This window comes from Marivirga sericea (assembly GCF_900177665.1).
Taxonomy (GTDB): Bacteria; Bacteroidota; Bacteroidia; order Cytophagales; family Cyclobacteriaceae; genus Marivirga; species Marivirga sericea.
In genome coordinates, this window is sequence record NZ_FXAW01000001.1 from 1,180,112 (window position 1) to 1,237,782 (window position 57,671).

A 57,671-nucleotide genomic window follows, 5' to 3' on the forward strand; every position below is an offset into this window, starting at 1 on the left:
CAAAAAAGATTTGGTGACATTAAATATGATTAAGGATGTAAGCATTGATGGAAATGCTGTATACTTCACTGTGGTATTAACCACTCCTGCATGTCCACTAAAAGAAATCATTAAAAATGATTGTATAAATGCGATTCATAAACTTGTAGATAAAGACCTACAAGTATTTCCCAATATGACTTCGGATGTTACCTCAACAAGAAGTTCTGCACCTTTGTTACCTAATGTTAAAAACATTATTGCTATAGGTTCTGGTAAAGGTGGTGTAGGAAAATCTACTGTTACAGCCAATTTAGCAGTATCTTTAGCGCAAGAAGGTGCAAAAGTTGGTTTGATTGATGCTGATATATTCGGACCCTCCATTCCTACTATGTTCAATTGCGAAGCCGAACAGCCTGAAGTAAAGCAAGTGGACGGTAAAAATATTATTGTTCCCATAGAGCAGTATGGGATTAAATTAATTTCAATTGGATTTTTAACTCCTCCAGATAATGCAGTGGTATGGAGAGGTCCAATGGCCAGTTCCGCTTTAAAGCAATTTATAGGAGATACAGATTGGGGTGAATTAGATTACTTACTAATTGATTTACCTCCTGGCACGAGTGACATCCATTTAACGCTAGTACAAACTATCCCAGTAACTGGTGCTGTAGTTGTAACCACACCTCAAAAGGTTGCTTTAGCAGATGCTAGAAAAGCAATCGGTATGTTCAAACAACCGCAAATCAATGTTCCAATCTTGGGGTTAGTAGAAAATATGGCTTATTTTACTCCCGCTGAATTGCCTGACAATAAATACTTCATATTTGGCGAAGGAGGAGGATATAAGATGAGTGAGGAATATGATATTCCATTCTTAGGACAAATGCCGCTAGTCCAGTCTATCCGCGAAAGTGGAGATTCGGGCTATCCTACTGCCATGAAGGACGGACCTTCGGCCGATGCATTTAAAGATTTAGCCCAAAAATTAGCCCGTCAAGTTGCTATTAGGAACGCAAACCTGGCGGATACAAAAAAAGTGGAAATGACGAGTTGAAATCAATAAACTATGGATATAATAAATAGAGTTGAAAAAGCATTGGATTCTATTAGGCCCTATCTTGAGGCCGATGGGGGAAATGTGAGAGTCTTAGATTTTAATGAAGGTCTTTTAAGATTGGAATTACTTGGCGCCTGCGGAAACTGTCCAATGTCGACCATGACCTTAAAAGCGGGTGTTGAAGAGGCTGTTAAAAAAGCAGTGCCTGAAGTTACTTCGGTGGAAGCTATCAATATTACATCTGCCGATGACCCTAATGCTGAGCTCCCTCAAACAATGCGCTAATTGTCTTTTGAATTAATAAAATGCTCAAAAAGTAATTTTGTGCTTAATGAAGCTAAAACTTAATTTTTGGTTTTAACTTCGTTTCTAGTTATTTTTAGATAAAATTAGTGCGAGATCAATGAAAAAACTATACCACTCATACATAGTCTTGATTATCAGGAGTGGTATTTTATTATTCTTTAGTCTACTTTCGTCATCAGTTACAGCTCAAGAAAGATGTGCCGTACCACAAATACTGGAAGAAAGAGAAAGGAAATATCCTGAATTGAGTACCGAACAATTCGAAAATTGGATCGCTAACAAGAAAACCCTTCAAACAACCTTCTCTTCAAGAAAAAAAGCTGATACCTTAAAAATACCTGTTGTCTTTCATATCATCCATAATGGTGAGCCTATTGGAATCGGAGGAAACCTTTCCAAGAGTAGAATTGACCGTCAATTAGAAATTTTAAATGAAGATTTCAATAGGACTAATAGCGATTCTACCGAGACTCTAGATGAATTTAAAGATATTGCTGCTGCATTTCAAATAGAGTTTATTTATGCAAAGCAAAGCCCTGATGGACAAGAAACAGATGGCATTGTTAGGATACCTGGAAGTGAACCAACCTACAGTTATCAAGAGAGGAGCATACTGAGTTCAGAAAGTTATTGGCCAGCTGAAGAATATCTCAATATTTGGGTGGCCGATTTGGCAGGTGGGAGTTTAGGTTGGGCTGAGTTTCCTGTTTCAAATTTAGTTGGTTTAGAGGAAGCCAGTAATAATAGATTAATCGATGGAGTAAGTCTTGATTATGAATTCTTAGGTGATAATCCAAATAGCCCCACATTTGAAAGCAGAGGAAGAACAGCGACCCATGAAATGGGACATTTTTTTGGTTTACGACATATTTGGGGTGATGGAGGTTGTTCTGTAGATGATTTTTGTGATGACACTCCTGAAGCCAATAGTTCTAGCACTGGATGTAATCTGACCAAAACTACATGCGGAAGTCTTGATATGGTGCAAAACTTCATGGACTATACTAATGATGAATGCATGAATATTTTCACTTTGGATCAGAAAGAAAGAGTCCGAACAGTGGTCGAGAATAGTCCAAGAAGGCTAAGTCTTACAACATCTAAAGGGTTAGAAAGCCCACCTGTTTTCAATAGAGACTTGGGGCTTACAGAGCTGAATTCTCAATTTACAGGTAGTTGCAGTGGGAATTTCAACCCACAAATCACCATCAAAAACCAAGGTATTTTCCCAGTTGAAGAATATAGTGTTCAGATGTTCATTAATGGTATTCTTGAAGAAACTGTGGAATTAACTGAAACACTAGAAAGCAACGAACAAAAAACAGTTTACTTTTCTCTGCTCAATTTTGAAGAAACTGCCCAATATTCAATTTTTTACCAAGTAAATTTAACCGGTGGATTTGAAGACGAGCGCATGGAAAATAATCAAAAGCTCGAATATTATCAAAGATTGGAAGAAGAGAGACTACCTTATGAGAAAAAATTTCAAAGAAATATCAATCCGTGGTTTATTAGAAATGCTGATCAGAAAGAAACTTGGCAATTATATGAAAATGCAATTGGTATACCTTTTTATGAAAATCGAGAAAATTTTGGACAAAAAGAGGAAATTATTTCTCCCGTTTTTGATTTTACCACCATCGATGTTCCTGAGTTAAGTTTTGTTTTTGCTCAAGCAGAAGATTCTATCCCTAATAGAGTTAGTATTTATGCTTCTTATGATTGCGGTCGAACATTCAATGACTTAGTATTTTCCAATACTATAACTGATCTATCAACCGCCTACGAAGTCGATTCTGTTTTCACCCCTCAGGTTCGATTAGACTGGGATACCGTAAAAATAGACCTCAATCGGCTAAAAGATGAAGAATCCGTATGCTTTAATATCGTGGCCGAAAATAGACTTTCCAATAATTTTTACATTAGCGAATTCAAAGTAAAAGAATCAAACAAAAAAGATAAAGAAATTGAGATTGTAAAATGGGAAGATATTAATCCTCTATTTTGTGATGAAGGTTTGGAAGGAATCTTAACTCTCAAAAATATAGGACGTGAATTTATAGGGAACTACACAGTCCAAATCCTTAATCAAAATGACCTGATAAAAGAATACATAATAAATGATGAAGTATTGACTTCAGGTCAGAATACTCAATTGAGTATTCTGCTACCTAAACCTGATCAAAATATTGGAGAATACGAAATAAGAGCCATCACTAATGATGCAGAAGAAGAAATCATTAATACCTTTTACTTACCTTTTGAAAATAATTGCTTTGAAGAATTACCTCCCTTACGTTTGAGCTTAAGAGAAAGTGATAATGATAATTGGTTTGATTTCAACCCTAACAAAGATGCAGGATGGACATACAGTACAGACTACCGCGCGGTTACTAGTAATTCGTCAAATATAACGAAGGAATCCTCAGAGGACTGGTTGATTAGCCCATTATTGGATGTGAGTAATACCAACTACTTAGGACTAATATTCGATGTCTCCTATCGAAAACCTTTTAGACAAGCAGAGAAATTTGAAATTTATATTTCGGATAGCGATGGTAAAAGTTTTAATTCTTTAATTTACAGTAAAGAAGGTGATTCCTTGGCTACTTCTTTTGGCAACAACGTTAGTAACCAATTGATTTGGAGAAACGAATTTGTAGATTTATCTCCATTTGTATTCAAAGAAAAAATAAGATTAGCCTTCAAGGTTACACATGATAATGGTCAGAATGTATTTTTAAAGAATATTACTTTTTTTGTGGGGCAATCTCCACCACCCCCTTACCCTAATACAAGGAAGCCTTTTGTCATATACCCGAATCCGGCTAAAAATGATCTAAATTTACACTTGAATTTAGATATAGCTGAACAAGGTTTCTTTCAGATTTTGGACATGAGAGGAAAAGTAATGTTAGAGTTTACAGAACCGAAAATCCTTAATCAATTCATCAGCTTCAACGTTTCACAGTTGGCTGAAGGAATGTATATTTTAAGGTTGAATACGAAAAGGATTACTGCTACTGAACGATTTATGATCCAAAAATAGATTCGATAGAAATTATTCCACTTTCTACTCTTACAAATTGCAATTCATGGGTTGAATTCTTAATTGATATGTTATTTTTACATTTCAATTAGGCTCCATATTCAAGAAGTCTAATTGGCCCAAAAAGATCAAGTCTTAATCAAAACGTAAAAAGTGGCTTGCACAGACCTTGGAATTTGTAAAACTAGAACGAATTTCTAACGTGCACTTAATTTTATTATCCATATAAATCGAATTAATGAAAATCGGAATATTTTTTGGAGGTCAGTCTAGAGAAAGGGAAATATCATTTGCAGGTGGAAGAACGGTTTATGATAATTTAAACAAATCTATATTTGAGGCAGTCCCCATTTTTGTAGACAGTAAAGGTCATTTCGTTTTGCTGGATTGGCAGTACATTTATAAAGGTACAATCCGCGATTTCTATCCTCCTGTAGATTTCTTGCCTAAATCTGACTTGCCTGTTCAAATTTATGCCGAATCATTAAAAGATCTATCTGAAAATGACTGGGATAAGTTAATTGCTGAAGTTGGGAAAAGAATTGATCCATCTAGTTTTAATAAATATATGGACTTTGCATTTTTAGCTATGCACGGACCATTTGGAGAAGACGGCAACATACAAGGCATTTTAGAATGGTACGGGATTCCCTTTAGCGGAGCTGGAATACTACCCTCCTCAATAGGAATCAGCAAAATTGCACAGCGTCAATTTCTCCAGCAAGCTAATTTTGATGGCCCAAAAAGTGTAATACTCAATCAAGCAGATTGGAATAGTCAATCGCATGAAAATATTTTCAAAAGCTTAAAACATAAACTGGATCTCCCGCTCGTCATAAAAGCACCTCACCAGGGCTCTTCTATAGGCGTAAGTATCTTAATTGAAGATGATTTAGCAAAATTTGAACACTTGATTCAGAAAAGCTTTTTTGAATTAGAAATAAATAAAGCTGAATGGGATAACTACAGCCAAACTGAAAAAATCAGTTTCATAGCCAAAATGGTGGATATCAGAGAAGGTATTGGACTGCCAGTAATTGTAAATGAAGACTTATTATACACGCCTGATGAGTTGATGTATTACCTCAACCAAAGCTTCCCAGCCCAGCAAGAGTCTATAAAATTGAAAGCTATTGATTCTGAGGATTCACTTTTAATCGAATCCTTTATCGAAGGAAAAGAATTTTCTTGCATCGTAATTCAAGATGAACACGGCCGGCCTATTGCTTTGCCACCAACTGAAATTCGCAAGGGAAAGGACGTATTTGACTATCGTTCGAAGTATCTTCCCGGCATAAGCAGAAAGATCACGCCCATCGATGCTCCGCAGGATATCATTGAAAAAATACGAACACAGTGTTCCGACTTATTTAAGGCATTGCAAATCGATGTATATGCCAGAATAGATGGTTTTATAACGAAAGAAGGAAAAGTATTCTTAAATGATCCGAATACTACTTCGGGCATGTTACCTTCTTCCTTCTTTTTTCATCAAGCAGCTGAAATTGGACTCAATCCTTCACAGTTTTTAAGCTACATTATTAGAACCTCCTTAAATGCTAGATTAAAAAGTGGAAAGCATCATTTTGAATTGCAGAAAATGATCAAAAAATTAGATAAGGAATTGGAGGGATTAAAAAACGAAGCTCAAAAGAAAATTAATGTTGGAGTAATTATGGGAGGATTCTCAACAGAAAGACATATATCTGTGGAAAGTGGACGCAATATCTATGAAAAACTCTCTTCTTCTGAAAAATACTTACCAATTCCTATTTTCTTAAGCGGAACCGAGGAGCAACATGAGCTTTTTGTATTGCCAATCAATATCATGTTGAAAGACAATGCGGACGATATCAAAGATAAAATCAAGGATTATCATGTGCATCCCATAATTTCACAGATAAAATTTGAAAGTAGTGAGATCACTGAAAAGTACTCTCACAGTACTAATACTTCTTTAAAAAAGATTTCCTACGCTAACTTACCAGAATTGATAGATGTAGCCTTTATTGCGCTTCATGGAAGACCAGGGGAAGATGGCGCAGTACAGACAGAACTAGAGCAGTTGAATATCCCTTACAATGGCTCTGATGTAGAGAGTTCGAAGATCACCATCAATAAATTCGAAACAAATGAAAGGCTAAAAGATGCAGGAATATCTGTAGCTGATCACAGATTAGTTTTTGAGGACAAATGGCAGAGCCACAAGGAAGCAGAAATTGAAGCAATAGAGCAACAGTTGGATTATCCACTAATTGCCAAGCCAGCTGATGATGGCTGTAGCTCAGCAGTGAAGAAAATAAAAAACAGATCTGAACTAGAAGCCTTTGCGGGAATGATGTTCAGACCTCAAGAGGAGTTTATAGAGAATTTAGCCAATATTCTAAAACTCAAAAAGAATGAGGAATTCCCTCAAAAGAATTTTTTCTTGTTAGAAGAACTTATTGATAAAAAGGCTGCAAAATACTTTTTGGAGATAACTGGTGGACTTTTGACACATTTCAAGGAAGATGGGAGCATCGATTATGAAATATTTGAACCATCGGAAGCGTTAGCTGGAGGTGAAGTTTTAAGTTTGGAAGAAAAATTTCTGGCCGGAGAAGGTCAAAACATTACGCCTGCCAGGTACACCCCAGAAGCGAAAAATTATAAGAAGGTGGCCGAGCAAGTGAAAGCTACGCTGAAAAAGACAGCAAAAGTACTAAATGTAACAGGTTATGCAAGAATTGATGCTTTTGTACGGGTTAATGAGGATTTAAGTGCAGAAACTATTATTATTGAGGTAAACTCATTACCTGGAATGACACCAGCAACTTGTATTTTTCATCAAACAGCGATCAATGGCTATAAGCCGTATGATTTTATTGATAAAATACTTTCTTTTGGAACTGAAAAAATGAAAAAACAAACCATTGCAAAATGAAGCTAAAAGCTAATTCTTTAAGAGATTTATTTATTCACCTGGGTATAATTGTTGGACTGGGTATAATTATCATATTGAGTTTTTTCTACATCTATTTACCTGTAACCACTCATCATGGAGAGAGCATAACCGTTCCTCAATTGGAGGGGGTTCATTTGAATGAGTTAGATGAATTTTTATTAGAACGGGATTTACGTTACGAAGTAACAGCAGATTCTGGTTTCTCAGCTGAATATCCACCACTAACTGTTTTAAGTCAAGATCCTGCAGAAGGAAAAAAAGTGAAAGAAAATAGGAAAATCTATGTTTCACTGAATGCTACAAGCCCACCTAATGTTAAAATGCCCAAATTGGTGGATGGATCACTAAAAAATGCGCAAATGGTATTAGAAAGTTATGGACTCTTATTGGGTGAAATAACTTACGAACCCCATGAATTTCAAAATGCTGTTTTAAAACAGAAATTGGATGGGAAAGAAATAGAGGCTGGTGAAGATTTAGCAAAAGGTTCAACCATTGATCTCGTGATAGGAAATGGATTGGGCAGGCCATTTGCTATGCCTGATGTGGTGGGCAATAATAAAGAAGACGCAGAATTCATTATTGTCGGCAGTGGATTGCAATTAGGTAAAGTGAAAACAAGGGAAGATGATGAAAAAGCAGCAGGAATCGTACTACAACAATATCCTGAATCTGGCACATCAGTTAGAACCGGAAACAGTGTAGATATTTGGATAGTAGCCCCAAAAAATGAAAATGAATTATTGACTCCTGATGATATATGAAAACTGCTAAGCTTTTAAAACTATATTTTATAGGCTTTTTGCTGATTTATTTCTCACCGTCCCAAGCTCAAATTCAGGAGAGACCAATTTCTCATTTACAAAAAAATCAAAGCTCTACACAAAGAACAGCTATCACCATCGATACTTTATCACTACCATTATGGGAAGATTTTTCCTATAAAGAGTCGCAACCCGATAGTAGTATCTGGCTTTATGGCGAGAATATATTCGTTAATAGTAGCTACGCTCACCTTCCACCTTCCATAAATGTTGCCTCTTTAGATGGATTTAATGGTCAAGGACAGCCTTACGATCCCGATGCAAGCAATAATGGTATCGGAGATAGCTTGGTCTCACAACCAATAGACTTATCCGGCTTCACAGTCAACTCCAATATCAACCTAAGCTTTTTTTGGCAACCTGGCTATGGTGGATTTGCACCAGATCAGCAAGATTCTTTGAAAATAAGTTTTAAAAATTCAGAAGGGAATTGGATTCAAGTTGGGGGATTTAGGGGAAATGGAAATATAGAACCGCTCTTATTTTCGCAACATTTTGAGCGAGTAAATGATACAAGCTTTTTGCATGCTGGTTTCCAATTCAAATTTGAAATAGCTGGTAATTTAGCTGGTGATTTTGATTTATGGAATATTGACTACATCTATTTAAATGAAGGAAATACGCCTGTTGGCACTCAAGAAAATGCCTATGACTCATATGAAGACAGAACGTTCTCAAGAAAAGCCGGCACCCCATTCGGAAACTATTTCGCAATACCGCTGCATCATTTAGAAGAAGAATGGCTCACTCAAAACCTTCATTCATCAGATTTTATTTACAATAATTTATGGGCCGGAAATGCAAACAACTTCTCCTTCGGAACAGAATTCTTTAGTATTGTTTACGACACCCTCAAAGCAGGCAGTATTATCGATTCATTGGATGTAGATGGAATATTTCTAACAGACTTACAAGATACCGCCCGCTTTACCTATAAAGTCAAAAACAAAACACAATTCATTGATTATTTGATCGCTGAGAAAAACGTTGAAGACTCTGTATATCTAAATTTCCAGTTCAACCTGGGTACTAATGACAGCTTATTCTTTGAAACCGTCAATGGAGTAGCTCAATACTACCCTGACTTAAGTTTCAGGCAAAATGACACCATATCTACCATTATTCCATTACATGATTTTTATGCATATGATGACGGCACAGCAGAATCAAGAATTCAACTCAATTCCAGAAACTATCTGCTTGCGCAAGGCTATGAAATGATAGGCGAGCAATACTTAACCGGAATTGAGTTATATGCTCCTAATATTGGACAAAATTCATCAACTCAAAATATTACTTTACTTGTCTGGAATGAGCTTACTGCCAATACTGATGATATTCTCAGAGCGCAAAACGTCTTAATTAATGAAAGCACTTCAATCAATCAATTTCAAAGGTTTTCATTCGACAGGCCTGTTCTACTGAAAGGCGAGTTCTTTATTGGATACAGAGAAGAAAATGACGAGCCTCTTTCCATAGGATTTGATAAGAGTACAAATAGTGCCGACAAACTTTTCTACAATCAAAGTGGTACCTGGGAGCCCAATACGGTTTTAGAAGGAAGCGTCATGATTCGTCCTGTATTCGATGAGGCAAGAATTACAGTTTCTAATGAAAAAGTATTGGATACTGACTGGAGAATAAAAGCATATCCCAACCCCAATAAGGGGCTACTAAAGCTTACAGAGAACTGGGATCAAATAAAAATATACGATCTTCAAGGGAGATTACGGCTAGAGTCTTCTAATCCAGAAAATCTAAAAGAACTGGATATCAGTAAATTAGAGAATGATCTTTATTTATTAAAGATCATGAAGGGCAGTAAGCAAAGCATTTTAAAGATTATGCTTAGGAAATAAGTCATAAGATTTACAATTAAAAAGGTGATTCATTTGTGTAGAGCGACAATGCCCAAATTATTAGTAAAGATTTACAAAGACCCGAATTTATCTAACTATTAGCTCCACCTCCAAAATTAAAATGGTAATTTCACCATTTAATTAATACAACAATATGAAACCCACAGTAGATCATAACAACTTTAGATTTTCGGAAGACATACAAGTGAGATGGACCGACTTAGATCCATTGGCACATGTCAACAACTCCATCTACATTCAATATTTCGAAATTGCACGCGGTCGCTATATGCTACAAGCATCCCCTTCTTGGGATTGGCACAAAGACATGTTTTTATTGGCTAATATTAATTGTAATTATTTGCAAGAATTAAAAATTGGAATGCCAAAGACAAAATGTTGGGTTAGGACCAAAGAAATGGGCAGAAAGAGTTTTGTTCTAGAGTATATGATTACTACTGATGATAAAACAGTTCATACTGTAGGAACTTCAATACAAGTAATGTTCGACACCAAAACAAAAACTACCATTGAAATTCCAGAATGGTTAAGAACTGAGTTAATGAGATATGAAATAGATGGCAGCATAGCGTTGAAGTGATTTTTCCAAACAAATCAGTTTCTACACAAAACTAAATTGTCTATCAAGTCGTTCTTGGTGTAAATTTGATAATATTATGATAAGAAATACTGCAATAATTATTCTAAGTATACTTTTTTTCGCTTGCGCTGCAGAGAATAAAAAATCTGAGATTTCGGAGACTGATACGCAACCAATTCAAAATACAGCAAAAATAGATACTGCCTATTTTGCGGGCGGGTGTTTTTGGTGTGTAGAAGCTTCATTTGAACAAATTAAAGGGATCAAAGAAGCTGTTTCAGGTTATTCTGGAGGAGAAGAAAAGAATCCGTCTTATAAGGAAGTTAGCTACGGTAGAACTAACCATGCGGAGGCTGTAATGGTTTTGTATGACAGCTCAATAATAAACTATGAGACCTTATTGGAAATTTTCTTTGTTGCCCATGATCCTACTCAATTGAACCGACAAGGGCCTGATGTAGGTAAACAATATCGTTCTGCTATCTTTTATCGCAATTCAACGGAAAAAAATCTAGCTTTGAAGAAAATGAATGAGTTAGCTCCAAAGTTTAATAATGAGATCGTTACGGAACTCACTGCTTTCACCAAGTTTTGGGAAGCTGAAGATTATCACCAGGATTACGAGAAGAAAAATCCTAATGACCGTTATATAGTTAATGTTTCAAAACCTAAAATAGATAAGGTAGCCAAAACATTTCAAGATCTATTGAAATAAAGTTTAAGTACTGAGAAAATAGGAAAGGCACCAGCTCAGAGCAGGTGCCTTTTTTATTTTCCTTTAGCTTATTATTTTTAAGCTAGTTTATTCAAGCAATTCAATTCTTTAAAAGCCTGCTTCAATCTAACCACCATGCTCTCTTCACCTTTTCTTAGCCAAGCTCTAGGATCATAAAATTTCTTATTGGGAGCATCAGGGTCATCAGAAGTCCCGATTTGCATCTGCAATCTATCCTCATTATCCTTATAATAATTTCTAACACCATTCCAGAAAGACCATTGCATATCTGTATCGATATTCATCTTTACTGCACCATATCCAATAGCTTCCTCTATTTTCTCTGGCTCAGAACCTGATCCGCCATGAAAAACAAACAATACCGGCTTATCTCCTGTATTATGCTTCTTTTGGATGTGATCTTGAGAATTCTTCAAGATATCTGGACGCAACTCAACATTACCTGGTTTATATACACCATGAACATTACCAAATGAAGCTGCAATAGTGAAGTTGTCACTAATTTCTTTCAACTGCTCATAAGCATAGGCTACCTCCTCAGGTTGGGTATATAATCTGCTGCTATCTACTCCAGTATTATCAACCCCATCTTCTTCTCCACCGGTGATACCCAACTCAATTTCGAGATGCATCCCCATTTCTGACATCGGCTTCAAATACTTCTTACAAATTTCTATGTTCTCTTCTAAAGGCTCTTCTGACAAATCTATCATATGAGAGCTAAACAAAGGCTTTCCATGTGTTTTATAAAACTCTTTTCCAGCTTCCAGTAGTCCATCAATCCAAGGCAATAACTTTTTAGCACAATGATCAGTATGTAGCACTACTGGGACGCCATATTCTTTTGACATCAAATGCACATGGTGAGCACCCGCAACAGCACCTGCAATAGCTGCTTTTTGACCATCATTTGAAAGCCCTTTACCAGCATTAAATACCGCCCCTCCATTTGAAAACTGAATAAAAACTGGAGAATTCACATCTCTAGCAGTCTCTAAAACTGCGTTGATGGAATTGTTACCAATTACATTGACTGCAGGCATTGCATACTTATTGTCTTTAGCATGATGAAGTAAATTCATCATTTCATCTCCGGATAATACTCCTGGTTTAGCCATGTTTATCTATTTAAGTTTGTTAAAAATCTTTCAGAATCCAAAAATGCCAATAATGGTAGAAATATAAAAGGGAAAGCAGTTTTAATGTTAATGATTTGATGTGCAGGGATATTGCTAAGTTAATTTACTGTATGAAAGTGATAATATTGAATAAATTAACGCTTAAAAAAACAGAGAGCAAAGCCCTCTGCGTTTTCGTTTTATGATTGTATATGAAGAAGAATTTTAATAATTAATATCCATCGTTTTGTTCCAATTCAGGATTCGCTGCTAAATCAGTAGCTGGAATTGGAAATATTTCCAAATGTTCACTTATTGAAGCTCCATCAATGTTATTCCCTTTCCATGGCCAAGTATATGTTCCACCTGTATATTGTCCGAAACGAATTAAATCAGCTCTCCTGTGACCTTCCCAATAAAGCTCTCTAGCTCGTTCATCTAAAATAAAATCTAGCGTTAAAGCACCAGCAGTTATGTTTCCTGAATTATCACCATATGCTCTTTCTCTTAATTGGTTAATGAAGGTTACCGCCGTAGCTTCACTTCCGCCTCCACCACGCAAAACTGCTTCTGCATACATCAAATAGGCATCGGCTAACCTGAACATAGGGTAGTCTGTGTCCGCAAATTCAGTATTACTACCCTGTTCACCATCTGTGGTCAAGTTCGTATATTTTGGCACAGCATATCCTTCCGTAAAAACTGTTAAATCTGCAATTTCTAAAGTTTGTCCATCAGAAAAGAATCTTGCTCTGCTGTCAATATCGCCTGTTTCATCAGGAAATAATGCTACAAGATTTTCTGTTGTTCTTAATCCTGCCCAAGCACCGCTTGTTCCATAATCAGCAGCTGTCATATTTCCACCAATCGCTCCATTAATCAAGAAAGTAGTGCTTCCGTAGCTCTGAGTTTGAATACCATCAGACGGAAGCGTGAATATCAGTTCATTACTTGTATGATTATCTGCTCTGAAATTCAATTGGTAGTCATTTTCTATTGAATAAGGACCATTGAGCACTTTTTCCAAAGCAGTTACGGCTTCCAAATAATGATTACTTCCTGTATACACTTCGCCATTTAAGTATAATTTTGCTTGTAACATCCAAAGTGCTGCTTTATCAGCTCTTCCGTATTCATTTTGCTGCGGATCAGGCAGATCACCTTCTATGGCACTCAGTTCTTCTGCTATAAAATTAAACACTTCTTCTGGTGTATTTTGCACTGGAAAATCAGTGGTGATTTCCGTCACTATAGGGACATTTCTAAATAAATCCAAAGCATGCCAGTAAGCTAGTGCTCTCAAAAATCGCACTTCACTTCTGTAAGCTTGAGCTGTTGCTATCTCTGTATCATTGTATCCGTAATCAGCTAACAAATCACTACTACTTTGTTCTAAAAAGTCGTTACTGTATGAAATAATAAGGAATAATCTATAGTACAGCACATTAACGAACTGGTTGTCAGAAGACCAAGTATGCGTATTCAAATCTTGAATACCAGCATCTTGCCAAGCGATGACTGCTTCGTCAGTAGTTAATTCCTGCGCTTTCCAATAAGCTCTAATGTAAGAGGTAAAGCCCTCATCGTTTACCAAAGCTAAATCTGCATCACCTGCTGGGCCTTGCTGCCCCGTTAAACTGTAAGCTGCATAAATTTTAGCCATGTAGCGTTCCAAGTTTTTAACATCTTGAAAGGCTATGTTTGCTGTTTCTCCAAATTCAGGTCTTAAATCTAAATCAGTACATGATATGATAAAACCCGCTAGAATAATGTATATAAATTTCTTCATTTTCCTTTAATTAAAATTTTGCGTTTACTCCGAAAATAAATGCAGTAGATGGAGGATAAATATTATTATCGATTTGCACCTCTGGGTCTAATCCACTATAGCCCGAAATTGGTAGCATATTTTGGACAGTACCGTATAGTCTTAATCTGAAATCTTGAATTTGGTTGAAATTGTAACCTACTGTTAAATTATCAAGCTTTAAGAAACTACTATTCTCTATGTAATAATTGGATAATAATTGCCTATTCTGAAAGCCAGTTTCAATAACTGATTCGTGCAGATTATTTAGTATTTGGGCTTCGGTCAATCTTCCTGACCAACCATTGGCTGAAGCTGTATTATTATATGTTTGGCCGCCCAGTTTCGCTCTTAAAGTAAAATTAAGATCGAAATTACCGTACCTCATATTGGAGCTCACATTGGTAAATATTGGATGTATCGCTACCCCTTGAGTTTGCAAATCATTTTCGTTGATCAGCCCATTATCATCAATATCTTCATAGATACTGTTAGTCCCACCTGTTAAAGGGTTGCCTGCGTCATCATAAAGATGATTATAAGAATAAAAAGTCGAAATTGGCTGCCCTACTTGCAAAACTTGAATTGTTCGACCAATATCTCCTGTAATACCCCCTACTTGAATACCAGGGCTGTCTTCATCTATTTCATTATTAAGCTTTACAATTCTATTTTGATTGTAAGTGAAATTATATCCTAAATCCCAGCCAAATTGATCATTATCGATTAGAATGTAGCTCAAGCCTAATTCAATCCCTCTATTATTCATCTCTCCAATATTGGTGGTCACTCTATCACCCACATTTGTAGCAGCTGCGACAGGCACATTAAACAATAACTGATCAGTCGTTTTGTTATATACATCTAAAGTACCGGCTAATCTTCCCTTCATCAGCGAGAAATCAATTCCAATGTTAGTAGATATTAACCTTTCCCATTGAATGTTTGGATCAACGGCCGTAGGTCTTAGCAATTGAATAAATTCATCACCAAATTGGTAAGTTGCACTTGCATCACTCAAAAAGTAGAATTTGTCGTAGAGGTAATCTCCAATATTTTGGTTTCCTGTTATCCCCCAACCCACTCTAAACTTCAAGTCATTAAATGTATCGGTCAATCCTTGGAAAAAATCTTCTTCTATTATTCTCCATCCTAAAGCAGCAGAAGGGAAAAACCCATATTTATTGCCAAATCCGAATCGAGTGGAACCATCTAACCTTCCAGTAAAAGTGGCTAAATATTTGTCATTCAAGGAATAGTTTACTCGACCAAAATAGGATTGCAATTGGTTTTTAATAGGTGTAGCTCTGTACAAATCAATAAATTCTCTAGGAATAACGGTTGGATCATTAAAGCTTTTACTGTCATCTGTTAAATTAATTCCTTCGTAACCTGTTGTTTCCCTAAATACTTCTTGAAATTCATAACCACCTAGCACATCAATGCTGTGATTACCAAAAGATCGTTTATAATTTAAAGTCGAGAATAATGTAGAGGTATAAGCCAAATTAGTGGTGCGCTGCATATAGCCATCTCTATTGTCATTTCTTAAAGTGAATGGCTCAAATACTTTATTCTGTCCATTTCGTAAGTCATAAGAACCAGTGGCACTCAATGTTAAACCTTCTACTCCTGGAATCTTTAAATCAAAATTTATAGAATTAAATGATCTTCTATTTTCACCTATACTTTGGGTTTGTTCCAGAGTTGAAACAGGATTAATCGGATCTATTGAAGAAACGTTCCATTCGTAATATCCACCAAACTCTTCTGCCTCAGGGTCATAAACTGGCTTTGTAGGATCAAAAGAAACGGCTGTTCCGATCACATTCGGCTTAAATTGATCGTTTGTCAGCGCATTTTTTGTATTGAAAGTGATATCTAAATGGTCATTTAGAACGGTAGTTTTCAATCGCATACTTAAACGAGTCACTTGATTTCTGTCGCCTTTAATCACCTCCTTATTATCCATATGGTTAACAGAAACTAGGTAATTCAGCTTTTCTGTTGCTCCGGAAAATGATAAGTTATGGTTTTGGCTAAGCGTACTTCTGGTGACTTCATTGAACCAGTCTGTATCCTCTTCGCCTAATCTATTTTCGTTTTGCGGGCTAAATTGTCTAACTGCATTCCTGAAATTTTGGGTGCTTAGAAAATCAGGCTCTCTTAAAACTTCGGAAAAAGTAAAAGACCCATCGTAAGTAACTGTATTCTGTCCCTTCTTCCCTGATTTAGTTGTATACAAAATCACACCGGCAGCACCTCTTGAACCATAAATCGCTGTTGCAGACGCATCTTTCAAAACAGTTACGCTTTCAATATCAGCTGGATTGATAAAATTATTCGCATTTCTTGTTCCTGAGCTTCCTTCATTACTAATAGGTACTCCATCAACAACAATTAAAGGTTGCGCTTGAGCATTAATAGATCCTACTCCCCTGATGGTGATACCTCCACCACCTGCTCGCGTGTTTCCTGGTGTTACATCCACTCCCGCAATTTTACCGGTTATCAAACGCTCTGGACTAGCAATTTGTCCTCTGTTGAAAGACTCTTCCTTTACAGTACTGACCACTCCAGTTACATCTTTTTCCTCTTGCTGTCCATAACCTACCACTACCACTTCTCCCAGCTGAGAAACGTCTTCTTCCATTTGAACATTAATTGAAGAACGAGCGCCAACTTCTATTTCCTGCTTTTCATAGCCTATAAAGGAGAATACTAATACATCCTCAGCCGCGACTTCTAATCTAAATTCGCCTTCCAAAGACGTGGTGGTTCCTTTTGAACTTCCTTTAATCATCACACTAGTTCCAGGCAAAGTTTCACCAGTGTTAGCATCAGTAACTGTACCGGAAACGATCCTATCTTGTGCTTGTATTTGCAATGAAGCAAATACAAAAAGAAAGGTAGTTAATAGCCTCGATAGCAATAACAGCCTGTTTCCCCCAGAAAATCCCTTTTTATAGCCTGTATAAATTTGATTCATATTGATATATTTAAAAAATTAAAACTTTAAGATTCTATGTTGTTTTTGAATACCTTGCTCCAGATAGTTGAGCATGTAAATACCTGATTGCAAGCTTGATAAATCAAGAGCAATACGGTTTTCAATTTTTTCAACTTGAATTGGAATAGACTTTCCATTCAAATCCTTCAGAAGTATCTGTTTAATTTGCTCTGCTGACTCAATGTAAATTCTGTTTTGAGTAGGGTTTGGAAATAGTTTTGTTTTCGTTATTGTTTGAATGGGTCTTTCAGCTAGAACTATATCAGATTGTGCTTGCTCATCGATATAATTCTCAATCGGCTCACTCGTCAATATTCTAAACTCTCCCGAAATTAGATTGATAGCTACTTCACTTTCGATTTCTACTTCTTGACCAGTAAGGTAATTGTACCAAGTACCTGCTTGCAAAATTTGTTGATCGAAGGTTTGGGTACTTTTACTAAAATTACCCATCATCACAATTTTTACGTCATCATTATTATAGCGAGCCCATTTTAAATCTCCACTTCCAGACCATTGAAAGTTGTCTTTATTTAAATAATCCGTGCTCGTTTTTAATTTGATTAGACTTTGATAAACCTGGAACAGTTTGTTGCGCTCAGGATCATCAAGATACTCCCAACGGGTTGGTTTTACGCCTAGTCGATCATTATTAAGCTCTTCATCATAGCCAAACTCACCAAATTGCCAGATCATTTTCGGACCTGGGACTAAGAAAAATAAAGCAGCGTTCAATTTCAATCTCTGCATTTGCTGTGCTAAATTCTGACTTGAACTGTTTTTTAGATCCCAAGCCACACGTTCTTCGTCATGGCTTTCCATGTATCCAATTACATGGGGTTCATTCCAACCCTTCACCTGGTAGCTCAAGCCACTAACATTGGCACTATTCCCTTTAGCTAGATTTCTGAAATTGTGATTTTCATTTCCCCACAGCATCATTCCATATTCAGCAAGCTCTTTTTCTTCAGTATTCTCAGCAAAATGCTCTAAAATCACATACGAATCAGGATCAACTGACCACTGCTCATCTGCCATTCTCTTTAATAATGCGACCCTGGAAGCATCATATTGACCCCAAGCGCCAACATTACCTAATGTGCTCTTTTGCGTGAAGCCTTTCGATAAATCATATCTGTAACCATCTACATGATATTCTTCCAACCAATACGCCACTACTCGATCCACATAATCTTGAGTGTATTGACTCTCATGGTTCATGTCATAGCCCACATTAAAATCATGGCGAGGACTGGTATTAAACCAAGGGTTTTGAGAAGTTGGATTTCCGTAATCTCCTTCATTGTATAATCTTGCTAATGAGTTCCTGCCAAATTGATGGTTTAAAGCAATGTCTAAAATTATGGCCATTCCTCTGCTATGCGCTTCGTTTACCAAAGTCTTAAAATCATACTCGGTACCGTAAAATTTATCCAAAGCCAGCATAGAATAAGGATTATATCCCCAGCTCAGGTTGCCCTCAAATTCCATTACCGGCATGAACTGGATGGCATTAATTCCGAGATCTTCTAAATAATCCAACCTGTCAGTGACAGCCTTGTATGTTCTTAACTCTGTAAAATCTCTTATTAATAATTCATAAATGACAAGATCTTCATTAGCAGGCCTTTGAAAATCACTGTCCGTCCAGTCAAATTGTGTTTTGTTAGTTTGAAGGTAACTAACTGCATGAGAAGTTTTGCCAGAAGGATATGGCATTAACTCAGGATATCGATTATCTCGTATTATTTCAGGATCATCATATTCTGACCCTATTTTTTCTGCATAAGGATCAGCTATGGTAATTTCCCCATCTACCAAGTATTGAAACTGGTATTCTTCACCTGGGATCAAAGCACTCACCTCAAGCCAAAATTGATCACCATCTTTTTTCATTAAGTATTGATCAGAAAGACTCCAGTTGTTGAAAGTGCCAATCAAAAATACATTTTCTTTATTGGGAGCGGTTAACACTAAATGTACCGTGGTAGCATCATCTCCATAATTAATTCCATCTTGCAATCCTGCTGGAAGAGGTTCATTAGACACTACCGGATTTACTATGTAGGAATAATTAAATGCCTCTGAATCAGTACCATTATTCACCTTCATAATTAAATCATGAGCCACACCATCGTCAATTACGGTATGCTCGAAAGAGAACTGAGTTATTCCAGATTCTTGATATTCTAAGATACCGTCAACGAAGAACTCAAATGTAGAATTCTCCGAAGAAGACAACTCTACATTAATAATATCATCGGCTTCATAAAAACCGTAGTTTCCAAATGGAGAAGAAATATTAACTGAAAAACCTTGACTTATTTCTACTGTAAAATCAGTTGATTGCCCATCTGACCAATCATTACCTTTTAGGAGCATGCCAATTTCAGTAATGTCATCTGCACTTTGGTTGTAAAATAGTGTTGGAGTTAAAGAAATACGGAACAGCGTTTGTCCGTTTTCATTGAGTTTTTGAAGTTTGGCTTGAGCGGTTGCTTCAGGATCAGAATCAGCAGGATTAATATTAGAGGGAGCATCTGTAGTGCTATTATTGGGTAACCACATCCACATATAAGCATCATCCAATGATGATAGACTAGTGCCGGTTACATTGTAAGTGATCGTAATTTGCTCATCTGCCGAAAAGAATTCTGGCTCGATGGTTGGCTGTAAATTTACATTCTGAGCAAACGATATGAATTGCAGAAATAAAAGTGATATTATGATTAAAAACTTGTTCATAAATAAGAGTTGAGATAAAAAGAATGAGACGGATCAGTCTCATTCTTTTATATTAATGAATTGATTATTCAATAGTGGCGGTATAATTCTCACCGTCAAACGTTAAAGTCACTGTATAACTCTCAGTAGCATCTACACTCAAGTTATCGCCTCCCGCTGTTAAAGCGGCTGGATCTCCACCTAAGTTAAAATCCCAGCTGTCACCAGCTCTGAATTTATACTCACCAGTGAATTCTCCTGTCAGCGTATAAGTGGTTACACCCTCTACAAAACCATCAGTGGCCATATCAACATCCTCTTCCCAACTTGCGGAAGGAGATCCTTCACCTATCACACCCCATCCGGTAGCGCTCATTGTTGAAATCCACGTTCCACCTTCGTCAGCTGTTGATAATGTAATGTAATAGGCACCTTCAGCTGGCGCTTCTATATCTGCTCCATTTACTGCAAGGGTAGCTTCCGAACCATCAGCAGGTAATACGCCACCTAAATTAAAAGTCCAGTCATCATTAGTTCTCAACTTAAATCTTCTCCCCTGATCATCAACACTTGTTTCACCAAAGTAAACAACACCTACCCATTTATGAACACCTTCGTTTAGGCCTACATAATGCATGTTTCTATCAGCATCGAATCCATTAGCGTTTGCACTTCCAATAACACCGAATTGATATTCAGCTGGGTCAAAAGTAATCTCTGGTGCATCACCAGTTCTTTCTTGAGAAAATGCAAATCCATTTTCAATAGAAAAAGCAACTTCTATATCAAATACTCCTTCGTTCTCAGCAGTCATCTCGAAATTACCACCTACATTTCCTGGTTCAAGATCATCAATGGCACCTCCAAAATTAGTAAACATTAAATAACCGTTATCTGAAGTTAATCCTCCATCTGGATCAATCCTTCTATCAATATTCCAGGTGCCATTAAATCTAAATTTATACCATCCAGCCCTTAAAAGAATATCAGAGCCAGTCCAGGAGCCACCTTCTTCATCTACAGAACCTGTGAGTGGAGTATCATCATTTCCACCGTTCGGAGTTGCTGCTCCTATTAAACCAACAGAGTTAATTTTGAATATAACAATTTCACCCGTTAACTCGTCATGAGAAATTTTATAAAAACCTTCTTCAATAGTGAAAGGGTCCCCGCCATCTGTGGCGTCAGTTACTACCTGATATGTTTTTGGCTCTTCATCAGTCCCATAGTTAATTGTTTCGATAGCCCCGCCTATAGTCGCAGCAACTGCACGATCAACCGTTTGAACAATATTATAATCACCGCCAGATAAATGAAAATATCCGGTCACAAAACCTGATCTTTCTTGGGCTCCAAATCCATCAGCTTCCACTTGCTCTGACGTCATTTGCATCGTAGCCAATGGATCTTGACCAGCTGAGATAAGATAAATACCATCTGCTACCGACAATCCATCCTCATCCACTTCAATTGTAGGCTCGTCTTCATCGCATGATACCATAAACATTGTTGCGGTCAGCAACAGTGCCAGGCTCCATAATTTTCTTAAGTTTTTCATAATTTAATTGTTTTAAAGATTATTTGATTTTGAGGTTAAAGCGGCAAAAATTCTGTTGCGCAACTTCATATTCAACAATTCAAGTTTAGGGTAAGAATCAACTTCAAAACAGCTTAATCGAATATTTTTTACCGCAATCGGTTGCGCAATCGTTTGCGTAAATGAAGATTTACTGGGATGCTTGCCTTTGATGAATTTTCTACTTAAATCTGTGAAGATATTTCGAGCTATTTTAAATAATCAGCAGCGAATTAGCTGGTATAATGACGAAATCGCTCAGGAAACGGGATAAATAATAACTCAATGAAAAAGGCTAATATTACCATAAAAGATATCGCAAAAGAATTAGGGGTGTCTCCTTCTACTGTTTCCAGAGCTTTAAAAGACCATCCAGATATTGGTGAGGAGACCAAACGACAAATTAATGATTTAGCCAAAAGGCTGAACTACCAGCCCAATACCGTTGCATTAAGCCTGAGACAGAGCAAAACAAATACACTGGGCGTAATTATACCCGAAATCGCCCACTTTTTCTTTTCTGCCGTGATCAGCGGGATTGAAGACATAGCTCACGATGCTGGTTATCATGTCATTATAACACAATCCAATGAATCCTTTGAAAGGGAAGTCATGAACACGAAGGCCTTATTCAATTCACGGGTGGATGGCATATTAATGTCAGTTTCGAGAGAAACAGAAAATTACGAACACTTACAAAGCCTCTTAGATTATGACATTCCATTAGTGTTTTTTGACAGAATTATTGATTCGCTCAATGCTTGTAAAGTGATTGTGAATGATGAACAGGGCGCTTATGAAGCTACTACTCATTTAATTGAACAAGGCTGTTATCGAATTGCACATCTTGCAGGACCGCAAAACTTAGCCATTAGCAAAAATCGATTGAATGGGTATAAAGCAGCTTTAGCAGACAACCGTTATATGATAGATGATAACCTTATTAAAGTATGCGGGTTGGGTACTTTTGAAGAGGCGGAATCCATTACCAATGAAATTTTAGAATATCGTTTCCCTCCCGATGCGATTTTTGCGAATAACGATGTAGCCGCTTATGGTGCTATGATGGCTATTAGAAAGAAAAAATTGCGAATACCAGAAGATATCGCTATTGTAGGTTTTAGCAACTGGAGATTTTCAAGTCTTATTCAGCCAGCACTCTCTTCCGTTACGCAACCCGGCTTTAAAATGGGCCAAGAAGCTACGCGATTGCTTATGAAACAAATCAATAAGGGGGAAGATGAAGAAAGTATAACGGAAACAATCTCCCTAAAAACCAATTTAGTCGTACGGGAATCGTCTAAAAAAATATAAAGTATTTTATTAATTAAATTTCTAATTACTTAAATCTCCCCTATCTTGATAAAGCCATATTAATAAATTATTAAATACAAATGATTATTTTGCAATCGAAACCGCAAACGTTTGCGCTAAATTTATGTTAAAATCAAGATTATCGGATTCTAATATTCGATAGCTTAGCGGTTCTTAAAAGGCATTACTGATGATTAATTCACAAACTATAGATAGATCAAACCTTAACCTCCACTGCGGAAAAATCGAAAATTATAAGCGTAATGCTTACGGTATTTTTGGTAAAACTGAAAATGCATTTTTCAGAATATCTGTTGTTCAAAGAGGGGTTTTTAAAATCCATTTAAGCCGCACCGAAGAGTTCGATGAACACTCCTATGCAGTAATTTCAAAACCGGTTGGTATCGATTTTTCTATTATTGATGCAAATGGTCATTTAGAGCTAAAAACTGAAACTTTAACCTTAGAGATTAAAAAAGACCCATTTACCATCATTTTTAAGAATGCAGACGGTAACATTATTAATGAAGATGATCCCACTTTAGGCACTTCTTGGATTGGAGAGCAAGTAACCACCTACAAGAGGCTTCAAGAGGGAGAAAGATTTATAGGACTTGGTGAAAAAACTGGCCCGCTTGACCGAAAAGGCAATGGGTATCAGAATTGGAACACCGATCATTTCGGATATCCTCCAGATAGCGATCCCTTATACTGTACCACGCCTTTTTACATAGGAATTCATAACGGACTTTCATACGGACTATATTTAGATAATTCCCACAAAACACATTTCAATTTCGGAGCTTCTAACCGAAGATTTTCTAGCTTTTCAGCAGATCAAGGTGATATGGCCTACTATTTCATTCATGAAGAAAACATAGAAGGAATTATCAGCTCTTATACGGATTTGACTGGAAGAATGGAGCTCCCTCCTATTTGGAGCTTGGGCTACCAGCAATGCCGATACAGCTATAAGCCAGATAAAGAAGTATTAAGCATTGCCAAATTCTTTCGAGAAAAAGAAATTCCCGCGGATGTTATTGTACTAGACATCCATCATATGGAGCAGTACAAGATATTCACTTGGGATGGGAAAGATTTTCCAAATCCTCTGCAAATGATTAAAAAGCTAGAAGAAATGGGCTTTAAAGTAGTAGTCATTTGTGACCCCGGAATAAAGATAGAAGAAGGTTACGAAGCTTATGATTCAGGAAAAGACGAAGATGTTTTCATCAAATATCCTGATGGAGAATACTATGAGGGGGAAGTTTGGCCTGGATGGTGCCATTTCCCAGATTTCACAAAACCTATAGTACGAAACTGGTGGCAAGAAAAATTAAAAGCCTATACCGACTTAGGGATCTTAGGACTTTGGAATGATATGAATGAAATTGCTACTTGGGGACAGCATTTACCTGAACTAATGGAATTTGACTACGAAGGTGAAAAAGCCTCTACTCGAAAGGCGAGGAATGTTTATGGAATGCAAATGGCCAGAAGTACTTATGAAGGTGCTAAGCGAAATTCCCCCAACAAAAGAGTGTTTAATTTAACAAGAGCCGGTTTTTCTGGTATACAACGATATGCTGCAGTCTGGACTGGAGACAATGTAGCCGATGATGAGCACATGTTATTAGGTGTTCGATTGGTCAATAGTTTAGGATTGGCAGGCGTTGCATTCTCAGGATATGATATTGGTGGTTTTGCAGGCGATGCTGATAGTCAACTTTTTGCCAGATGGATCTCAATTGGTGCTTTTGCTCCTTTCTTCCGTGGACATAGTATGATTAATAGTAGAGATTCTGAACCCTGGGCTTATGGAGAAGAAGTAGAGGAAATTTCAAGAAACTATATCAACCTACGCTACAAGATGATGCCGTACATCTATTCAGCTTTTTATGCGGCCCATGAGAAAGGAATACCTGTTGCCAGAAGTTTAGCAATCTATCATCCACATGATGCAAAAATCTACAATTCATTGTATGAAAATCAGTATTTCTTTGGGCCTGATATCATGGTGGCCCCTGTGCCAAGTAAAGTGGATCTAGCTAAAGTTTATTTTCCTAAAGGTGAATGGTACGATTTATTTAATGACACTTATTATGGTGGAAATCAAGAAGTGATTGTTGAATGTCCTATTGAGCGATTACCAGTTTTTGTCAGAGCTTCGGCTATTATTCCTATGCAAGATAAGCTGGAAAATCTAAGTCATAATAATAATGATTGTCTTCATTTGCATATTTATGGGGGAAAGGAAGATAACAGCTACGAGTATTATGAAGATGATGGGGAATCATTCAATCATGTCAGTGGAGAATTTTACAAACGATCGATAGTGTTTAAGCCGGGAAAAAGACAATTGGTTCTCCATTCCAAAAAAGGAGATTACAACTCCCAGTACCATAAGATAAAATTATTCTTCCATGGCTTTGAAGGTAAATTGAATGGTAAAATTCAGGTGAATCAACAAACCGTACCGCTGGAAAAGAAAGATTTTAATTTTGTGGAGCAAATATCAAATTTTGATCCCTTACCCGAAAATGAACGAATCAATTTAAAAGTAAGCGACCTACCTTATGCTATTTTCAATTTGGAAGATGACAATATTGAAGTCAATTGGTGATGGTAAAGAGGACATCAAGTTATGGTACGCTACATTTTAATCATAGCTCATTTCTTTACAGTATTAGATACCTAAACGACACATTGCTAAACCGAGAACTCTTACCACTTTTTAGCTTAAAATTTTAACATGGAAAACGTATCAATTGCATCTGAAAAGCCAAAATTAAACTTTTGGGAAATCTGGAACATGAGTTTTGGTTTTTTGGGAATTCAATTCGGCTTTGCATTACAAAATGCAAATGTAAGTCGGATATTTGAAACGCTGGGTGCAGAAAAAGACAGCTTGCCTATATTATGGCTGGCCGCTCCAGTGACCGGATTAGTAGTTCAACCCATCATTGGATACTACTCTGACAGGACCTGGATTCCTAAATGGGGAAGACGTAGACCATTCTTTGCCATTGGTGCCGTTTTAGCGACCATTGCTTTATTTGTTATGCCTAATTCCCCTAGTTTATGGATAGCCGCTGGTATGTTATGGATAATGGATGGCTCCATTAATGTCAGTATGGAACCATTTAGAGCTTTTGTAGGAGATGTCTTACCTAATGATCAGCGAACAAAAGGATTTGCTATGCAAGCCTTTTTTATCGGTATAGGAGCTGTAATAGCGTCTATCCTTCCCTACGCTCTTACTAATTGGCTGGGAGTTAGTAATACAGCAGCTGAAGGACAGATTCCTGATTCTGTAAAATGGTCCTTCTATATCGGAGGAGTTGCCTTTTTCTCGGCCGTAATGTGGACAGTCTTCAATTCCAAAGAGTATCCTCCTGCTGATATTGAAAAACTTAAATTAGAAAATAGCGAAAGAGGAGTTTTTACAGGTCTAGCAGAATCCTTCATGGGCATATTTACTATGCCTAAAACCATGGTACAATTAGCATTTGTCCAATTTTTTTCATGGTTTGCTTTATTTGCAATGTGGATCTACACAACCCCAGCCGTTACTGAACATATCTATGGCACTACCGATACAAAATCGCTGATCTATAACGAAGGAGCCAACTGGGTAGGCATAATGTTTGGAGTCTATAATGGAGTTGCTGCACTATTTGCTTTCTTATTACCTCAACTAGCCAAATATTTCGGAAGAAAGGGTACTCACTTAATTGCTTTGTTTTGTGGAGCAGCAGGCTTAATCTCTATATTTTTTATAAAAGAACCCAATCTACTAGTTTTAAGCATGATAGGTGTTGGTATTGCCTGGGCTAGTATCTTGTCTGTTCCCTACGCCATGTTAAGTAGTGCTTTACCATCTGATAAAATGGGTTATTATATGGGGGTATTCAATTTCTTTATTGTCATCCCACAAATAGTAGCCGCTAGTATCTTAGGATTTATCCTAAAGAATTTCTTCAACAATGATGCAATTTATGCCTTGATTATTGGAGGTATTTCCATGCTAGCAGCTGGCCTACTGAGCCTAGCAGTACATGATCATGATAAAGAAAAAAAGGTGAATTAATCTAACTAGCTATGTTAATTATGCTCGTGGATGGAATTCTTTTAAAGTTTGGCTTAAAAAATCTCGATCCAAATGCGTATAAATTTCTGTAGTGGTGATGGATTCGTGGCCTAGCATTTCTTGCACAGCTCTCAAATCTGCCCCACCCTCAATCAAATGAGTGGCAAAAGAATGACGGAATGTATGCGGGCTAACTTTCTTTTTTAAACCTGACAAAGACACTTGCTTTTTGATCATTGTAAAAACAGAGATCCTACTTATAGCTCCTCCAAAACGATTTAAAAATACATAGTCCTTGGCTTCAGGCTTTGCATTTTGATGTACCCTCACCTCATTTATATAAATTTTCAAGTGTTTGGATGCGGATTTACCCAGCGGAACTAATCTTTCTTTACTTCCCTTCCCTATTATCCTCAAAAACCCTATATCAAAATAGGTATTAGAGATTTTTAAATGCACTAATTCACTGACTCTTAAACCAGAAGAATAAAGCACTTCTAGCATTGTTACATCTCGCTGTCCATTTCCTGTGCTTCTATCGATGGAGGTAATAATTTTTTCAATTTCCTCAAGACTCAAAACATCAGGTAATTTTCTACCGAGCTTTGGCGCTTCCAGTAGTTCTGCCGGATTATCCTTGATAATATCTTCAAATATCAAGTACTTAAAAAAACCTTTGATTCCAGAGACAACTCTCGCTTGACTATGCACTGTCATCCCCAATTCATTCACATATTCTAGGAAATTATGTAAATCAGTTGCAGAAACTTCAAGTGGACTTAGATTTCGATTGGAGATATCCAAAAACTGTTTTAGCTTTAACACATCATGTACATACGCGGCAACAGAATTGTCCGCCAAAGAACGTTCTAATTGTAGATAATTTCTATATTCAGTTAAAAAAATGTCCCAAGCCATAATCGAATGTAATGGATAAAAAGAGAATCATTATTATTAATGGCCCAAATTTAAACCTTTTAGGCAAAAGAGAACCTGAAATTTATGGAGCAGATTCCTTTGAGGAATTTTTAAAAAAATTGCAAATCAAAAATCCTGAGCTTCATATTGACTATTACCAATCTAACATTGAAGGTAAGCTGGTCAGCAAAATACAACAGGCAGATTCGGATTTTGATGGCATTTTATTGAATGCGGCCGCTTACACGCACACCTCTGTAGCTATACATGATGCTATTGGTGCCATCACTACTCCTGTAGTAGAAATTCATATTTCAAATATTTATAAAAGAGAAGAATTCAGACATAAAAGCATCATATCTTCTAAATGTGTTGGAATGATTTCGGGTTTGGGCCTGAAAGGCTATCAACTAGGCCTGAATTATTTTAAAAACTAAAGAATGAAAATCGCGATAATAGCCCACGATGGAAAAAAACCAGAAATGGTTTCATTCCTCAATAAAAACAAGGATAAGCTCAAGGAAATTTCGTTGGTAGCCACAGGTACAACAGGGAAATATGTGGAAAACACAGGTTTATCAGTGGAGAAATTATTATCTGGCCCTATAGGAGGTGATGCACAAATAGCGGCCTTATCAGCCGAAAAGAAGCTGGAAATGGTACTCTTCTTCAGGGACCCTCTCGGCAAACATCCACATGAACCTGATGTGCAAATGTTGATGCGTATCTGTGACGTTCATAACATTCCGATTGCTACGAATCCCGCAACGGCTCAATTACTGATAGATGCCTTTTGGAGAAAGCAGATGAAATAGTCAACAGTATTGACTGATTATCAAATGATTGAACGATAGTATTCGATCAACCGCATTGTTAAAGTTTTAGAATTGTATTATATTACAAATAACTATAAACTTTTTACGCTATGGCAGAACGCGAATTTATTCAATCAGGAACCACAGGCCCACGTCTAAAGTATCTTTCTAATATTTTCAATAACTATACAACGGCTTGGATCATCTCAGCGCTTCTGGCAACTGCTGCATATGGCTATTTTTTTCAAGCAGATTACTTTCAAGAATCAGGGGCATGGAAATTAGCACTCACTTTGGGAGGCGAATTTTTGGTTGCTCTTCTACTAACTGGATTTGTTACATTATATATCTACGACAAAAGGCAAACCTCTACGCCCATTCAACGTGTTTTCCCTGTTGTAATCTGGGGTAGAAAATTCTTGGTAAAAGTAGGTCCTTTATTACGACAATATCTATTCTCCAACGATCAGGAAGAAACGCCTTATAATAGAATCACTAGAAATTGGATTTATGCCACTTCCGCGGGAGTAAGTAATACGATTGGCTTTGGAAGTCAGATAGACATGGATAAGGTCGGCACCACGCTTATTATGCCTGCGACATTCACTAACACAAAAACAAAAACAGGAGATGAAACCGGTCAATTCTATAAAAAAGTAATCGGAGAACACACTGGCGTTCAACCTTATACACTCAATCACTTTGTACACATCAGTGCTATGTCGTACGGGGCACTTTCCTATAATGCGCATGCCGCCCTAAGTAAAGGAGCTAAAATGGCGGGCATTCTTCACAACACAGGAGAAGGCTCATTAGCTCCTTGCCATGAATATGGTGGCGCAGATTTAGTCTTCCAGATTGGTACCGCTAAATATGGCATAAGAACAGAAGATGGGGTTTTAGATGAGCGACTACTGAAAGAAATGGCGGACCATCCTCAAGTGAAATTGTTTGAGATAAAACTGGCCCAAGGAGCTAAACCTGGTAAAGGAGGCATGTTGCTGAAAGAGAAAATCACGGATGAAATAGCTAAAATCAGAAAGATTCCCATGGGAAAAGATGCCTATGCCCCCGCCCGACATAAAGAGTTTTCTGATGTGGCAGGACTATTTGAATTCATCGATAAAGTAAGAAAGATTACTAATAAACCTGTAGGAATCAAGATGGTAATAGGACATACCGTAGAGATTGAGGACATTGCCAAGAAAATGAAAGATGAACCAGGCAGAGGCCCTGATTACATTGTGATCGATGGTGGAGACGGAGGAACAGGTGCTTCACCTCATGTTTTGAGTTCTTATGCCGGTTTACCTATGAAGCAAGCATTAGCTGTCGCAGACTGGGCTTTAAGACACAATGGCGTAAGAGATAAAGTAGTCCTATTTGCCAGCGGTAAAATCGCTACTACCATCGACATTGCTGTTGCCATGGCATTAGGAGCTGATGCCGTTTACATTGCCAGAGGATTTATGCTTTCATTAGGTTGCATACAGGCCTTAGAATGTCATACTAACTCCTGCCCTACTGGAATAGCTACCCAAAATAAAAGATTGCAAAAAGCATTAGACATTGAAGCTGCTGCCAAAAGAATAGCCACTTATGCCGATGCGCTTTATAAAGAAACCCAGATGCTAGCTGAATCATGTGGCTATGAAAGCCCAAATCAAATCACAGCTGATGATATTATGGTGGTCACCTCCCCTGGCCACTTAGATTACTTATCCGAATTACAAGGAATCTCAGCCTTTGAAGCCAGTCAAGAAAGAAGGTTAGCCAAAGAAAAAAATATGAGCGTTGGGGAGATGAAGATGAGGAGAGAGCAAGTTGAGGATTAGCTATAAAGTACATGCAGACTTAGAATTTTGTCATTAAACAAAAAATTAAGATCATTCTCTAGGGGAGAAAAAAATTGAATTATTACTAAGAAATATTGTTTATATTCATTTTCTTGATTGGGTTAATAACACAAACTAGTGGTTTAAAGTTATAAGCATGTATTTATGGCTTATTAGGAAGAGAAAAAACTATTATAAATAAGTACACAATTCAACAAAGAGAATGAAAATACTGAAGATCTAATATTTTAAGCGAAATATCAACTTAGGGAGTTGATTGCTTTAACTTTTTAATTTCACCTTTGAAAAAGTACACCTTTTTAACTTTTAATTTTGTTACCTTATCAACTATGAGAAATTGACTGATTTATCAAAAAGCACATATTTGATTTCTAAAACCTCCAAGAACGAATCTAGCGCGCTAGTAGGACATATATTTCCTTTGGTTTTGATGATTTTGATAAATTTTAATGCTTCAAGTCAGTTTTACCCAGCAAAACTATATTCAGTCCGAGATGGAATGCCAACCAATGCTATTTATGATATTACACAATCACCAGATGGAATTTTATGGTTTATGACCTCAAAGGGCGTAGCGAGTTACAACTCCCTTGATTGGAAACTATTTCCAGATAGCCTAAAACTTCCCAATTCACCCTACTCTTTCATTAAGTCTCTCGAAGATGGGTCAGTTTGGGTTGCTGGCCAAAATAGAGATGGATTTATTATTCGATATTTAAAGAACGAGAAATGGCATTCAATAAATATAGAGGACATTGGCGATATACATGGTAAATTTTGCTTTGATGTCAAAATCAAAAAGAACGATTATGTAATAGCAATTGGTAATCACAATTATATAGATTTAATAACTATATCAACAGAAACTGTCAATAGAATACGTCTATCAGATTTTCCGTCATTAGAAATATATTCTATTTCTTTCAAAAATGACAGTACATATATATCCAGCTCTGAAGGTCTTTTTATCTACAGTGACTCCATCAAGCCACATCCAGTAAATACAGCCTTAGGAACCCAAAAAGAAGTGCTGCAAGTAGCGTTCGAAGATGAAAGTTTATACCTCTTAGGTAAAGATTGGTTGGGAATCTACAAAAATGACACATTCCAATATCTAAACAAAGGCACAGGTGTCACCACCAAAAGTCAATTTAATAAGCATAATCTGACAATTGACCAATTTGGCAGAGTATTTTTTAGTAGCATGAGTTCAGCTCGCTTTCTCGATCCTTCCTCTGGTAAGAGCGAAATCTTGTTTGTGAACGGTCGAATTTTCAATGCAAAGAGCAACAAAATATTTGTAGACGATGAGAACAATGTTTGGGTCGGAGATCATCGTGGTCTCTTTAAATTCAATGTGTTAAGATTCCAAAATTATAATGAAAATATTGGTTTAGCTAATGACGAAGTTGCCGCAATCTCCACCTATCAAAATCAGCTAGTTTTAGCAAATAAAAGCGATCTAAATTTTCTATCTGACGGTGTTATAAAGAAAAAGCTCCCTTTGAATTATAAAGCGGGGATCAGAGCACTAGACATGGCATATGATGGTCAAAATACATTGTATATTGCTGCGAATTCAGGCGGCTTACAAAAATATGACGGAATCAATTTGACAAATATTACTTTACCAGAAAATGATAATAATAATATCTCCACAGTAGAATACATTGATAAAAAATTATTTTTTGCCAATACGCATGCTTTGTTTTCATTAGAAGGAGAAGAAACCAGAAAAGAAATAGACTTGTCCGGAATAAGAAACATCAACTATTTGAACGCAGACAGCATCGCCTTGCTAAGTACTGGAAAGGGCTTATATCTTTACCAGCCCCGCTCAAAGAAAATCAAGCATTTCACTTCTCGGTCCTTAAATTATCAAAATACATATAACGTCTGCAAATGGAATGGCCAATACTTCGTAGGTACTGGCGGTGGGCTGGCAATAATTAGTGATAACGAGATAACTCCGTATTTCACAACTGAGAAATTAAATCGAGTTGCTGTTTATAGTTTATTTGTAAGTACAAATAATAAACTATGGATCGGAACAAATGAAGGAGTATTTATTTGGGATGAAAAAAAACTGATCAACTACAATCGGTCTCACGGGCTAATTGGTGACGAAATTAATAGAAATGCGTTTATTCAAATTAAAGAAGAGAAAGTTTGGATAGGCACTGAATTAGGCGCTTCGGTGTATGACTACAGTAATGACATCAGTCTGGAAATTATTCCTAATCTAAGCATCACAAAAGCATCTACATTAGAAGGTCAAATTCTAAATGAAAGCAATAATACGCTGAAATACAATAATAATACTCTTGAATTTCAGTTTATAGGAATATCATTCTTTGATGAAAATCAAATTAAGTATAGGTATAAATTGATCGGCTTTGACGATCAATACCTTTATATTAACAATCCAAATTCCAATGCCATTAGGTACACGAATTTACCTCCTGATGATTATCAATTTCTTGTGGAATCAAGCATAGACTCGAACCATTGGAGCAGTCCGAAAAGCATAAATTTCACCATCAAGAAACCATTTTATACTACATACTGGTTTCTAATATTTGTGGCTTTCTCTCTTATCGTTATTCTTTATATAATTTACAAAATAAGGTTTAATTTCATCCTCAGAAATCAGAAAAAACTAAAAAAGGAGGTTCGCCAAAGAACGCAGGAAATTCAAAGCATGAATGATGAAATTCAGGCACAAAATGAAGAGCTGCTAAGTCAGAGCGAAGAAATAGCGACTAATAATGAAAGATTAGAAGAGATTGTTCAAGATAGAACTCAAAAACTTCAAGAGCAAAATGAAAGGTTATCAAAATACGCATTTATGAATTCCCATGAATTGAGAGGACCGATCTGCCGAATGATAGGTTTGCTGAATGTCTTAAAACTAACCAAAAGCGAAGATCGCGAAAAAATATTAAATTTGATTCAAATCACAGGTTTAGAACTCGATGCCATTACTATAAGAATAAATCAAACGCTGGAAACTGTTGATTTCAATGAATTATATGAATTTCATAGTAACGAAAATTTAAACAATGAGATTGAATCTAAAAAGGCAAATAATTGATATTGCTTAACATCCAATAGAAAAGTATCACATAGCAAGCAAAGTCGTATTGCTTGTGCTAATGCACCCCATCTACAATGCCTCCAACTCAACCAAAGCTAATATGACATCAAGGTGACACGTCTATGTCGTAACAAAGTCCATCATTTAAAAATAGTTTTGTACTTTAACAAATCGAAAAATGATGGAAAAAGAAAGTATCGCAAAAAACTTAGTTTACTATCGTAAACAACAAGGATTATCGCAGGAAAAGCTATCGGAAAAGTCGACTGTCACGGTAAGAACAATCCAAAGAATCGAAAAAGCATCGGTTAATCCTCATCTTGACACCCTTAAATTATTGGCAGTCGGGTTGGGTATTCAATTAGAAGATTTAAAGCCTATAGATAATCCTAAAGAAGAAAGCATTAAAACAAAATGGCTATTGCTATTTCATGGATTGCCATTATTAGGAGTAGTGGTTCCCTTTTTCAACATTCTTACTGTATTATTCCTTTGGGTGCATAAGAGAGAGGATAATTCCCTCTATGATCTGCATGGTAGAAAAATCATTAATTATAACATTTCAATTACCCTAATTTTTATCATGGCATTCATTGCACTACTAACGGTGGAAGGTTATGGCTTCCTCTTCTTTGTAAGTGTTGTACCGCTAAATTTTACCATCATCATTTTCAATATGTTTTATGTAGTGAAAAAGCAAAAATGCTTCTACCCTTTCGCTTTTCCATTTCTTTCACTTAACAAACAAGGCAAACAACTACTTATTGCATTGCTTGTTATATTTTCTTCCTGTTCGACTTCTACTGAGCAAGCGATAACACGCTTAGATGGAAGCAAACTAACCTTTGACTCATTGGAACAAAAGGTAAAGCTCCTTATGAACCAAGCTGAAGTCCATGGCTTAAACATGACTATTTTAGAAAACAATGAGGTTTTTTATCAAAATTCGTTTGGCTATAAGAACTTTCAAGAAAAAACTGCTTTAAATGACACCACCAGCATTTATGGGGCATCCCTTAGTAAAGCTGTGTTTGGTGTATTGGTCATGAAATTAGTAGAGGAAGGCGTCTTAGACTTGGACACTCCTTTGGAATCATACCTTCCAAAAAAGATATATCAATATGAGCCACAAACACGCTGGCACGATGACTACTCAGATTTAGAAACTGATAGACTCTATCATAAAATTACTGCAAGGATGTGCTTATCACACACTTCAGGTTTCCCTAATTGGAGATGGTTTGAAGGTGATCAAAAGCTGAGGGTAAAATTTGAACCTGGGGAAAAGTATCTCTACTCTGGTGAAGGCATGGTATTTCTCCAAGTAGTAATCGAAAAACTAACAGGAAAAGGATTAGAGGAGTTGGCTCAAGAGAAGGTTTTTACGCCTTTAAAAATGGACAATTCGAGCTTTCAATGGGAAACCCACTATGAAGCAGATTTTGCCTATGGTCATCAATCTGATGGCACATTGTATCAAAAAGACAAGGATAATGAGCCAAGAGGTCCGAGCACCTTAGAAACTACTGCATCAGATTATGCTTTATTTTTAGAAGCAGTTTTAAATAAAAAACTATTAAGTAATCAGAGCTGGAAAGAAATTCTACAACCCCAGATTCGAATCAAATCTAAACGACAATTTGGGCCTCTCTCCAATCAGACAACAGATGAACATGATAACATACAGCTTTCCTATGGATTAAGCTTTGGATTGCTTAAAACGCCATATGGATGGGCAGCATTTAAAGAAGGTCATGGAAATGGTTTTCAACACTACTTTATCCTATTTCCTGAAGCAAAAACGGGCGTAATGTTCATGACTAATAGTGATCGGGGAAAGTATTTTTAAATACCTATTAGAATTAGTTATTAAAGATACTTTTACTCCTTGGGAATGGGAGAATTACTTCCCCTATGATCATGAAATTTGACTTACTTTCTATTTGATTTAAGTATCCTTTTTAATACTCTGAAGAATATTAAAAGGGTATCAAATCACAATATTATAAAATAGAGAAGTTCTGAAAAATTAATCCTCATATACATTTGCTCTTTTTAGAAACATGCTATATGGATTCCATAGCGCAGAAAATGTAAGAATACATTGGGGAATTACTTTAAGACTTTTGCCACTATATCCTTCCTTCAAGATCTTTAATTATTTTATGATTTTCTATCATCGATCTTTCAATACTTGCTAGATAAAACCCTATTGACATCCTCAATTGAGATATAATTGGAATAAAATGCTGGTGTTTCATTACTTTCTTAAGCTTGGTCGTATCAACTGTTGAAACACCAAGTAAGGGAGGAAATCTCCTATCCTCATATTTAAAGATAGCTTCATTATTGAATATTTCATGTTCTAGCAAAAAGTAGGGTCTACTAAACTGGCTGATAAGTGTATTAAATTCATCAGTAGCCTGCATTACTTGCTGTAATTGCCCGAAATAGCTATTGATCTGTTCTCTAACTAAGTTATTTCGTAATTTTTCAATTGTCGTTTGATGATTATTTTGAGTAACAGGACTAAACTGGATGTTACTCACTAAAAAATCAGTTGTTACACCTTTAAACCCAGACCCGTCATTAACTATCTGATTTAATTTAAAATAGGTATTTAAATACACAGTTCCTCGTTTGTGGTAATTATTGGACAAGGCAGAGTCTCTCTTAAGGTCAATAATAATTTGCTTATAATTACCTATCTCATCATCTCTTAGTTGGACTTCCCTATTGATATCGTCTATTTTGATTGCTATTAAAATACCGATTACCACCAACAAAATTTCACCTATCGCATATAATAAATAGCTTTTGAATTTCCCCTCTATAAGTAGTTTACGTTTTACTTTATTAAAAATTTTAATCACGAAATACTTGTTTTAAAACTACAACTACTCTTGTTCTAATGAAAATAACAAAGCTTGCCTTCAATTACAAATTAAAATTAATAATCGGGATAAAATTCATCTCGACATTTTAGAAAAAAAAAAACAAAACACACTCAGTATAGTAGAAAAGTGACGAGACATAAAACTTACCTTTATAAGAGATTTAGCTTCCAATGCTTTGTATTAGTCAGTTGCGCTTTAGGGAAGGAGCTTAAGGCGACTGATGAGCAAGACCTAAATTCTTAGAAAATTTAGGTATTTGGTTCTTGAAAAAACTTTTCCAATATATAATTCTTTGGTTTCCGTGTATTTACCATGGTCCTATTGATTTAAGTTTAAAACATAATAAGACAAGGTGCTCGCTTGCATCAATTGTGACTTAAAAGTTTAATTAAATATACAAATGGTATTTACTCCCCAAAATGCATGAATTCATTGTATTTCTCTTTGATGTAAGCTGCAATTTCGTATTCGCTTGATTTTTTAATAAAATCATCCTCAACATCCATAAACATGATAAAATCTGTAAGAAGGTCTCCTTCTAACTTTACTAGCTGCTTTATAATGACACGATTGAATTTTTTATTTACCTCCGTAATTTCGCCTTTGTCAGCCTTTAAGGCATAATATTTCATTTTTGCTTTATACTTTCGACTCAACATTTTAGGAATAACATAAATATCAATAGTATGTGGAGGAAGAATCCTTCCGTTTTCCCAAAATTTCAGACTGTTATCTACCTGAAATAATGGAGGTATCTCAGCCATAGGTTTTGCCTCTGGAACACCATACATCCGTAATTTCTTGGACTTTTGTTTCTCTAATTCTCTTACCTTCTCACTGAAAATATTTGAGTTGATGGGGATATTACTTACTTCCACCTCATCTAATTGAATAACTAAAGGAGTCATCAAAACAATGACTGATTGGGGTTTGAGAATAATAAATTGCTTACGCTGATAATTAACATTCGAAATCAGCAAGGTATCAAAAGCTTGAGCTTGAACTAAAAACTCACCTTTATTATTTGTAACTGCCATTGTCTTTTTCGAAAGGTTTAGCACATGGCTCCCTTCTATTGGATCCCGCGTTTCTTCATCAAGTATCACTCCATCGAGTTGTTCTTGGGCAGTCAGATTAAAGCAGTAGAATCCCAAAAAGAGAAAGAAGATATACGTTCTCGGATGGTTCATGAAGGTTGAATTTTGCTTTCAATTAAGATAAACGCTCAACTAACTCTTTCATTATATTGTTTGTGGAAATAGGTCGATCTATATACTGATAGCGTGCGTTCATGATATACATATATCTTTAAAATGCTTTATTATTAAGCTTCCGTTCTCATCTGCTAGAAAGTTTGTATATAAAAAACCTCCTCCGCTTTTGACACTAAGTAGATTAAAAATAAGAGGTCACAAGCGGATTACTCATACACACATCCTTGCCGCACAATGCCCTCGTGAATCTTCGCCTGCGGCTCGATTTAGCTCATACGCACTAGGCATGGCGCACCTCCCCTCGTGAACCAATTCATTTAAAATAAATTGGTTTCGAAACTGCGGTTCTCATCCGCTACAAAGTTTGTGAAAAAAAAAACCTCCTCCGCTTTTGACACGAAGAAGGTTAAAAAAAAGAGGTCACGAGCGGATTCTAAAATCATTAAAATATACCTTAAATCTACTTAAAAGCATATTAATTTCTATAAAAGGGTATTTTTAAAAGGGTATTCTAATATTTTCTTACTATATTTATCCCTCATAAAAAGTGCCTCTATTTAAAGTTTAGCTGAACGGTCTATTTTCAATTTCATCTAATACCCTTTTATTATGAGAATTGCTAAGGAAAGAATTACACTAAAAAAACAAGCCACTAAATACGATTACTATATTCTTAAGTATAAAATTCAAAACTATATTACCACCGGAAGCGAGTACACAATTTCAGCACTCTATAATAATGACATTGTCAAGCTCAATAATAACCAATTGAAAAAGGGTAAATTAGTAAACATTCCAAATGCTGACAAAGGCAATCTATTTTTTGAAAATGAGAAGCAAAGAATAAGATATGTATTTGATTATCTAATTGGTAAATCAATAGCACCCAATAATAAAATTATAAATTACTATCTATATGAAAATTATAACGATGTTTTAAACTACTTAGAATTTAATACAGAGGGTGACGAAAATCTATTATTTGATGAAAATCTATATTTAGATGACATTACTAATGAGGGTAAGGACGGACTTAGTTATATAACAAACCATATACCTAACAACAAGGAGGAAAAAGAGATACAAAAACAAAATGAAGAGGATTACAGGATTTCGGAGTTAGAAAAAATTGATTTAGAATACATCTTCAAGAAACACCTTTATGAGACAGGAGACGGAAACAGTAATCATAATAGAGTTTTACACCTGCTAAGCTACTATAAAGAGAAAAACAAAATACCTATTCTACATTATAGCGAATTTAGTAGGTCATTTATTGATAAGTTAATACGCTTTGCCATCGCTAATGGATATAAGATTGATAATTCCAAAGTGGCACGGTACAAGATTTCAGTAATTAAAAAATTGGCTTCGTCATTACGGAAATACGGTGACTGGCTAGACCAAAATGAATTTGAAATAAATCTTAATTATGCAAGATTTAAATTAATATCCGGGAACAAAAAAGATGCACATATTAGGTACGTGGTAAAGGATGAAATTAATGTATGGGCTATCAGTGGCGAGGAATTAGAAATCATTAGGAAATTTGATTTTAACAAAGTAAAGGACAGTGAAAGGAGAAACAGGCTTGAAAAAACTAGGGACTTATTTTTAATTGATGTTTACTTAGGTGGCTTAAGGATAGGGAATTTAACAGGACTTACTAAAAAGAGTTTTCACGTTGCCCCTAACGGAAGGCATAAGGTTACTTATAAAAGCAGTAAAACAGGAGTAATGATAACTAATACTATTCCAAATTTCGCACTTCCATTAATTCAAAAGTATGATTTTGATTTTACTAACTTCTTTAAATACTCTCAAAACTATAATGAGCAGCTAAAAGAGATGGCAAAGGAAATGGAGCTTAACAGGTTAATAACTCAATACGAAACCTATGCACACCTAGAAGAGCCACAACGGTACGAAATGCCAATGCATAGTATATTTTCATCTAAGGCAGGACGTAAAGCACTAATTAGCTTACTATATAATACATTGGATGCAAAAGGCGAACATAAATACAGTTTAGAACAAATAGCTAAAATCACTGACCATTCAATGAGTTCAATTAAACACTACCTAGCTATTGAGGTAGACCAAACAGCTAAAATGTTAGATGACTTAGAACTGTAGTACCTTATGTAATATAAGAAGCAATCCAACTGATAAGTTTCCACCGACAGGTAACAAATAATTTAGACACTATCCCAAAAAGTGTGTAGCTAAAAATTTTGTAGATAGTGTTTAAGATTAAATTAGTACTTCATCATATTATCAACAGTGTATTTCATAAAATATAAATTATCTTTTATATAGATATCATCCTTACCATCACCACCAATCCACATTGGTTTTATAAAATCATTAAGCTTTTTGATTTTATCGTAATAGCTGAAAATTAATTCACCTGTTGAGTTTACAATCAAATCATTCTTGGTTGTGTTGTCGAGGGCTAAATATTCCATAATGGTTTTGCTGAGTGTGTAATAATCTATCAATGAATTTCTGTCAAAAGTTTTTACAATATCATTCATTATATCGGTATCATCATCAATACTATCAGTCGGACTAAAACCATTTAAGTCATCCATATACTTTAATAGTTTATCTTCAACTATCTGGTAAATAGCCATATGAATTTTGTGTTGAAGTTCCACTTGGTTTTCTTGTGTGGTTGTCATAGTAGATTTTTTAGTTTGATTCTAAAACAAACATAATCAATGAATTAGCGTGGAGTTGAAAAAATATAATATTTATTTTTCAATGCACCTATAGATTCTACAGCCATCAACCCACCCCCCAGGGGTATGGGGGAAGGATTCACATTCTGAGGGTCTTTCTGAATATCACACAAATAGAAGAACGTTCGTTTCCCCAAAATTTTTTACCTAAAGGGGGTGTGAAATTAATTCTCTGAAAAAGAAATATTTGACCCCTTATGGAGTATTTAAATACATAGGGGGAGATAGAATTACCCACCTATCAAAAAATCACTTAAAACGCCTAAATGAGAGGCGTTAATTAGATGAAATATAGAAATAATGACTAAAAACAAGACTAAAAATTTAATAGAATATCACCAATTAAAAGAACTAATTGACAGGCACTATATAAAACAGCATTTAAGGCAATTAGGAATAAATCAATCTCAATTAGCGAGAATGCTTGGTGTAGATAATAAATATGTGAACAAATTAATTAGTGGAAAAATCGGTTTGTCTTCTGGTCGAAAGCTTTCCATATTCTACATTTTCAAAGACTTATATAGTCAAAATAATAACAGCAGTAAAAACAATTAAAAGAAATGATTTTCAATTTAGAAAGTATCAATGAAATATTAGAAGCTTCCCAAGTGGGAGCAAAAAAGAATGATAGTCCATTATGGACAAATAGCGAAGAATTAGAGAAGTATATGAAAACTTCGACAGGAATAAATTTCTCAATTACAGATATTGAAGGAATTATCCGACCAAAGAAATCTGAATTCTCAACATTAAAGAATTTAGAGCCAAAGCCAACAATATTGGAACGCCTTGGTGTTAATATATGGGATAGTTCAATGAGTGGAGTTGATGGTATCAAAGCCCCTAATTTAGCAAACCTAGATTTTGAGTTTGTAAATGAAGGTGAAGAAGCTCAAGACGGAGTTAATGCAGTACCACATTTGCAGTATAGAAATAATTTTGTCACTGGGATTGTGGAATTACAAAAGCCAAATTTTATTGGGAAAACTCCAGAAGAAATTAACCAATGGTTATTGATTGAGACAAAAAGAGCTATTCACGAAGCTATTTTTAAAAAATTAGTCTCTAAAATAACAGCTTTATCGGCTGTTAGTGGCTACACGTCAATAGATACGGCAAAAACTTACAGTTTAGCAGATTTCAACGCATTAGAGCAAGCCAATACAGGCGACTACAGCGAATTAAAATATTTAGTAAGCTCATTTACAGCGAGAAAATTAAAAACAACTGACAGCGGTTACAATCAACCTTTATTAGCTAATAGATTGGTAAATGATATACAAACTTATGTGAGAAAAGAAGTTGCAAATGATTGTGTAATCCTTGGGGATTTCTCTAAGGTGGGTATTATGGTTCACGGAATGAACATCTTCACAGACCAATACACGAAAATGAATGACGGTATATTACAAATGCGTGTAATTTCTCATTGTGATTTACATTTATTAGATAATTCAGCATTCACCACTGGAAAAAACTTTGAATAATTAATTCTTTTATTCTTTCATCGAGGTGGATTGCCTGCAAAAGTCGCTTAAAAAGCAGTTGCAGGCGTGAAGCCTTATTCTTTCAGAAATGGGATGCATTAGTTTGCATTCCTATTTTAACTTTAACATTTAAAAAATTAATTATTCAATTATGAAAACTAATGACATTAAAATAAGGGCAACTTTAACAAATAAGGAAATTGACCATTTAAAAAGACATTACGCAAACAAAGCAAATAGTAAATCTTATGAAGCTGAATTTCAAAGAGATAAAAATATCTTGGATAAGCTAAAAAATAATTAAACTAAGAATGAACTTTTTCCGGTTGAAAATTGTGTCAATATTTCAATCAAAAGTAGTCACCCACTACACAATAATAACAATTAGTTAAAGCCATTTAAAAGTGGTATAACTGTTTTGAAAAATTTAACTATTACCATACTTCCAATAACTGGAAGTTTTACCGATTTATTACAAAAGAAAGCATTTAGAATGCCTGATAATCTTAGCCTAGATTTTCAAGTATTCAATGTCAATTCATAAAACATCGTACCCCTCCACCCTACCTAATAAGCAGGGTATCGACCTACGATGTGATTTATCATTTCGTAGTCATAACAGTAATAATTACAATAATGGATTCTTAAGATTAGATTCGTTAGCTATTACTTATCTATTACCTGATACTTATACTATTGTTTTAGAGACTAGTAAAACCATTATACAACAAATATTAGATAATGAATTATTTTCTATTGGGGATTATCAGATAAAAGAGATAGATAATAAATCTACCGTATATCTCAATTCATATTCAATTTATTTGGATAGTGAAAGATTTGGCACTTTGTATTTAAATAGCACCAAAAACAAACAACACGTAGGATTTAAAGTCGATAATCTATTTTTATATAACAATGAACCACAGTTAATAAAAACTCATCTGGAAAGCTTAGAAGAAGCTTTTGAAATAGAGTTTAATAACATCAATTACGTAGAATTAGCTTATGATACTTTAGAGCAAATCAGAGATGAATTTGGGGAAGTTTTTTATAATTCTGATTCCATCAAATTCAACAAGAACCCTCTTTACTCATTAGGTAGTAAATATTATATAGATGCTTTGCACAACTTTGCAACCTTTTGCAGTGGCAGCAAAAAGAACACCGGTAAAGTAATTGCTATTTACAATAAGACCGAGGAAGTAAAAGAGCAATCAAAGAAAAAGAATAATAAAGAGCCACAATTGGCAATTATCAATGAGCAATTACAGAATAATAACGATACTGACGTAAACAGAATAGAGAGCCGTATTTCTCAGAAATATATCACTCAATATGAGAAGAAAGTAATTGAGCCTATTAACCTTGACTACATTTTCAATCCTGAAAAGCAGCAAGAAATATTTAAATATACTGTAGGTGACCTACTAAAAATAAAAATATTGGATTCTAAAAAATGGGATAAAAACGGAAATGATAAGTACAATTACTTTGAGATTCTAAATTTTGACCATTTCAATTCACCGTTAACCTTTAAGCAATCTGATATGGATAAAATTGCTAATGGTTACACTCCTGAACATAAGGGAACTATCGTTAAAAATTTGACTGATAGAGAAGTATATAATCAAATCAATAGATTAACTCAAAACGGCTTAAAGGGCAATTTTGATAGTTACTTATTTGATTGTGATGATAGTGATTTACAAATTATAAAAGATGCTGTGTATGAAAATAAGCTTAATAAAAAAGATAGTGCCTATTATGTAAAAATGCTAAATGGGTGGGTAAAAAGCTATGATAAACCTAGGCTTAACCCCATTGCATCATTAACCATTAAAAAGTTTATCGAGCATTTACAAAATAATTATATAATTTTTCATAAAACAGAATACTTTTTCAATTAATGAAGTATTTATAAAAGTTGAACAACGTTTTTTTTCAGAACAGTATAAAGTCGAAGGTGTGGTAAGCCTTCGGCTTTTACACTATAACTATTAATAAATTAATAGTTTCTGATTCCACCAGACCAAAAGAAAACAACTAGTATAAATTATAATAGTCCTATAAGAGAAATCACTAATCCCACAATAGAAACTATTATTGCAATATTTGCTCTAATTCTATTTTTCTTTAGAATTTCAAATTTCTCAATATATTCAATTCCCGTTGCCGATATGGTGTATGATTTACCAATTTCAGTATTAGCAAAAGTTTCATCTAATTGATTAATAAAACCAATACTTACTAGATAATGAAATATTCCAAATTTATCTGATGCATTAATGGAATTTAGCATTTCAACATCTTGTACCGGTTCATTAAATTCTTCATAAATTTGTTTCAAAACGTTGTAATTCTTAATTCTTTTCATCGTGCCCTTTTTTACATTCTTCATAAATATAACAGGGAGAATTTATAAATCTTTTATTCAGAACAAATTCCAGTGGTTTAAAGAGGTTGGTTTTTCCTTTTTTATGATACGGAGTATAAAAGGCAAGGCTACTGCAAGTAACCAACTACCGGAAGTTTTCTTTTTATGGTAACTTAGCAGTAGGCTTTCCATCACTTTTCAAGTGATAACATATCATCACTACCACAACTAATGATAATACATCACCACTAACACAAGTAATCGCAATAGGCGACATTTTGAGCCGTGCAACAGGCACAGAGGCGAAAAAATGGAAGCCGAACATTGTGATTGCTAACTTATCAGTTTATCACTACATTAATAAATAGAAGCTAAGAAGCAAAAATCATCATTACAATTGCTATTGCTATTGATACACTAATTACAAATAGAAGGAAGTTTTTAATGAAACCAGTATTACTAGCAATCTGCTTGTTGCTAATTGCTATTCTTTCAAGTAATTCCTTTTCAGATAGTTCAGAAACTTTTTTTGATTCTGCCATTCATTTAATTTTTAGTTGAACTGTCAATATAACTCAATTAATTGAAAATAGTTATAAAACCGAATATAAACAGACTGAAATTAAAGAATACCCTTTTATGGGCTAATTTAAATGGAGATAAGGTGTTTTTTTGTTATAAAAGGGTATTTAAAAAACATAAAAAAACCTCTAACTTCCTGATTATCATTTAGTTAGAGGTAAAAATAATGAGGTCACGAGCGGATTCGAACCGCTGTAGATGGTTTTGCAGACCACTGCCTAGCCACTCGGCCACGTGACCTTAACCGCTTTTGCGATTGCAAAAATAGACATATTATTGAGCATCTCAAACAGAGAACGTTAATAATTACCAAATAATTTTAACTGCAGAGCTATTAAAAAAGCAATAAAAAAGCCACCTACTTATTAAATAGATGGCTTTCAGTATATTATAAAAAACTAAGACTTATTATTTGTCTTCTTTCTTATCCTCTTTATCGTCCTCCTTCTTCTCTTCAGCTTTAGCTTCTTCCTTTTTGGCTTCTGCTTTCACTTCATCAGCTTTAGGCTCTTCTTTCTCTGCAGCTTTTTTAGCTTCGGCTTTTTCAGCTTTTGGCTCTTCCTCTTTTTTAGGAGCAGCTTTCTTCTTACTTCCACCTTTAGCATCATCTTCCATTTGTGTTTTCAATGCTGATAAAGCATCTAAATCACCTAATGTAGATGAAGAAGCTTGTTGCTTAGGAGCTGATTTCTTCTTACCAGTACCTGTAGCTTTCTTCTTAGGAGCAGGAGTTTCTTCAACTTTAGAGTGTGTATGCAAGTGTGACAATACAATACGCTTATCATCTTTAGAGAATTCTAATACTTGGAATTCTAAAGACTCTCCTACTTCTGCCATAGAATCATCTGCCTTCTTCAAGTGCTTAGTTGCAGCAAATCCTTCGATACCGTATGGAAGCTCCAATATGGCACCTTTTTCGTTTTTGTTCAACACAGTACACTTGTGCTTAGAACCAACAGTAAATACTGTTTCGAAAGTATCCCAAGGGTTTTCTTCTAATTGTTTGTGTCCTAATGCTAATCTTCTGTTATCAACATCAAGTTCTAAAACAACTACGTTCAACTCTTCTCCTACTTTCACGAATTCAGATGGATGCTTGATTTTCTTAGTCCAGCTTAAATCTGAAACGTGAACCAATCCGTCAATACCTTCTTCTAATTCGATGAACAATCCGAAGTTAGTCATGTTTCTAACTACTCCTTTATGCTCAGTACCAACAGCGTACTTAGTTAATACTTCTTTCTTGTTCCAAGGATCTTCAGTCAATTGCTTGATACCTAATGACATCTTGCGCTCTTCTTTGTCCAATGTAAGAACTACTGCTTCTAACTCATCACCTACATTGATGAAATCTTGAGGATTTCTCAAGTGCTGTGACCAGCTCATTTCAGATACGTGAATCAAACCTTCAACACCTGGAGCGATTTCCAAGAATGCACCGTAATCAGCAACATTAACAATTTTACCTTTCACTTTAGAACCTACATCAAGGCCTTCAGCCAATGAGTCCCAAGGGTGAGAAGTTAATTGCTTCATACCTAAAGAAATACGTTTCTTGCCTTCGTCAAAGTCTAATACTACAACCTTCACTTTTTCGTCAAGCTTCAATACTTCTTCTGGGTGGTTAATTCTACCCCATGAGATATCAGTAATGTGCAATAGACCATCAACACCACCAAGGTCAATAAATACACCAAAGTTGGTCATGTTCTTGATAACACCTTCTAGAACTTGTCCTTTTTCAAGGTTGTTCAAGATTTCAGCTTTCTGCTTCTCAAGGTCTTTTTCTATCAATACTTTGTGTGAAACTACTACGTTATCATTGCTGTAGTTAATTTTCACAACTTTTACTTCCATTTTCTTTCCTACGAATACATCGAAGTCACGAATTGGCTTCACATCAATTTGAGAACCTGGTAAGAAGGCTTCTACACCGTGAACATCCACGATCAAACCACCTTTAGTTCTTCTTTTTACTAAGCCTTCAATGATTAAGTCTTCGTCAAGCGCTTTTTGGATTTTGTCCCAAGCACCTACAATTTTTGCTTTTCTTCTGGATAAAACTAATTCTCCATTTTGGTCTTCACGCTCTTCAACGTAAACCTCCACTTCGTCACCAATTTTTAAATCAGGAGTGTCACGGAATTCATTAGTTGGAACCAATCCATCAGATTTGTATCCAACGTTTAATACCACGTCACGATCATTAATCGCTACCACAATACCTTTTACTACTTCTTGCTCAGCCAAGTCAGTAGCAACATTGTCATACATTGCAGCTAACTCTTCTCTTTTAGCTTTTGAGTAGCCTTCACCAAATCCTTTGGTTTCAAATGCTTCCCAATCGAACTCTTCGTTCTTTACGTTTTCTTGATTTTCTGCCATAATGTGTCAGGGCTCTTTAATTACAATGTCAACCCGAGCCAAGATTTCCATCGTTTTGGTTTACAAATACTTACCTATTAAGATAAGCCCATTCACTCGAACGGAACGCAAAGGTACGATTTATTTGGAAAGTCGCAATAAGTTGGCTTTCAGATAATAAAAAATCACCCCTTCTTTAGTTCAAAAAGATGGACTTCAGGAAGAACAATACGATAATACTCTCCCGCTACATATTCAGATTGAGTGGATTTAACAATAAAAAACTGATTTTTAGACCATTCAAATTGATATCTATAGTAATTTCCAATAAATGTTTTTTCGATCAGTTTTGATTTAAATTGATCTTTCGAATTGTGTTCAGAAGAAATCAAAATGTTTTCGCTCCAGATTCCCATCAACTTATTCTGCCCTTTACCCAGAGAGCCTTTCGGGATTAGGTTAATTTCGCCTAGTAAATTAGCTACTGACACATAGACTGGATTTTCATAAATATCCTTTGGAGTTCCACTTCTTATAATGTTACCCCCTTTTTGAATATGAATAATATCAGCCAGATAAAAAGCTTCATAAAGATTATGACTAACTAATAAAATTGTGGTATCTAAAGCTCTTTTTACTTCTTTGACGGCATCAAGTAGGATTTGACGAGTCGGGAAATCGAGTTGAGTAAAGGGCTCGTCAAGCAATAATACAGCTGGCTGCGTAGCTAAAGCACGAGCTATTGCCAGCCTTTGCTTCTCTCCTCCAGACAGCTTCTCTATTTTCTGAGATTGAAGATCTTCTAAGCGCATCAACTGAAGTAGCTGTTTGATTTGTTGCTCAGCAAAATCATCTTTAAAAGCTAATAGAGCATCTTTTAAATTTTCAAGAACTGTTCGGTTATGGAGTAAATTAAAATTTTGGGCCACATATGCTAATTCTTCATGACCTGCAACCAAAACCTCTTCCGGATTATCTAATCTTTCGCCTTCATATAAAACCTCTCCTTGATCAACAGCGGTAAGTCCAGCTAGGATTTTCAATAAGGTCGATTTGCCCTCACCGCTCTTGCCCATTATCACATGGGTTTCACCCTCCACGATTTTTAAATTGACATTTGAAAGTATTAGTTTTTCAAATGATTTGGACACACCTTTCGTTTCTAAAATAACCTTCGCCATGCAGGGGGTTTTGTATTTGATTACAAATCTAGAAAAATTGACAACTTAAATTTGAGCGCAATACCATAAAGCAAGGTAAAATACAGATGCAAGCTGACAACTTTAAAAGACTAACTTTCTACCGTAGCTACAAACAAAAAAAGCGAACTGATGTTCGCTTCATTTATATATCTGCAAAAAGAAAAGACTTTAATCCTCTTTCTTATCTTCTTTTTTCTTAGTTGCTTTTGGCTTGTCTTCGGTTTTCGCTGCCTCTTTCTTAGGTGCTGCCTTTTTCTTAGGTGCTGCCTTTTTTGCTTTTGGAGCTTCTTCTTTACTCTCAGCCTTAGCAGTATCTTCTTTCTTAGCAGCAGGTTTTTTCTTATCTGCTTTAGCGAAATCTGCTTTTATTGCTTCTACATCAACATTTTTGATAACAGGCTGTTGCTGCAACTTCTGGATACTCACTACCCTTTTCTTTGCTACTACTCTGTTTCTTCTTGCTTTTCTTTTAAGACTTGTTCCTGCCATGATTAGTTCTTTGTCAAAATTGGATTGCAAATGTAGGGCTATAGTTCTTTTAATCAAAATATAAGTTCAATATTTTATTTTGATAATCTAAAGAGAACCGAAACCATGCCCTGCCGGAAATCATTATCGCCTATTTGAAGCGTAATTGGATTAATTTTCAATTCCAGGTTTTCATACACCTCGATTTTAAACTCTAAACCGAATTCAAAGCCATAGATGGCTTCATTCCGGTTTCCTGCCTCGAAGAGTAGGTCCTCTCTTCTATAAGCAAATAACCATCCTAAAAATGGAGAAGCAAATGGACTAATTGAAATTCTCTTACTTTCAATTAATTTATAGGAAAAACTTGGTGACAAAACCACACTATTAGCATAAAATGCGTTAACCTGTCTAAAAACATTAGAATGCAGCACTGATAAATGTATGGTGGGAACAAAATTTAGCTTTGTTTCAGCATATTGCATCTCTTTCTGAATATCAATCCCAAAACCTGTCACATCATCCAGACCACTTTTCGATAAGGAGGAATAGACAAACCCACCTCCTGCATATACTTGAGCTTGAACTGATTTAGCAAAACTAAGTACTAAAACAAGAAAAAACATGCTTACCCTAACTTTCATATAACAAGAATTTAAAAGGTTTATTGAAACAATCAGACTAATGACTTAATATTTAGACAATAGGTTGGAATGCAAGTCAAAATAAAACCTGTGAATTAGAAAATCACAGGTTTTATTATTTAGACATACGTACATTCTGTACAATCAGCCCAAGATAATTCTCACATAAAAATTATTTAGAGGAATTCTCTTGTGCATCTACGTCTTGCTTATTCTTCACATATTTCTCCAACCACTGATGTTGCTCCCATAACATATGCATAATACTTTCTTTGGCATTGTAACCATGACTTTCTTTGGGCAACATTACTAAACGAGCTGTAGCACCCAAACCCTTTAAGGCATTAAAATATCGCTCACTTTGTAAAGGATAAGTTCCAGAGTTATTATCTGCCTGACCATGAATCAATAATAAAGGAGTTTTCATTTTGTCGGCATGCATAAAAGGAGACATTTCATAATAGGTCTCAGGAGAGTCCCAGTAAGATCGCTCTTCACTTTGAAAACCAAAAGGCGTAAGGGTTCTATTGTAAGCACCACTTCTAGCAATTCCAGCGGCAAACAGATCGGAATGAGAAAGTAAATTAGCTACCATAAAAGCCCCATAAGAGTGCCCTCCTACTGCTATTCGATTTCTGTCTATATATCCCATTTCGTCTACAGCGTCAATGGCTGCTTGTGCATTATCAACTAACTGTTTTCGAAAAGTATCGTTTGGTTCTTCTTCACCTTCTCCCACAATTGGAAAAGCAGCCCCATCTAATACTACATATCCTTGCGTTACCCAATAAATTGGACTTCCGTAATAGGGGTAAATAAATTCATTGGGATTAGAGGTGTTCTGACCTGCGCTGCTTTTATCTTTATATTCCCGTGGATAAGCCCATAAAATCATTGGCTTCTTCTCCTTTTTTGTTTTATCATAATTTACTGGCAAATACAATGTACCATCCAATGACAAACCGTCTTCTCTCTTATAACTGATGACTTCCTTATGGACATTCTGCATACTTTTGAATGGGTTTTCAAACGATGTGATTTGCTTTAAATCATTTTTCTTTCTAATATTTCTGAAGTAGTAGTTAGGGTATTCTGTTTGAGCTTCTATTCTAACCAAAACAGTTCCTTTTTTCATATCGATCGAGGAATACAAATTCTCCAACTTATCAGTATATTTTGACACATAAAGTCGATTGGTCTTTTTGCTATTCAGATTAATTTCATCTACAAATGGAAACTGACCTTCAGGAGTATACCCTTCACCCATTAAATAAGCTTTGTCACCATCCATTTCAAGAATATATTCATTGAAATTATTTTTGGTCGTCACAAAGCTGCCAGGGTCATTGTATAAGTCTTGATAGTTTCGATCGAAGAGAATATCGGGTTCTGCCTCATTATTCGAAGGATCAAAAACGTAGGCCTTCATATTTCTAGAATTCCACCAATAATCATAAGCAATTGCTATATTATCGTTCCCCCACTGGATATAACGATATCTATTAATCGTTTTTAATAACGGCTTCCCTTCTCCATTAAAAGGAGCCTCCAACTGATAAACCTCATCTCTGAACTCTACTTCATTTTCAGGGTCACCTTCATCTAGTGCTTTGGCATAGACTAGAGTAGCAGCTTTATCATTTCTCCAATTCATACTTCTTCTGCCCGTCCTCACTGACATAAATCCTTTGGGTAAGACTTCTTGCAGAGGAACATCCATTACCTTATTGATTAAATTACCCTCTATATCGTATACATTAGTTTCATTTGGAAATCTGTAGTATGGAACTAAGTACGAGAATGGTGTCTTGATCTTACTTACCATCACATATTCACCGTTTGGAGAAACGGCAACATCAGAGTACATGGCAGTGGGCAGGAATTCTGAAACATTGCCTTTTAAGTCCAGCGAAACTATTTTAGATTTCGCTAATTGCTCAAAATTGAATTCATCATTAGGATTGCTCAATAAATCTTGATAAGTCCTGTTCTGGGCCTTTTCCCCGTCACTCACTGAAACAACTGGACCGCTTGGTATTGCATCTCCTGCATTAATAAGTTCTTTCCTATCTTTGGGTAAAACATTGACGAAGAGCCCTGCATTATTCTTCTTCCACTGTATGGGGTTACCCATATTTGCATTTGCGGTTCCACTCATCAGCCTAGTTGCTTGACTCTTATTAATATCAAGGATCCAAATCTCAACACCAGTGGCTGTTGTGTGCGTAAAAGCGATCATAGATTGGTCTGGTGACCAATTAAAATTTGCTAATCTAGGGTTTTCGGGCAAGCCTTCTACGGCCACGATATTATCCTTAAGTGCTTTTTTAGTTTTAATATCATTGTAGTAACGCGTACGGCTTCCAATATTGGTTTTTGGATTAATACGTAGACCTCCTAATCTCAATTCTTCTTCAGACAACTCGGCTATTGATTTGTAAGGGTCTCTGAAAATAAGCACCACATTTTCGCCTTTATTGTCAATAAGAACCGATGGGGCTAAGGGAGCATTCACTAATTCCAATATCTCATTTGGAGGTTCTTGATATTGTAGATTCTCTTGGGCTGTTAAATTCCAGCTAAAAAATATTAGTAATATCAGGTATAACACTTTTTTCATAATCTGTAATTTTTGGTTTAAACTAAATCATATTTTAAGGCACAAGACTAGATTTCATTCATCATAGATTAAATATCCCTTTTAGATAAACTTATATAAACCCAGTGGGAATTGCTATGGCTTATACGTCAAAGGAAAAACTAAATGTTTAATGGCAAAAAACACCTGCAAAATTGACAAAGTCATTGGTTTAGAGTTTTCTTGACCTCTTTTACATCATTACAAATTATGTTCTAAATACCCTGAAAAACTTCGTTTCACAATAGGCAAAAGCGTTTCTTCATATGGATAGGGCTGCATGGCTACAACGCGAAAAGCAGAATAATTAGAAACCAGTCTAATATTTTTCAACACTTGGATTTTGAGCTGTTCTAATGTTGTGCCAATAGATTTTTTTACTTTATCAATAAAGACAGTTTGAAGCCCTCTGAATTTCTCTTCTGCTGCTTCAAATATTGTAATTCGATACTGGTAAATATGGTAAAAAGGGTCATATTGAGGATCTATAAGTAATAAGCCTTCGTTTTCTTCTAGTGCTTTAACACCAACTGGTTCGATGATCAAATGCTTTTCAACTTCATCAAAAATATCTTTTCCGATTGTGATATGGGATTTCAAACTATCTATAGTGAAATCAAGAATATCTTCAAGTTCTTTAAGCTGATGATCTTCTTCTATTTTTGACTCGAAAAACATCCTGAAATTCTTCAAATCAATTTGTGTCAACTCTTTAGGAAATGACTTCCATAGTTTTTGCTTGCCAGCTTTTAATTGAAAAGCATTGTTATAATGCATCAGTAACTCAGCAAAAGTGGGATACAGTTTATGTTGCTCAAATGAATTACCCACTTGCTGAAGATAAGCCAAAAGAATATACTTCTTGTATTCAAAATCTAAACTTCCTTGCGTTATCCAATCATCTGCTAACTTTTTCATGTTTCAATAATTTTAACTTAAAATGACATAGTAATATAACCAAAATCTGTCAAAAGTTCATAAACGATATCTCGAATAATATTACATGACATTTTTAGATTGAAAACCCTGCAATTTTGACACGCTTTTGTAAGTGGCACATTTAATGTTATCAGCAATGCAGATTAAAACAAAATCAAAACATAAATTATAACTAAAAATGTCAAACGTATCATTTAAACCAAACGAGGATAGGGTTCTAGTGGAACCAGCTCCGGTAGAAGAAAAAACAGCTTCTGGTATCATTATTCCAGATACTGCAAAGGAAAAACCACAACAAGGTACAATCGTTGCAGTAGGCCCAGGAAAAGATGATGCTCCTGTCACTGTAAAGGTGGGTGATTCTGTTTTATACGGTAAGTATTCTGGAACAGAATTCACTCTTGAAGGAAAAGAGTATTTAATCATGAGGAATTCCGACATTTTCGGTACTATTTAAAAAAAATTTAACTAAAAACATTATAAAACTATGGCAAAGGATATTTCATTTGACCTAAGAGCCAGAGATGGCTTAAGAAAAGGCGTTGACAAATTAGCTAACGCGGTTAAAGTAACTTTAGGACCAAAAGGTCGAAACGTGATTTTGGATAAAAAATTCGGTGCTCCTACTGTAACCAAAGATGGTGTTTCAGTAGCAAAAGAAATCGAATTGAAAGATCCTATTGAAAACATGGGCGCTCAGCTTGTGAAAGAAGTAGCTTCCAAAACAGCTGACGAAGCTGGTGATGGTACTACAACTGCTACTGTTTTAGCGCAGTCTATCTATAAGCACGGATTGAAAAACGTTACAGCAGGTGCCAATCCTATGGATTTGAAAAGAGGGATCGACAAGGCCGTGAAGGTTGTAGTTGAAAACTTGAGAAAACAATCTAAGGATATTTCAAACAGCAACGAAATCGAGCAAGTAGGTACTATTTCTGCTAACAACGATGCAACAATCGGTAAAATGATTGCTGAAGCAATGGACAAAGTTGGTAAAGATGGTGTTATTACTGTTGAAGAAGCTAGAGGTACTGAAACTGAAGTTAAAACTGTAGAAGGTATGCAGTTTGACAGAGGATATCAGTCTCCATATTTCGTGACCAACACGGAAAAAATGGAAGCTGAACTAGAAAATCCTTATGTCTTAATTTATGACAAAAAAATTGGTAGCATGAAAGAATTGCTTCCAATATTAGAGGCAGTTTCTCAAACTGGTAAGCCTTTATTAATCATCTCTGAAGAAGTGGAAGGTGAAGCTTTAGCTACTTTGGTAGTAAACAAAATTAGAGGTTCTTTAAAAATTGCTGCTGTTAAAGCTCCGGGCTTTGGAGACAGAAGAAAAGCAATGTTAGAAGATATTGCGATCTTAACTGGTGGTACTGTAATTTCTGAAGAAAGAGGTTACAAATTAGATGGCGCTACTTTGGAGTACTTAGGTACTGCTGAAAAAATCACTATCGATAAAGACAATACTACTATTGTTAATGGTGCTGGTAAAAAAGAAGATATCCAAGCGAGAGTGAGTCAAATCAAATCTCAAATGGAAAATACCACTTCTGATTATGATAAAGAAAAGTTACAAGAGCGTTTGGCTAAATTAGCTGGCGGTGTAGCAATCCTGTACATCGGTGCTGCTACTGAAGTAGAAATGAAAGAAAAGAAAGATAGAGTTGATGATGCTTTACATGCTACAAGAGCTGCAGTTCAAGAAGGAATTGTTGCAGGTGGTGGAATTGCACTATTAAGAGCTATCAAAGCATTAGATAAAGTTGATGTTGAAAATGAAGATCAGGAAACTGGTGTTAACATCATTAGACTAGCGCTTGAATCACCTTTAAGAACTATCGTTGAAAATGCAGGTCTTGAAGGTTCAGTGATCATCAATAAAGTATTAGAAGGAAAAGATGATTACGGATATAATGCACGTGAAAATAAATATGAGAATTTATTTAAAGCTGGTGTGATCGATCCAACCAAAGTAACTCGCTTAGCGCTTGAAAATGCAGCTTCAATTTCCGGATTATTATTGACTACAGAATGTGTGGTTTCTGATGAAGAGGATGAAGATGCTGGTGGCGGAATGCAAGGTGGCGGAATGCCAGGCGGAATGGGTGGAATGGGTGGAATGATGTAATTCCCCATTTTTAAAGAAGAAAATCAAGGCTTTGTCGATTGACAAAGCCTTTTTTATTTTTTATTCTTTAAATACCTTAGATTTACGTAAAAGAAATTAAGAAATGGACAAGCATCATATTTTCAAGAATTACGAAAGCTTTATTTTGTTCTTACTAATTCATGTAGGGAGTTCAGATTATAGTCTAAAAGGGTCAGAAATTGAAGTTATCCTTTCAAAAATGGAAGACTATTTCCCCGACATTGACGACATGGACCAGCTTAGAACAAAATTCATAGGTTTGAAGGATGAATATGAAGAGCTGTCAGATTCCGATATTAATCATATCATATATCATAATTATCTGCATTACAGAAATGATAGCATCAATGCCAATCGAATCATGAACGATTTACAAGAAGTTATTATGGCAGACGGTTTCATCCATGACATGGAAACCAAAACAATGGAAGCCATAAAAAAACTATTAAATATTAGAGAATCTGATTTCTAAATTACTAGAGCAAATACATGACTGCTATAAAATGCGTAATAGTGCCTATCAGCACAAATATATGCCATATTGCATGAGCATAACGCATTTTATGATTAGTATAAAAAATAGTACCAAGCGTATAGCTAAGCCCACCTCCTATTAGCAATAACAGCACTGTAGTTGATAACTCTTCATATAACGGCTTAGCAATAAATACTGCTATCCATCCCATTCCTAGGTATAGAAATAAGGAAAGTTTAGGGAAACGATGAGTGAAAAATATTTTGAAAACTGTCCCAAATACAGCAATTCCCCAGACGATCCCAAACATTAGCCACCCCATAGTACCGCCTATTCCTAGAATTAGGAAAGGGGTATAGGTACCTGCTATCAGAAAATAAATACTAATGTGATCGAAGATTCTCAAGATTGCTTTCGTTTTTTGGTGCTGAATAGCATGGTAGAGCGTTGAAAAAGTGTACATCAATAAAAACGCACCCCCAAAGAAACTGCTACTGATAATATGGAAAATGCTTCCTTCCAGTACAGAAAAAGTAATAAGCAATGATATGGCCACTACACTAAATAATATTCCAAAGCCGTGCGTAAGGCTGTTAGCTAATTCTTCTTCTATCGTTTGAGGTCTTTTCAAAATTTTAATGGTTTTTGTGAACCAAAAGTATGACTTATCGCTTAGCAATACAAGGATATAAGTTATCAGATCTCTTCAAATAATAGTTATTTTGAAAGCTTTTTGGTAGCTTTGCTGTCTTTCAAAGCAAGTTTGACCATTTGCATCTATCTTTTTTAGATACCTTCCCATGGTTATCCCACTTTGAACCCCTCTCAAAAGGGATTTTTTAAATTCAAGTAAAATACTTGTCTTACACTACTAATTAAAACCCCACTTTATGGCAAGATCGCAAAATAGCTTTATCAAGAAACAGAAAGAGAAAAAGCGCATGAAGAAAAAAGAAGAGAAACAAGAGAAAAAAGAATTGCGCAAAGAACAATCAAAAGGCGGTGACTTGGATGACATGATTGCATATGTTGATGAGTACGGAAATATTTTAGATAGCCCTCCGGAAGAGCCCAAAAAAGATAAGAGAAAAGACAAGGAAGATAATTCCGAAAATAAAGAAAGCTAATTCTTTAAAAAATTACTACCCCGTAAAAATCAAAAGGCGAGCTTAAACTCGCCTTTGGGGTGATAATGATAGTAATTTATCATTTATCCTACCTCTTGATAACGTTTGAGAGGCAACCTCCCGACTCGTTAATATGAATATAGGTATTCAAATCGATAGTTACAAGCGTATTCAATAATATTTTCCAATATTTTTTTGAGAATAAATCTAATATGAACTAAATAGCAGACTGATATCTTCACTTCTTTTGTACAACTTAATTGCTATGAAAAAAGAATGCCCCTCTTGTGCTATGATGATTGAAAAGAATGCTCAAATCTGTCCGATTTGCCAGTATGAGTTCCCTCGTGCTAGTTATCGAAATTATTTAAAATGGGTCGCCCTTCTATTGGCAGTACTTTTCCTTTTAGTTATTTTACTTTAACAAAACATCGATATGAAATCAGAATTTCCATATGCTATCATCAATGTGTTTTCCAATTCTTCAATAAGTGCCCTTGGTAACCCATCGGCCATTATACTACTAGATGAAAAATTGTCAGATGATAAATTACAATCGATTGCTACTGATTTACAGCAACCTGCCACTACATTTTTATGGAGAACAGAAAAGGAAAATGAGTTTCTTATTCGTTGGTTCGCTCCAGATGCTGAAATAGGTCTGTGCGGCCA

At 35.6% G+C, this 57,671-nt stretch carries 44 protein-coding genes and 1 tRNA gene (2 of these 45 running past the window's edge); 26 read left to right on the top strand and 19 right to left on the bottom strand.

All coding sequences use genetic code 11. The annotated features are described in order from the left end of the window. From B9Y84_RS04920 to msrA, 8 genes are all read left to right on the top strand, one after another. Positions 1–1,036 carry the 3' portion of an Mrp/NBP35 family ATP-binding protein gene (locus B9Y84_RS04920; protein ID WP_085515957.1) on the top strand. 59 nt of this gene lie to the left of the window's left edge, so only the last 1,036 of its 1,095 coding nucleotides appear in the window; the start codon falls outside the window, past its left edge; it ends in the stop codon at positions 1,034–1,036. Between the two features lie 12 nt (positions 1,037–1,048). After that, on the top strand, positions 1,049–1,324 hold the full coding sequence (locus B9Y84_RS04925) for a NifU family protein (protein WP_085515958.1): 276 nt from the start codon (positions 1,049–1,051) through the stop codon (positions 1,322–1,324). A gap of 118 nt (positions 1,325–1,442) precedes the next feature. Continuing rightward, the gene (locus B9Y84_RS04930; protein WP_085515959.1) at positions 1,443–4,394 is read left to right on the top strand and encodes a M43 family zinc metalloprotease; all 2,952 of its coding nucleotides are present in this window, start codon (positions 1,443–1,445) and stop codon (positions 4,392–4,394) included. A 238-nt stretch (positions 4,395–4,632) separates the two neighbouring features. Beyond that, entirely contained in the window at positions 4,633–7,317 is a 2,685-nt protein-coding gene (locus B9Y84_RS04935; protein ID WP_085515960.1) for a D-alanine--D-alanine ligase family protein, read from the top strand. Continuing rightward, positions 7,314–8,102, top strand: coding sequence for a PASTA domain-containing protein (locus B9Y84_RS04940; protein WP_085515961.1), 789 nt, complete (start codon positions 7,314–7,316; stop codon positions 8,100–8,102). Before B9Y84_RS04935 ends, B9Y84_RS04940 begins: the two co-directional genes overlap by 4 nt. Then, a complete protein-coding gene (locus B9Y84_RS04945) occupies positions 8,099–10,021 on the top strand; it encodes a T9SS type A sorting domain-containing protein (RefSeq protein ID WP_085515962.1) in 1,923 nt (640 codons plus the stop codon). Before B9Y84_RS04940 ends, B9Y84_RS04945 begins: the two co-directional genes overlap by 4 nt. 154 nt (positions 10,022–10,175) lie before the next feature. Then, complete coding sequence (locus tag B9Y84_RS04950) at positions 10,176–10,622, top strand: acyl-CoA thioesterase (protein ID WP_085515963.1); 447 nt, start codon at positions 10,176–10,178, stop codon at positions 10,620–10,622. A gap of 76 nt (positions 10,623–10,698) precedes the next feature. Then, complete coding sequence (msrA, locus tag B9Y84_RS04955) at positions 10,699–11,337, top strand: peptide-methionine (S)-S-oxide reductase MsrA (protein ID WP_085515964.1); 639 nt, start codon at positions 10,699–10,701, stop codon at positions 11,335–11,337. Between the two features lie 77 nt (positions 11,338–11,414). Here msrA and fbaA read toward each other — a convergent pair whose 3' ends face one another. The 5 genes from fbaA to B9Y84_RS04980 form a co-directional block, all read right to left on the bottom strand. Next, entirely contained in the window at positions 11,415–12,476 is a 1,062-nt protein-coding gene (gene fbaA, locus B9Y84_RS04960; protein ID WP_085515965.1) for a class II fructose-bisphosphate aldolase, read from the bottom strand. A gap of 232 nt (positions 12,477–12,708) precedes the next feature. Then, positions 12,709–14,265: a RagB/SusD family nutrient uptake outer membrane protein gene (locus B9Y84_RS04965; protein ID WP_085515966.1), complete on the bottom strand. Its 1,557-nt coding sequence runs from the start codon at positions 14,263–14,265 to the stop codon at positions 12,709–12,711. 10 nt (positions 14,266–14,275) lie between these two features. Continuing rightward, complete coding sequence (locus tag B9Y84_RS04970; RefSeq protein ID WP_085515967.1) at positions 14,276–17,272, bottom strand: SusC/RagA family TonB-linked outer membrane protein; 2,997 nt, start codon at positions 17,270–17,272, stop codon at positions 14,276–14,278. Between the two features lie 18 nt (positions 17,273–17,290). Further along, positions 17,291–20,038: an alpha-amylase family glycosyl hydrolase gene (locus B9Y84_RS04975; protein WP_085515968.1), complete on the bottom strand. Its 2,748-nt coding sequence runs from the start codon at positions 20,036–20,038 to the stop codon at positions 17,291–17,293. A 64-nt stretch (positions 20,039–20,102) separates the two neighbouring features. Beyond that, entirely contained in the window at positions 20,103–21,575 is a 1,473-nt protein-coding gene (locus tag B9Y84_RS04980) for a cadherin repeat domain-containing protein (protein WP_085515969.1), read from the bottom strand. Between the two features lie 303 nt (positions 21,576–21,878). Here B9Y84_RS04980 and B9Y84_RS04985 point away from each other — a divergent pair, with 303 nt between their 5' ends. From B9Y84_RS04985 to B9Y84_RS04995, 3 genes are all read left to right on the top strand, one after another. After that, the gene (locus B9Y84_RS04985; protein WP_085515970.1) at positions 21,879–22,907 is read left to right on the top strand and encodes a LacI family DNA-binding transcriptional regulator; all 1,029 of its coding nucleotides are present in this window, start codon (positions 21,879–21,881) and stop codon (positions 22,905–22,907) included. A gap of 190 nt (positions 22,908–23,097) precedes the next feature. Beyond that, entirely contained in the window at positions 23,098–25,530 is a 2,433-nt protein-coding gene (locus B9Y84_RS04990) for a glycoside hydrolase family 31 protein (protein WP_085515971.1), read from the top strand. A 129-nt stretch (positions 25,531–25,659) separates the two neighbouring features. Then, complete coding sequence (locus B9Y84_RS04995; RefSeq protein WP_085515972.1) at positions 25,660–26,997, top strand: MFS transporter; 1,338 nt, start codon at positions 25,660–25,662, stop codon at positions 26,995–26,997. Between the two features lie 18 nt (positions 26,998–27,015). Here the strand turns inward: B9Y84_RS04995 and xerD are convergent, their stop codons facing one another. Then, positions 27,016–27,915, bottom strand: a complete 900-nt coding sequence (gene xerD / locus B9Y84_RS05000) for a site-specific tyrosine recombinase XerD (RefSeq protein WP_085515973.1) — start codon at positions 27,913–27,915, stop codon at positions 27,016–27,018. An 11-nt stretch (positions 27,916–27,926) separates the two neighbouring features. Between xerD and aroQ the strand changes: the two genes are divergently transcribed. The 5 genes from aroQ to B9Y84_RS05025 all read left to right on the top strand — a co-directional run bounded on the left by aroQ (position 27,927) and on the right by B9Y84_RS05025 (position 35,532). Next, complete coding sequence (gene aroQ / locus B9Y84_RS05005; protein WP_085515974.1) at positions 27,927–28,352, top strand: type II 3-dehydroquinate dehydratase; 426 nt, start codon at positions 27,927–27,929, stop codon at positions 28,350–28,352. A 3-nt stretch (positions 28,353–28,355) separates the two neighbouring features. Beyond that, positions 28,356–28,730 (top strand): methylglyoxal synthase, encoded by a 375-nt coding sequence (locus B9Y84_RS05010; protein ID WP_085515975.1) that lies wholly within the window; start codon positions 28,356–28,358, stop codon positions 28,728–28,730. A 110-nt stretch (positions 28,731–28,840) separates the two neighbouring features. Next, positions 28,841–30,565, top strand: coding sequence for an FMN-binding glutamate synthase family protein (locus tag B9Y84_RS05015; RefSeq protein ID WP_085515976.1), 1,725 nt, complete (start codon positions 28,841–28,843; stop codon positions 30,563–30,565). 358 nt (positions 30,566–30,923) lie between these two features. Then, on the top strand, positions 30,924–33,680 hold the full coding sequence (locus B9Y84_RS05020; protein WP_085515977.1) for a ligand-binding sensor domain-containing protein: 2,757 nt from the start codon (positions 30,924–30,926) through the stop codon (positions 33,678–33,680). A gap of 181 nt (positions 33,681–33,861) precedes the next feature. Further along, a complete protein-coding gene (locus B9Y84_RS05025; protein ID WP_245830820.1) occupies positions 33,862–35,532 on the top strand; it encodes a serine hydrolase in 1,671 nt (556 codons plus the stop codon). A gap of 283 nt (positions 35,533–35,815) precedes the next feature. Here B9Y84_RS05025 and B9Y84_RS05030 read toward each other — a convergent pair whose 3' ends face one another. Continuing rightward, the gene (locus tag B9Y84_RS05030; protein ID WP_085515978.1) at positions 35,816–36,556 is read right to left on the bottom strand and encodes a hypothetical protein; all 741 of its coding nucleotides are present in this window, start codon (positions 36,554–36,556) and stop codon (positions 35,816–35,818) included. Positions 36,557–36,987: 431 nt separating this feature from the next. Next, positions 36,988–37,770 carry a peptidase associated/transthyretin-like domain-containing protein gene (locus B9Y84_RS05035; RefSeq protein WP_085515979.1) on the bottom strand — a complete coding sequence of 261 codons (783 nt, stop codon included), beginning with the start codon at positions 37,768–37,770 and terminating at the stop codon, positions 36,988–36,990. Between the two features lie 633 nt (positions 37,771–38,403). On the opposite strand from B9Y84_RS05035, the gene B9Y84_RS05040 reads away from it, so the two are divergent. After that, positions 38,404–39,930 carry a site-specific integrase gene (locus tag B9Y84_RS05040; protein ID WP_085515980.1) on the top strand — a complete coding sequence of 509 codons (1,527 nt, stop codon included), beginning with the start codon at positions 38,404–38,406 and terminating at the stop codon, positions 39,928–39,930. Between the two features lie 122 nt (positions 39,931–40,052). On the opposite strand, the gene B9Y84_RS05045 is transcribed toward B9Y84_RS05040, so the two are convergent. Next, positions 40,053–40,478: a hypothetical protein gene (locus B9Y84_RS05045; protein WP_085515981.1), complete on the bottom strand. Its 426-nt coding sequence runs from the start codon at positions 40,476–40,478 to the stop codon at positions 40,053–40,055. Positions 40,479–40,838: 360 nt separating this feature from the next. Between B9Y84_RS05045 and B9Y84_RS05050 the strand changes: the two genes are divergently transcribed. The 4 genes from B9Y84_RS05050 to B9Y84_RS05060 all read left to right on the top strand — a co-directional run bounded on the left by B9Y84_RS05050 (position 40,839) and on the right by B9Y84_RS05060 (position 43,938). Next, positions 40,839–41,096: a helix-turn-helix domain-containing protein gene (locus B9Y84_RS05050; protein ID WP_085515982.1), complete on the top strand. Its 258-nt coding sequence runs from the start codon at positions 40,839–40,841 to the stop codon at positions 41,094–41,096. A gap of 5 nt (positions 41,097–41,101) precedes the next feature. After that, a complete protein-coding gene (locus B9Y84_RS05055) occupies positions 41,102–42,028 on the top strand; it encodes a hypothetical protein (RefSeq protein ID WP_085515983.1) in 927 nt (308 codons plus the stop codon). Positions 42,029–42,179: 151 nt separating this feature from the next. Then, on the top strand, positions 42,180–42,332 hold the full coding sequence (locus B9Y84_RS20550) for a hypothetical protein (protein WP_176223718.1): 153 nt from the start codon (positions 42,180–42,182) through the stop codon (positions 42,330–42,332). 226 nt (positions 42,333–42,558) lie between these two features. Further along, positions 42,559–43,938: a hypothetical protein gene (locus tag B9Y84_RS05060; RefSeq protein WP_085515984.1), complete on the top strand. Its 1,380-nt coding sequence runs from the start codon at positions 42,559–42,561 to the stop codon at positions 43,936–43,938. Positions 43,939–44,084: 146 nt separating this feature from the next. On the opposite strand, the gene B9Y84_RS05065 is transcribed toward B9Y84_RS05060, so the two are convergent. The 9 genes from B9Y84_RS05065 to B9Y84_RS05100 form a co-directional block, all read right to left on the bottom strand. Continuing rightward, positions 44,085–44,405, bottom strand: coding sequence for a hypothetical protein (locus B9Y84_RS05065; protein WP_139827940.1), 321 nt, complete (start codon positions 44,403–44,405; stop codon positions 44,085–44,087). A gap of 371 nt (positions 44,406–44,776) precedes the next feature. Further along, the gene (locus B9Y84_RS20555) at positions 44,777–44,947 is read right to left on the bottom strand and encodes a hypothetical protein (protein ID WP_176223719.1); all 171 of its coding nucleotides are present in this window, start codon (positions 44,945–44,947) and stop codon (positions 44,777–44,779) included. A gap of 209 nt (positions 44,948–45,156) precedes the next feature. Then, positions 45,157–45,227: transfer RNA gene (locus tag B9Y84_RS05070), tRNA-Cys, on the bottom strand. 168 nt (positions 45,228–45,395) lie between these two features. Further along, on the bottom strand, positions 45,396–47,372 hold the full coding sequence (rpsA, locus tag B9Y84_RS05075; RefSeq protein WP_085515986.1) for a 30S ribosomal protein S1: 1,977 nt from the start codon (positions 47,370–47,372) through the stop codon (positions 45,396–45,398). 164 nt (positions 47,373–47,536) lie between these two features. Further along, the gene (locus tag B9Y84_RS05080) at positions 47,537–48,532 is read right to left on the bottom strand and encodes an ABC transporter ATP-binding protein (RefSeq protein WP_085515987.1); all 996 of its coding nucleotides are present in this window, start codon (positions 48,530–48,532) and stop codon (positions 47,537–47,539) included. A 189-nt stretch (positions 48,533–48,721) separates the two neighbouring features. Then, positions 48,722–49,099 carry a hypothetical protein gene (locus tag B9Y84_RS05085; protein ID WP_139827941.1) on the bottom strand — a complete coding sequence of 126 codons (378 nt, stop codon included), beginning with the start codon at positions 49,097–49,099 and terminating at the stop codon, positions 48,722–48,724. A 17-nt stretch (positions 49,100–49,116) separates the two neighbouring features. Further along, the gene (locus B9Y84_RS05090; RefSeq protein WP_139827942.1) at positions 49,117–49,665 is read right to left on the bottom strand and encodes a hypothetical protein; all 549 of its coding nucleotides are present in this window, start codon (positions 49,663–49,665) and stop codon (positions 49,117–49,119) included. Positions 49,666–49,837: 172 nt separating this feature from the next. Continuing rightward, on the bottom strand, positions 49,838–52,285 hold the full coding sequence (locus tag B9Y84_RS05095) for a S9 family peptidase (RefSeq protein WP_085515990.1): 2,448 nt from the start codon (positions 52,283–52,285) through the stop codon (positions 49,838–49,840). 219 nt (positions 52,286–52,504) lie between these two features. Beyond that, positions 52,505–53,221: a hypothetical protein gene (locus B9Y84_RS05100; RefSeq protein WP_085515991.1), complete on the bottom strand. Its 717-nt coding sequence runs from the start codon at positions 53,219–53,221 to the stop codon at positions 52,505–52,507. A gap of 199 nt (positions 53,222–53,420) precedes the next feature. Here B9Y84_RS05100 and B9Y84_RS05105 point away from each other — a divergent pair, with 199 nt between their 5' ends. The 3 genes from B9Y84_RS05105 (at position 53,421) to B9Y84_RS05115 (ending at position 55,869) form a co-directional block, all read left to right on the top strand. Next, a complete protein-coding gene (locus B9Y84_RS05105; RefSeq protein WP_085515992.1) occupies positions 53,421–53,699 on the top strand; it encodes a co-chaperone GroES in 279 nt (92 codons plus the stop codon). Between the two features lie 30 nt (positions 53,700–53,729). Further along, the gene (gene groL, locus B9Y84_RS05110) at positions 53,730–55,376 is read left to right on the top strand and encodes a chaperonin GroEL (RefSeq protein WP_085515993.1); all 1,647 of its coding nucleotides are present in this window, start codon (positions 53,730–53,732) and stop codon (positions 55,374–55,376) included. A 103-nt stretch (positions 55,377–55,479) separates the two neighbouring features. Continuing rightward, the gene (locus tag B9Y84_RS05115; RefSeq protein WP_085515994.1) at positions 55,480–55,869 is read left to right on the top strand and encodes a TerB family tellurite resistance protein; all 390 of its coding nucleotides are present in this window, start codon (positions 55,480–55,482) and stop codon (positions 55,867–55,869) included. Between the two features lie 4 nt (positions 55,870–55,873). On the opposite strand, the gene trhA is transcribed toward B9Y84_RS05115, so the two are convergent. Then, positions 55,874–56,503 (bottom strand): PAQR family membrane homeostasis protein TrhA, encoded by a 630-nt coding sequence (trhA, locus tag B9Y84_RS05120; protein ID WP_085516045.1) that lies wholly within the window; start codon positions 56,501–56,503, stop codon positions 55,874–55,876. Between the two features lie 259 nt (positions 56,504–56,762). On the opposite strand from trhA, the gene B9Y84_RS05125 reads away from it, so the two are divergent. After that, on the top strand, positions 56,763–56,999 hold the full coding sequence (locus B9Y84_RS05125) for a cold-shock protein (protein WP_085515995.1): 237 nt from the start codon (positions 56,763–56,765) through the stop codon (positions 56,997–56,999). 436 nt (positions 57,000–57,435) lie between these two features. Continuing rightward, positions 57,436–57,671 carry the start of a PhzF family phenazine biosynthesis protein gene (locus B9Y84_RS05130; RefSeq protein ID WP_085515996.1) on the top strand. 583 nt of this gene lie beyond the right edge of the window, so only the first 236 of its 819 coding nucleotides appear in the window; its start codon is at positions 57,436–57,438; its stop codon lies off the right edge, out of view.

Bases quoted from the DNA above. Each gene is read 5' to 3' on its own strand.
- B9Y84_RS04925 (WP_085515958.1), top strand. From the start codon at position 1,049: ATGGATATAATAAATAGAGTTGAAAAAGCATTGGATTCTATTAGGCCC.
- B9Y84_RS04930 (WP_085515959.1), top strand. From the start codon at position 1,443: ATGAAAAAACTATACCACTCATACATAGTCTTGATTATCAGGAGTGGT.
- B9Y84_RS04935 (WP_085515960.1), top strand. From the start codon at position 4,633: ATGAAAATCGGAATATTTTTTGGAGGTCAGTCTAGAGAAAGGGAAATA.
- B9Y84_RS04940 (WP_085515961.1), top strand. From the start codon at position 7,314: ATGAAGCTAAAAGCTAATTCTTTAAGAGATTTATTTATTCACCTGGGT.
- B9Y84_RS04945 (WP_085515962.1), top strand. From the start codon at position 8,099: ATGAAAACTGCTAAGCTTTTAAAACTATATTTTATAGGCTTTTTGCTG.
- B9Y84_RS04950 (WP_085515963.1), top strand. From the start codon at position 10,176: ATGAAACCCACAGTAGATCATAACAACTTTAGATTTTCGGAAGACATA.
- msrA (WP_085515964.1), top strand. From the start codon at position 10,699: ATGATAAGAAATACTGCAATAATTATTCTAAGTATACTTTTTTTCGCT.
- fbaA (WP_085515965.1), bottom strand. From the start codon at position 12,476: ATGGCTAAACCAGGAGTATTATCCGGAGATGAAATGATGAATTTACTT.
- B9Y84_RS04965 (WP_085515966.1), bottom strand. From the start codon at position 14,265: ATGAAGAAATTTATATACATTATTCTAGCGGGTTTTATCATATCATGT.
- B9Y84_RS04970 (WP_085515967.1), bottom strand. From the start codon at position 17,272: ATGAATCAAATTTATACAGGCTATAAAAAGGGATTTTCTGGGGGAAAC.
- B9Y84_RS04975 (WP_085515968.1), bottom strand. From the start codon at position 20,038: ATGAACAAGTTTTTAATCATAATATCACTTTTATTTCTGCAATTCATA.
- B9Y84_RS04980 (WP_085515969.1), bottom strand. From the start codon at position 21,575: ATGAAAAACTTAAGAAAATTATGGAGCCTGGCACTGTTGCTGACCGCA.
- B9Y84_RS04985 (WP_085515970.1), top strand. From the start codon at position 21,879: ATGAAAAAGGCTAATATTACCATAAAAGATATCGCAAAAGAATTAGGG.
- B9Y84_RS04990 (WP_085515971.1), top strand. From the start codon at position 23,098: ATGATTAATTCACAAACTATAGATAGATCAAACCTTAACCTCCACTGC.
- B9Y84_RS04995 (WP_085515972.1), top strand. From the start codon at position 25,660: ATGGAAAACGTATCAATTGCATCTGAAAAGCCAAAATTAAACTTTTGG.
- xerD (WP_085515973.1), bottom strand. From the start codon at position 27,915: ATGGCTTGGGACATTTTTTTAACTGAATATAGAAATTATCTACAATTA.
- aroQ (WP_085515974.1), top strand. From the start codon at position 27,927: ATGGATAAAAAGAGAATCATTATTATTAATGGCCCAAATTTAAACCTT.
- B9Y84_RS05010 (WP_085515975.1), top strand. From the start codon at position 28,356: ATGAAAATCGCGATAATAGCCCACGATGGAAAAAAACCAGAAATGGTT.
- B9Y84_RS05015 (WP_085515976.1), top strand. From the start codon at position 28,841: ATGGCAGAACGCGAATTTATTCAATCAGGAACCACAGGCCCACGTCTA.
- B9Y84_RS05025 (WP_245830820.1), top strand. From the start codon at position 33,862: ATGATGGAAAAAGAAAGTATCGCAAAAAACTTAGTTTACTATCGTAAA.
- B9Y84_RS05035 (WP_085515979.1), bottom strand. From the start codon at position 37,770: ATGAACCATCCGAGAACGTATATCTTCTTTCTCTTTTTGGGATTCTAC.
- B9Y84_RS05040 (WP_085515980.1), top strand. From the start codon at position 38,404: ATGAGAATTGCTAAGGAAAGAATTACACTAAAAAAACAAGCCACTAAA.
- B9Y84_RS05045 (WP_085515981.1), bottom strand. From the start codon at position 40,478: ATGACAACCACACAAGAAAACCAAGTGGAACTTCAACACAAAATTCAT.
- B9Y84_RS05050 (WP_085515982.1), top strand. From the start codon at position 40,839: ATGACTAAAAACAAGACTAAAAATTTAATAGAATATCACCAATTAAAA.
- B9Y84_RS05055 (WP_085515983.1), top strand. From the start codon at position 41,102: ATGATTTTCAATTTAGAAAGTATCAATGAAATATTAGAAGCTTCCCAA.
- B9Y84_RS20550 (WP_176223718.1), top strand. From the start codon at position 42,180: ATGAAAACTAATGACATTAAAATAAGGGCAACTTTAACAAATAAGGAA.
- B9Y84_RS05060 (WP_085515984.1), top strand. From the start codon at position 42,559: ATGTCAATTCATAAAACATCGTACCCCTCCACCCTACCTAATAAGCAG.
- B9Y84_RS05065 (WP_139827940.1), bottom strand. From the start codon at position 44,405: ATGAAAAGAATTAAGAATTACAACGTTTTGAAACAAATTTATGAAGAA.
- B9Y84_RS20555 (WP_176223719.1), bottom strand. From the start codon at position 44,947: ATGGCAGAATCAAAAAAAGTTTCTGAACTATCTGAAAAGGAATTACTT.
- rpsA (WP_085515986.1), bottom strand. From the start codon at position 47,372: ATGGCAGAAAATCAAGAAAACGTAAAGAACGAAGAGTTCGATTGGGAA.
- B9Y84_RS05080 (WP_085515987.1), bottom strand. From the start codon at position 48,532: ATGGCGAAGGTTATTTTAGAAACGAAAGGTGTGTCCAAATCATTTGAA.
- B9Y84_RS05090 (WP_139827942.1), bottom strand. From the start codon at position 49,665: ATGAAAGTTAGGGTAAGCATGTTTTTTCTTGTTTTAGTACTTAGTTTT.
- B9Y84_RS05095 (WP_085515990.1), bottom strand. From the start codon at position 52,285: ATGAAAAAAGTGTTATACCTGATATTACTAATATTTTTTAGCTGGAAT.
- B9Y84_RS05100 (WP_085515991.1), bottom strand. From the start codon at position 53,221: ATGAAAAAGTTAGCAGATGATTGGATAACGCAAGGAAGTTTAGATTTT.
- B9Y84_RS05105 (WP_085515992.1), top strand. From the start codon at position 53,421: ATGTCAAACGTATCATTTAAACCAAACGAGGATAGGGTTCTAGTGGAA.
- groL (WP_085515993.1), top strand. From the start codon at position 53,730: ATGGCAAAGGATATTTCATTTGACCTAAGAGCCAGAGATGGCTTAAGA.
- B9Y84_RS05115 (WP_085515994.1), top strand. From the start codon at position 55,480: ATGGACAAGCATCATATTTTCAAGAATTACGAAAGCTTTATTTTGTTC.
- B9Y84_RS05125 (WP_085515995.1), top strand. From the start codon at position 56,763: ATGGCAAGATCGCAAAATAGCTTTATCAAGAAACAGAAAGAGAAAAAG.